This window comes from Paenibacillus sp. FW101-FHT12H11, assembly GCF_058790355.1.
Map to the genome: position 1 here is coordinate 230,687 of NZ_JBYTCO010000002.1, position 57,671 is coordinate 288,357.

The 57,671-nt window shown below is 45.5% G+C and carries 56 protein-coding genes (2 of these 56 running past the window's edge); 11 read left to right on the forward strand and 45 right to left on the reverse strand.

Annotation, left to right across the window (positions count from 1 at the left end; all coding sequences use genetic code 11):
• The 7 genes from AC3WTJ_RS06625 to AC3WTJ_RS06655 all read right to left on the reverse strand — a co-directional run.
• Positions 1 to 364, reverse strand: the beginning of a protein-coding gene (locus AC3WTJ_RS06625) for a glycoside hydrolase family 43 protein (RefSeq protein WP_157326530.1). It extends 617 nt beyond the left edge of the window; the window shows 364 of its 981 coding nt (coding positions 1-364); its start codon is at positions 362 to 364; its stop codon lies off the left edge, out of view.
• A gap of 126 nt (positions 365 to 490) precedes the next feature.
• Positions 491 to 1,228: a class I SAM-dependent methyltransferase gene (locus tag AC3WTJ_RS06630; protein WP_492521168.1), complete on the reverse strand. Its 738-nt coding sequence runs from the start codon at positions 1,226 to 1,228 to the stop codon at positions 491 to 493.
• Positions 1,229 to 1,334: 106 nt separating this feature from the next.
• Positions 1,335 to 1,631: a hypothetical protein gene (locus tag AC3WTJ_RS06635; RefSeq protein ID WP_492521169.1), complete on the reverse strand. Its 297-nt coding sequence runs from the start codon at positions 1,629 to 1,631 to the stop codon at positions 1,335 to 1,337.
• A gap of 109 nt (positions 1,632 to 1,740) precedes the next feature.
• On the reverse strand, positions 1,741 to 3,957 hold the full coding sequence (locus AC3WTJ_RS06640; protein WP_492521170.1) for a hypothetical protein: 2,217 nt from the start codon (positions 3,955 to 3,957) through the stop codon (positions 1,741 to 1,743).
• Positions 3,958 to 4,011: 54 nt separating this feature from the next.
• Positions 4,012 to 5,166, reverse strand: a complete 1,155-nt coding sequence (locus AC3WTJ_RS06645; RefSeq protein ID WP_492521171.1) for an ABC transporter permease — start codon at positions 5,164 to 5,166, stop codon at positions 4,012 to 4,014.
• Positions 5,167 to 5,186: 20 nt separating this feature from the next.
• A complete protein-coding gene (locus tag AC3WTJ_RS06650; RefSeq protein ID WP_492521172.1) occupies positions 5,187 to 5,909 on the reverse strand; it encodes an ABC transporter ATP-binding protein in 723 nt (240 codons plus the stop codon).
• 30 nt (positions 5,910 to 5,939) lie between these two features.
• The gene (locus AC3WTJ_RS06655) at positions 5,940 to 7,610 is read right to left on the reverse strand and encodes an efflux RND transporter periplasmic adaptor subunit (RefSeq protein ID WP_492521173.1); all 1,671 of its coding nucleotides are present in this window, start codon (positions 7,608 to 7,610) and stop codon (positions 5,940 to 5,942) included.
• 246 nt (positions 7,611 to 7,856) lie between these two features.
• On the opposite strand from AC3WTJ_RS06655, the gene AC3WTJ_RS06660 reads away from it, so the two are divergent.
• Positions 7,857 to 8,630, forward strand: a complete 774-nt coding sequence (locus AC3WTJ_RS06660; protein WP_492521174.1) for a DUF817 domain-containing protein — start codon at positions 7,857 to 7,859, stop codon at positions 8,628 to 8,630.
• Positions 8,631 to 8,672: 42 nt separating this feature from the next.
• On the opposite strand, the gene AC3WTJ_RS06665 is transcribed toward AC3WTJ_RS06660, so the two are convergent.
• The 3 genes from AC3WTJ_RS06665 to AC3WTJ_RS06675 all read right to left on the reverse strand — a co-directional run bounded on the left by AC3WTJ_RS06665 (position 8,673) and on the right by AC3WTJ_RS06675 (position 11,804).
• Positions 8,673 to 9,803, reverse strand: a complete 1,131-nt coding sequence (locus tag AC3WTJ_RS06665) for an L-dopachrome tautomerase-related protein (protein WP_492521175.1) — start codon at positions 9,801 to 9,803, stop codon at positions 8,673 to 8,675.
• Between the two features lie 95 nt (positions 9,804 to 9,898).
• Positions 9,899 to 10,552, reverse strand: a complete 654-nt coding sequence (locus AC3WTJ_RS06670; RefSeq protein ID WP_492521176.1) for a YheC/YheD family protein — start codon at positions 10,550 to 10,552, stop codon at positions 9,899 to 9,901.
• 385 nt (positions 10,553 to 10,937) lie between these two features.
• The gene (locus tag AC3WTJ_RS06675; RefSeq protein WP_492521177.1) at positions 10,938 to 11,804 is read right to left on the reverse strand and encodes a VOC family protein; all 867 of its coding nucleotides are present in this window, start codon (positions 11,802 to 11,804) and stop codon (positions 10,938 to 10,940) included.
• Between the two features lie 385 nt (positions 11,805 to 12,189).
• Between AC3WTJ_RS06675 and AC3WTJ_RS06680 the strand changes: the two genes are divergently transcribed.
• Positions 12,190 to 14,109 (forward strand): family 43 glycosylhydrolase, encoded by a 1,920-nt coding sequence (locus AC3WTJ_RS06680; protein WP_492521178.1) that lies wholly within the window; start codon positions 12,190 to 12,192, stop codon positions 14,107 to 14,109.
• A 42-nt stretch (positions 14,110 to 14,151) separates the two neighbouring features.
• Here AC3WTJ_RS06680 and AC3WTJ_RS06685 read toward each other — a convergent pair whose 3' ends face one another.
• From AC3WTJ_RS06685 to AC3WTJ_RS06695, 3 genes are all read right to left on the reverse strand, one after another.
• The gene (locus AC3WTJ_RS06685; protein ID WP_492521179.1) at positions 14,152 to 14,865 is read right to left on the reverse strand and encodes a 2OG-Fe(II) oxygenase; all 714 of its coding nucleotides are present in this window, start codon (positions 14,863 to 14,865) and stop codon (positions 14,152 to 14,154) included.
• Positions 14,866 to 15,508: 643 nt separating this feature from the next.
• A complete protein-coding gene (locus AC3WTJ_RS06690) occupies positions 15,509 to 16,378 on the reverse strand; it encodes an aminoglycoside 6-adenylyltransferase (protein ID WP_492521180.1) in 870 nt (289 codons plus the stop codon).
• 17 nt (positions 16,379 to 16,395) lie between these two features.
• Positions 16,396 to 17,211 (reverse strand): MBL fold metallo-hydrolase, encoded by an 816-nt coding sequence (locus AC3WTJ_RS06695; RefSeq protein WP_492521181.1) that lies wholly within the window; start codon positions 17,209 to 17,211, stop codon positions 16,396 to 16,398.
• 197 nt (positions 17,212 to 17,408) lie between these two features.
• Between AC3WTJ_RS06695 and AC3WTJ_RS06700 the strand changes: the two genes are divergently transcribed.
• Positions 17,409 to 17,888: a C40 family peptidase gene (locus AC3WTJ_RS06700; RefSeq protein ID WP_127456037.1), complete on the forward strand. Its 480-nt coding sequence runs from the start codon at positions 17,409 to 17,411 to the stop codon at positions 17,886 to 17,888.
• A gap of 79 nt (positions 17,889 to 17,967) precedes the next feature.
• Here the strand turns inward: AC3WTJ_RS06700 and AC3WTJ_RS06705 are convergent, their stop codons facing one another.
• Positions 17,968 to 18,318, reverse strand: coding sequence for a hypothetical protein (locus AC3WTJ_RS06705; RefSeq protein ID WP_492521182.1), 351 nt, complete (start codon positions 18,316 to 18,318; stop codon positions 17,968 to 17,970).
• Between the two features lie 208 nt (positions 18,319 to 18,526).
• Here AC3WTJ_RS06705 and AC3WTJ_RS06710 point away from each other — a divergent pair, with 208 nt between their 5' ends.
• Entirely contained in the window at positions 18,527 to 18,871 is a 345-nt protein-coding gene (locus AC3WTJ_RS06710) for a DUF1904 family protein (RefSeq protein WP_157326546.1), read from the forward strand.
• A 67-nt stretch (positions 18,872 to 18,938) separates the two neighbouring features.
• Here the strand turns inward: AC3WTJ_RS06710 and AC3WTJ_RS06715 are convergent, their stop codons facing one another.
• From AC3WTJ_RS06715 to AC3WTJ_RS06765, 11 genes are all read right to left on the reverse strand, one after another.
• Positions 18,939 to 19,694 (reverse strand): glycerophosphodiester phosphodiesterase, encoded by a 756-nt coding sequence (locus tag AC3WTJ_RS06715; RefSeq protein WP_492521183.1) that lies wholly within the window; start codon positions 19,692 to 19,694, stop codon positions 18,939 to 18,941.
• Positions 19,691 to 20,716 carry a CehA/McbA family metallohydrolase gene (locus tag AC3WTJ_RS06720; RefSeq protein WP_492521184.1) on the reverse strand — a complete coding sequence of 342 codons (1,026 nt, stop codon included), beginning with the start codon at positions 20,714 to 20,716 and terminating at the stop codon, positions 19,691 to 19,693. The genes AC3WTJ_RS06715 and AC3WTJ_RS06720 overlap by 4 nt, the downstream gene beginning before the upstream one ends.
• Positions 20,713 to 21,174 (reverse strand): hypothetical protein, encoded by a 462-nt coding sequence (locus tag AC3WTJ_RS06725; RefSeq protein WP_492521185.1) that lies wholly within the window; start codon positions 21,172 to 21,174, stop codon positions 20,713 to 20,715. The genes AC3WTJ_RS06720 and AC3WTJ_RS06725 overlap by 4 nt, the downstream gene beginning before the upstream one ends.
• 124 nt (positions 21,175 to 21,298) lie before the next feature.
• On the reverse strand, positions 21,299 to 22,309 hold the full coding sequence (locus AC3WTJ_RS06730) for a LacI family DNA-binding transcriptional regulator (protein WP_492521186.1): 1,011 nt from the start codon (positions 22,307 to 22,309) through the stop codon (positions 21,299 to 21,301).
• Positions 22,310 to 22,405: 96 nt separating this feature from the next.
• Complete coding sequence (locus tag AC3WTJ_RS06735) at positions 22,406 to 25,024, reverse strand: DUF5054 domain-containing protein (protein WP_492521187.1); 2,619 nt, start codon at positions 25,022 to 25,024, stop codon at positions 22,406 to 22,408.
• A gap of 38 nt (positions 25,025 to 25,062) precedes the next feature.
• Complete coding sequence (locus tag AC3WTJ_RS06740) at positions 25,063 to 25,854, reverse strand: endonuclease/exonuclease/phosphatase family protein (RefSeq protein ID WP_492521188.1); 792 nt, start codon at positions 25,852 to 25,854, stop codon at positions 25,063 to 25,065.
• 6 nt (positions 25,855 to 25,860) lie between these two features.
• Positions 25,861 to 27,141, reverse strand: a complete 1,281-nt coding sequence (locus tag AC3WTJ_RS06745) for a CehA/McbA family metallohydrolase (RefSeq protein WP_492521189.1) — start codon at positions 27,139 to 27,141, stop codon at positions 25,861 to 25,863.
• A 30-nt stretch (positions 27,142 to 27,171) separates the two neighbouring features.
• Complete coding sequence (locus tag AC3WTJ_RS06750) at positions 27,172 to 28,041, reverse strand: carbohydrate ABC transporter permease (protein WP_157326554.1); 870 nt, start codon at positions 28,039 to 28,041, stop codon at positions 27,172 to 27,174.
• A 10-nt stretch (positions 28,042 to 28,051) separates the two neighbouring features.
• The gene (locus tag AC3WTJ_RS06755) at positions 28,052 to 28,927 is read right to left on the reverse strand and encodes an ABC transporter permease subunit (protein WP_315949784.1); all 876 of its coding nucleotides are present in this window, start codon (positions 28,925 to 28,927) and stop codon (positions 28,052 to 28,054) included.
• 78 nt (positions 28,928 to 29,005) lie between these two features.
• Entirely contained in the window at positions 29,006 to 30,439 is a 1,434-nt protein-coding gene (locus tag AC3WTJ_RS06760; protein ID WP_492521190.1) for an extracellular solute-binding protein, read from the reverse strand.
• A gap of 102 nt (positions 30,440 to 30,541) precedes the next feature.
• Positions 30,542 to 31,552: a LacI family DNA-binding transcriptional regulator gene (locus tag AC3WTJ_RS06765; protein ID WP_492521191.1), complete on the reverse strand. Its 1,011-nt coding sequence runs from the start codon at positions 31,550 to 31,552 to the stop codon at positions 30,542 to 30,544.
• A 380-nt stretch (positions 31,553 to 31,932) separates the two neighbouring features.
• Between AC3WTJ_RS06765 and AC3WTJ_RS06770 the strand changes: the two genes are divergently transcribed.
• A complete protein-coding gene (locus AC3WTJ_RS06770) occupies positions 31,933 to 32,817 on the forward strand; it encodes a DUF2334 domain-containing protein (protein WP_492521192.1) in 885 nt (294 codons plus the stop codon).
• A 59-nt stretch (positions 32,818 to 32,876) separates the two neighbouring features.
• Complete coding sequence (locus AC3WTJ_RS06775; protein ID WP_164819672.1) at positions 32,877 to 33,047, forward strand: hypothetical protein; 171 nt, start codon at positions 32,877 to 32,879, stop codon at positions 33,045 to 33,047.
• A 42-nt stretch (positions 33,048 to 33,089) separates the two neighbouring features.
• Here the strand turns inward: AC3WTJ_RS06775 and fosB are convergent, their stop codons facing one another.
• On the reverse strand, positions 33,090 to 33,527 hold the full coding sequence (fosB, locus tag AC3WTJ_RS06780) for a metallothiol transferase FosB (RefSeq protein ID WP_492521193.1): 438 nt from the start codon (positions 33,525 to 33,527) through the stop codon (positions 33,090 to 33,092).
• Between the two features lie 105 nt (positions 33,528 to 33,632).
• On the opposite strand from fosB, the gene AC3WTJ_RS06785 reads away from it, so the two are divergent.
• Positions 33,633 to 33,857 carry a hypothetical protein gene (locus tag AC3WTJ_RS06785; protein ID WP_492521194.1) on the forward strand — a complete coding sequence of 75 codons (225 nt, stop codon included), beginning with the start codon at positions 33,633 to 33,635 and terminating at the stop codon, positions 33,855 to 33,857.
• Positions 33,858 to 33,912: 55 nt separating this feature from the next.
• Here AC3WTJ_RS06785 and AC3WTJ_RS06790 read toward each other — a convergent pair whose 3' ends face one another.
• The 11 genes from AC3WTJ_RS06790 to AC3WTJ_RS06840 form a co-directional block, all read right to left on the reverse strand.
• Positions 33,913 to 35,115: a CapA family protein gene (locus AC3WTJ_RS06790; protein ID WP_492521195.1), complete on the reverse strand. Its 1,203-nt coding sequence runs from the start codon at positions 35,113 to 35,115 to the stop codon at positions 33,913 to 33,915.
• Between the two features lie 77 nt (positions 35,116 to 35,192).
• Positions 35,193 to 36,794: a response regulator gene (locus AC3WTJ_RS06795; protein WP_492521196.1), complete on the reverse strand. Its 1,602-nt coding sequence runs from the start codon at positions 36,792 to 36,794 to the stop codon at positions 35,193 to 35,195.
• A complete protein-coding gene (locus tag AC3WTJ_RS06800) occupies positions 36,787 to 38,628 on the reverse strand; it encodes a cache domain-containing sensor histidine kinase (protein WP_492521197.1) in 1,842 nt (613 codons plus the stop codon). The genes AC3WTJ_RS06795 and AC3WTJ_RS06800 overlap by 8 nt, the downstream gene beginning before the upstream one ends.
• The gene (locus AC3WTJ_RS06805; RefSeq protein ID WP_492521198.1) at positions 38,570 to 39,892 is read right to left on the reverse strand and encodes an ABC transporter substrate-binding protein; all 1,323 of its coding nucleotides are present in this window, start codon (positions 39,890 to 39,892) and stop codon (positions 38,570 to 38,572) included. Before AC3WTJ_RS06805 ends, AC3WTJ_RS06800 begins: the two co-directional genes overlap by 59 nt.
• 149 nt (positions 39,893 to 40,041) lie before the next feature.
• Positions 40,042 to 41,046: a glycoside hydrolase family 43 protein gene (locus tag AC3WTJ_RS06810; RefSeq protein WP_492521656.1), complete on the reverse strand. Its 1,005-nt coding sequence runs from the start codon at positions 41,044 to 41,046 to the stop codon at positions 40,042 to 40,044.
• Positions 41,047 to 41,084: 38 nt separating this feature from the next.
• Entirely contained in the window at positions 41,085 to 41,915 is an 831-nt protein-coding gene (locus AC3WTJ_RS06815) for a carbohydrate ABC transporter permease (RefSeq protein WP_492521199.1), read from the reverse strand.
• A 6-nt stretch (positions 41,916 to 41,921) separates the two neighbouring features.
• Complete coding sequence (locus AC3WTJ_RS06820; protein WP_492521200.1) at positions 41,922 to 42,818, reverse strand: carbohydrate ABC transporter permease; 897 nt, start codon at positions 42,816 to 42,818, stop codon at positions 41,922 to 41,924.
• 65 nt (positions 42,819 to 42,883) lie between these two features.
• Positions 42,884 to 44,209: an ABC transporter substrate-binding protein gene (locus AC3WTJ_RS06825; RefSeq protein WP_127456058.1), complete on the reverse strand. Its 1,326-nt coding sequence runs from the start codon at positions 44,207 to 44,209 to the stop codon at positions 42,884 to 42,886.
• Positions 44,210 to 44,546: 337 nt separating this feature from the next.
• Positions 44,547 to 44,717 carry a hypothetical protein gene (locus tag AC3WTJ_RS06830; RefSeq protein ID WP_164819675.1) on the reverse strand — a complete coding sequence of 57 codons (171 nt, stop codon included), beginning with the start codon at positions 44,715 to 44,717 and terminating at the stop codon, positions 44,547 to 44,549.
• Positions 44,718 to 44,849: 132 nt separating this feature from the next.
• Entirely contained in the window at positions 44,850 to 45,752 is a 903-nt protein-coding gene (locus AC3WTJ_RS06835; RefSeq protein WP_492521201.1) for an S-layer homology domain-containing protein, read from the reverse strand.
• Positions 45,753 to 45,857: 105 nt separating this feature from the next.
• On the reverse strand, positions 45,858 to 46,379 hold the full coding sequence (locus tag AC3WTJ_RS06840; RefSeq protein ID WP_492521202.1) for a hypothetical protein: 522 nt from the start codon (positions 46,377 to 46,379) through the stop codon (positions 45,858 to 45,860).
• 107 nt (positions 46,380 to 46,486) lie between these two features.
• On the opposite strand from AC3WTJ_RS06840, the gene AC3WTJ_RS06845 reads away from it, so the two are divergent.
• On the forward strand, positions 46,487 to 47,116 hold the full coding sequence (locus tag AC3WTJ_RS06845; RefSeq protein ID WP_492521203.1) for a TerC family protein: 630 nt from the start codon (positions 46,487 to 46,489) through the stop codon (positions 47,114 to 47,116).
• A 44-nt stretch (positions 47,117 to 47,160) separates the two neighbouring features.
• Here the strand turns inward: AC3WTJ_RS06845 and AC3WTJ_RS06850 are convergent, their stop codons facing one another.
• From AC3WTJ_RS06850 to AC3WTJ_RS06870, 5 genes are all read right to left on the reverse strand, one after another.
• The gene (locus tag AC3WTJ_RS06850; RefSeq protein ID WP_492521204.1) at positions 47,161 to 48,702 is read right to left on the reverse strand and encodes a tetratricopeptide repeat protein; all 1,542 of its coding nucleotides are present in this window, start codon (positions 48,700 to 48,702) and stop codon (positions 47,161 to 47,163) included.
• Between the two features lie 37 nt (positions 48,703 to 48,739).
• Positions 48,740 to 50,113, reverse strand: a complete 1,374-nt coding sequence (locus AC3WTJ_RS06855) for a PDZ domain-containing protein (protein WP_492521205.1) — start codon at positions 50,111 to 50,113, stop codon at positions 48,740 to 48,742.
• A gap of 75 nt (positions 50,114 to 50,188) precedes the next feature.
• Entirely contained in the window at positions 50,189 to 50,947 is a 759-nt protein-coding gene (gene hisA / locus AC3WTJ_RS06860) for a phosphoribosylformimino-5-aminoimidazole carboxamide ribotide isomerase (protein WP_492521206.1), read from the reverse strand.
• A gap of 147 nt (positions 50,948 to 51,094) precedes the next feature.
• Positions 51,095 to 51,565, reverse strand: coding sequence for a hypothetical protein (locus AC3WTJ_RS06865; protein ID WP_492521207.1), 471 nt, complete (start codon positions 51,563 to 51,565; stop codon positions 51,095 to 51,097).
• 7 nt (positions 51,566 to 51,572) lie between these two features.
• Positions 51,573 to 51,881 carry a hypothetical protein gene (locus AC3WTJ_RS06870; RefSeq protein ID WP_127456065.1) on the reverse strand — a complete coding sequence of 103 codons (309 nt, stop codon included), beginning with the start codon at positions 51,879 to 51,881 and terminating at the stop codon, positions 51,573 to 51,575.
• A gap of 107 nt (positions 51,882 to 51,988) precedes the next feature.
• Here AC3WTJ_RS06870 and AC3WTJ_RS06875 point away from each other — a divergent pair, with 107 nt between their 5' ends.
• The gene (locus AC3WTJ_RS06875; RefSeq protein WP_407872433.1) at positions 51,989 to 52,288 is read left to right on the forward strand and encodes a hypothetical protein; all 300 of its coding nucleotides are present in this window, start codon (positions 51,989 to 51,991) and stop codon (positions 52,286 to 52,288) included.
• A 330-nt stretch (positions 52,289 to 52,618) separates the two neighbouring features.
• On the opposite strand, the gene AC3WTJ_RS06880 is transcribed toward AC3WTJ_RS06875, so the two are convergent.
• The 3 genes from AC3WTJ_RS06880 to AC3WTJ_RS06890 form a co-directional block, all read right to left on the reverse strand.
• A complete protein-coding gene (locus AC3WTJ_RS06880; protein ID WP_492521208.1) occupies positions 52,619 to 53,674 on the reverse strand; it encodes a YheC/YheD family endospore coat-associated protein in 1,056 nt (351 codons plus the stop codon).
• A 195-nt stretch (positions 53,675 to 53,869) separates the two neighbouring features.
• Entirely contained in the window at positions 53,870 to 54,304 is a 435-nt protein-coding gene (locus tag AC3WTJ_RS06885) for an NUDIX hydrolase (protein ID WP_492521209.1), read from the reverse strand.
• 38 nt (positions 54,305 to 54,342) lie between these two features.
• Positions 54,343 to 56,265: a DUF2334 domain-containing protein gene (locus AC3WTJ_RS06890; RefSeq protein ID WP_492521210.1), complete on the reverse strand. Its 1,923-nt coding sequence runs from the start codon at positions 56,263 to 56,265 to the stop codon at positions 54,343 to 54,345.
• A gap of 358 nt (positions 56,266 to 56,623) precedes the next feature.
• On the opposite strand from AC3WTJ_RS06890, the gene AC3WTJ_RS06895 reads away from it, so the two are divergent.
• A complete protein-coding gene (locus AC3WTJ_RS06895; RefSeq protein ID WP_407872429.1) occupies positions 56,624 to 56,986 on the forward strand; it encodes a hypothetical protein in 363 nt (120 codons plus the stop codon).
• Positions 56,987 to 57,028: 42 nt separating this feature from the next.
• Positions 57,029 to 57,671, forward strand: partial view of a YitT family protein gene (locus AC3WTJ_RS06900; RefSeq protein WP_315949750.1) — the 5' portion only. 254 nt of this gene lie beyond the right edge of the window; only the first 643 of its 897 coding nucleotides appear in the window; the start codon lies at positions 57,029 to 57,031; its stop codon lies beyond the right edge, outside the window.

Below are 57,671 nucleotides of genomic sequence, written 5' to 3' on the forward strand. Positions count from 1 at the left end.
CAGGCGTTGAGCTTGTAGCGACGCCAAGTCTAAAAATGTCCTCTTTGTCCCGAGCCGGGAAAAAGAGATAATACGTATTGTTCTTATACGCTGCGTCTGGCGCCCATAATTGCTGCTTCGCCCAAGGAATATCTCTCAGGTGCAAAGCCTCGCCATGGTCGACACAAGGTGAATTAAAATCGTCCATGGAGAGAATATGATAATCTTCCATCGCATATTGGTCGCCATTATCATTAGAAGGTCCATCGTGGTCTAGGTCATGGGAAGGATAAATATAAATTTTGCCATCAAATACGTGGGCAGATGGATCAGCCGTGTAAATATGCGTAACTAAAGGTTCCTTAGGCTGTGCAGGCTTGTTCATGTCCATTTTCTCCTCGTTAAACTTAGTTTGTTTAATGTATAAACTTACATATTTTATTATAACCAAGTTCGCCTAACAATCAAGAGAATTATATGGCTGGGCATGAAAGGATTGAAAATGAGCTTATTAGGTGCGTTTTGTTGCTGCAATCAAAAGGAAAATGGGACGCCGGGTTTCATCTTTCATCTCCGGATACTTGTCCAATGCTTCTTGCGTTGGTTGAGGCTCGGAGAGCTTAGTTATGCTGAATCCAGCATCGATCAACGCATTCATATAGGTGGCAACCGTTCGATGATACTTCACGACGTCTGTTTCCAGAAATCTAGCCTGTCTTAGTCCCTCATCCTGATAATTGTCTACTGGCCAATGCAGGCGTTCGCCTTGGGGACCATAAAACCAATCTTGTTCAGCACGCGAAGTGAACATCGGATGCTCGACGGAGAGGATGAAGCTTCCCCCTTCTGTGAGGCAATGATGAACCCTATGACAAAGGTCGTCGAAATGTTCCACATAATGAATGGCAAGTGATGAAATCACCACATCAAATTGGCCTGCCGGAAAGTCGATGTCTTCAATCGCAAGTCGCTGATATGTGATGGCTTCATCCTCCGTTAGTTCTTGCGCACGCTCCAGCATTTTCTCTGAAAGATCCACGCCTACAACGAAGCGAGCTCCTTCCTCGCGTGCATATCGGCAATGCCAGCCATATCCGCAGCCAAGATCAAGCACGGCTTTGCCAGAAAGATCCGGCAGCAGCGCGCGAAGTGCAGGCCATTCTCCTGCCGCATCCAGTCCACCTGTCGAGCGTGCCATTTGGCTGTATTTTTCAAAAAAACTGTGATCGTCATATTTGTTTTGTTTCATAATTTTCTACTAGCTCCCGTCGGCTTCATATTTTTCGTTTACACTACTACTAGCCTAATATATAAAAACCAATCATATCAAGTATGATTGGTTTTCGGTTTACGCTTTATTTAGATTGAAATAAACTCGACATATACCCTAATCCTTTGAACTGCCCCATAGCAAGTGGCCCGAGAATCTCCGTATCTACGACGAACAACTTCTTGTTTTTAACCGCAGAAAGTGAACTACACACGGCATTATTATTCAGTTCCTCCAGCGTTATCTCACTGCTATGCGTGTAATCTTTGCCGATAAAAATGTACTCCGGATTTAATTCGCTAATGCCTTCGAGTGTAATATCACCCACATTTTTCAAACCCTCAAATGGTTTGAAACCCAGCTTCTCGTAATAAATCGACATTCTTGAGCCGCTCCAATAGGTAAATGATTTCTTCCATGGCATTATAAACAAGGCTGTTTTCCTTTTACGCCTGCTTGGTTCAACGTTTTCAGGCTGCATACTGCAAATCTTAATGGAATTGCTTAATCAGTCGTTTAGCTGTCCCGTTAGGGGTATTAATAACTTCGTACATGTTGACGACGACACCCGAGTCTACTTGCTCGTTTTTAAGTCCAGTGACAACAATTTTTTGCTTGCCGCTCGTCAGTTTGCCCGTACCGACCAGTGAGGACGTTTGAGTTCCTACGATGCGGCCAAGCGAATCCACCATATCGAACTCAATAGTGGAGAAGTTCGAGTCAATGATGACTTGATCCTCGTGCGTGATATCTAGATCAAGGTTAAGTTGATAAGAGTAAGAACCGCCGCTGTAAAGCCAACTGATTGACTCATCATTCACTTTCAATGAGAACGGATAGAGATCAATCGTGTCTCCCTCATCCTCTTTCTGCAGAGCAACCTGATACGTTCCGAGTGATACTTTGCCTTCGGACACTGATTTATCATCATAGATGTTCAGCGCAAAAGCTTCATCGTCCGCTGTTTTGCGATTCGGAAGCAGATAGGAATAACTAACCACATAAGAGCTGCCCGGCGTAAGCTGCGTGTTGACAGAGCTTTGGCGTGTGCCCGTGTACGAATTGCCGCTGCTATCCAGCAGCTCGTTTTGAAGCTCAGGCAAGGCAATCGTGTTAGAGCCGTTATTTGTAATCTTATATTTGGCGATGGCGGTTTTGTAGCCAAGATCATCATTTTCGTGAGCATGCAGCTCGACGAGCGAAACATCTACATTTTTATTCACAATGGAATTATCCGTTAAAGTCAGCTTATTGCCAATCGAGTAGCTTGCAGCTGTCGTAAATCCGTTTTTGGCTTCGCTCGCGCCTTTCAGCAGGAACACCGCCACTGGCATCTGCCCAGTCGTTCCGCCACTCGCAGAAGTAGTTCCCGAAACGGACGTCTCGTTCGTTCCAGCCGTAGTTGACGTTGTGTCCACACTGGCACTGTTTGTGCTAGTCGTGCTGTTCGTATTCCCCGCACTACCCGTGCTGCCTCCACTTCCTGCATTCGTCGTGCCCGACGTCTTCTCCCAGAGGACAAGCTGAGCCGCATTCGGATCAGTGCCGGACGGCAAAATTGCATTAAAGTAATAGGTCGTTGTTTCTTTCGGAGCTAAAAATGCCGAGCGAGCCGTATTATCCGCTGCGGACAATGCGGTGCCGGAATCTCCAACTTGGTAAGTCGCAATGAAAGATGGAATTGCAGCAGACGCTTCGCCGTCATTGCTTAACGTAACAACGGTTTGCACATGAACGCCGTCAGCTTGCGTCGAGTACTGGGACGAACTCGCTTGGACCGTCATCTGCTCTCCGTCTTGTTGTCCGCCGTACACTTGTTTCGTTTTTAGCGCTGTTGTTTGGAGAGATGCATTCAGGCTCATGTTCCCCAGCGTCACATCTTCAGTTTGATTCAAGTAATAAAATTCCAACGATGCACCAGACATCGCCATTTGTTTCGAGATAGGCGTTTTTAACGTTAGTGTATCCGATTCACTCGGAAGGAACGTTGTACTGGATCCGTTCGCATAGGTAGAAGCATATTTCAAGCCATTGGCATCTACTAATCTGAACTGAAGAGCAGCAGGCAGTTTAACGCTGCTGGAACCGAGATTTTTCGCGGATACTTGCGTATAGAGATACCATTTTCCATTCTCCGAAACGCGAACGCTCTGCCCTAATTGGAAAGCGAGTGAAGCATCATTGGCTAATGTGCTGTCGAGAGTATGAAGATTAATAATCTCTTCCGGCACGGTCACTTGGCCCTCTCCAAGCGCAGAACTTACAGGAAGTTGACCCAGATGTTTCATGAAATCAGCCTGCCCTGCATCCCAACGGAAGACGTCGATCTTCAGCTGATCTGCGGATTCGCCTTCCGCCAAATTGGCGTAGAAACGGAAGCTCGTATCCTGCCCGGGAAGAACGCTGGCGCTCTTCTTTTCACTCAATTTAGCTGTAAAACTATGCCCAGACGTATCGGTGACGCGCACGCCATATTGATTGAAGTCGATTGCATTTTGGTCCCCATTATGTAAGGAAACCGCGAATTGTAACGATGAGGACGAGAGCGCAGCCTGGCTGATTGTAAAGTAAGAAGCAGAAGTAATATAAACGGCTTCCCCTGCTGCTTGGGCCATACCTATGGGTAAAGAGGCAGCGGTTAGACTGCCAGTCAATAACAAGGCTAAGGTCGTATGTTTCAAAGAAAGTGTTGTCAATTTGCGAATCATGGTGTTTACCTCCCGTAGCTTAGAATAGTCAAGAAATTACTCAGCAGTTATGCATTAATCGTAACGAAGAGCATCGATTGGCTTTAGTTTGGACGCTTTATTGGCCGGGTACAATCCGAAAATGACACCGACTAATGCTGAGAATAAAAATGCGTATAGGCCTACGTTAATGGAAAGACTTGTTTCCTGACTGGGATTGATATAGGGCCAAGCGAGCGATAACGCTACCCCAACAACAAGGCCAATGAATCCGCCCATTCCGCTGATTAACGTAGCCTCCACCAGGAACTGCAAGAGAATATTCCGGCGTTTGGCTCCAATAGATTTACGAATCCCAATCTCCCGCGTTCGTTCGCTAACAGTCACAAGCATGATATTCATAATTCCGATACCGCCAACCAATAAAGATATCGCAGCTACAGCAACTAATTGATTCGTTAGCGTGCTAGACGCCGTTTGTTTGGCGCTGATCAATTCGGATGAGTTGAAAATGTTATAACCTGACGTACTCTTGAATTTGCTCGATAAGTATCTCTCAAGAACAGCCTGCACCTTGCTGACCTCGTCCCCGCTTGCTGCTTCTACATACGCGGAGCGAATGGATCCTAGTTTAAAATCTCTGCTCATTGTTGGCAGCGGCACAATAACCGCACTGTCAAGCGACGTTCCGCTCGTATTAGAACCTTTGCTTTTCAAAACACCGATAATCGTATACATATAGCCGTTGACATTGATCTCCTCATTCACAGGATCATCCTTGCCAAAAAATTTCGTCGCCACTTCGCTTCCTATGACCGCCACGTGATTGCGATAGTCCAAATCCGCTTCGGCTAGGAAACGCCCGCTGCCCATTTCTCCTTTTTGCATGCTCAGATAACGGTCGTTCGTTCCTATCACGTTGTACGTTTCCGTTGTGCGGTCATACTTGATATTCGTGCTGTTTCTGGTCATCGTCGGGGCAATCCCGCTAATTCCCGCTGTGCCTTCGAGCTCCATGATCTCCTCATACTTCAGTTGGGTTGCGCGGCCATTGCCAAGCAGATTCACCGTAAGCAGGTTCGTTCCTAGTCCCTCATATTGCTTCTCAATCGATTTGGAGGTTCCCTGTCCGATAGATACCAGCGTAATTACGGAGCTAACCCCAATAATAACGCCAAGCATGGTCAGAACCGTCCTTAGCGGATTGGAACGAACCGTGGCCATTGCCATTTGAAAAAGCTCCCAAGGTCTCATCTCGTCACCGCCTCTTCCACTTTCGGAACCGGCATCGGCTGATTGCGAACATCCTTGATGATTTCGCCGTCTCGAAGCGTGACAACACGTTTGGCATGATCGGCAATATGATTGTCATGGGTAATCAGTACAATCGTGTTGCCCTGCTGATTAAGCTCCTGAATTAACTCCAGCACTTCAATCCCTGTTTTGGAGTCCAAAGCTCCGGTCGGTTCGTCGGCCAATATTAACGATGGTGAAATGGCCAGCGCTCTGGCAATCGCCACCCTTTGCTGCTGTCCCCCTGAAAGCTCACTTGGCTTGTGATGTCCGCGCTGGCCCATGCCTAGCTTTTCGAGCATACGCTGAGCTTGCTCTCGGCGTTGTTTAGCAGGAATACCTGCATAAATCATCGGCAATTCCACATTTTCTATAGCGGATAGCCGGGGCAGCAGATTGAACTGTTGAAAAATAAAACCGATCTTCCGATTTCTGAGCTCGGCCAAGCCGTTGTCGGACATTTTCACCGTAGAAACGCCATCAAGCGAGTATGTGCCTGAAGTCGGTATATCCAGCAATCCGATCGTATTCATTAGCGTGGATTTCCCCGATCCGCTGGGGCCGATAATAGCAACGAAATCACTTTTGGCAATGTGCAGGGTAATTCCCTTGAGAATTTGCAATTCTTCTTCCCCGCGAGCGTAGCTTTTGGTGACTCCCGTTAATTCAATGATATTCATACGACTGGCTCCTTTCCTCGAAACTGCCCATTACTGGCGCGTTCCGCCTCCGCCTTGGAATCCGCCTCCACCTTCGCCTCTTTGGAAACCGGCAGGAGGACCTCCTTCTCCGCCAGGGAAACCGCCTTGCATGTTCATCTGTGTGTTCGTCGTGGTAGCTTTGCGCGTCGGCATCACAACTTCATCGCCTTCTGCCAAACCGCTCAAGATTTCAACCTGTGTTTTACTGCGTATGCCCGTTTTAATTTCATGCTGTTCTTCAACGGTGCCATCCGCTTTCTTCAAGGAGACGGTGGATTTGCCCTTCGTCGTTGTAATTGCCTGAATTGGGACTACGAGAATATCCTTTTTATCTTGAATGTAAATTTCAGCCGTTGCCGTCATCGCGTATTTGAGTACACTATCCGGATTAGGGATGGAAACAACGGCATCGTAGGTGGTTACTCCGTTGCTTGTCGTACCAACATTAGACACGGAGGTTACTTCACCTTCAAAAGATTTACCCGAAATCGCGTCCACTTTTACGACAGCTTTCTGACCGACCTTCACACTCGTTAAATCCAGCTCATCCACAGCAATGGCCAGCTGCATCGTGCTTAAACTCGCTACCGCACCAAGCGTAGTATTGGCCGTGATTTGTGCGCCTACCGGATAGTTGCGAAGCACATTGCTTTTGCTATTCGCAAAATCCGCCGAGAACACACCGTCGAATGGCGCTGTGATGGTCAACTGATTCACCTTCTGCTGCGCATCGTCGACTTTAATTTTCTGGCTGTCGATGGCCGCTTGCTTGCTGATGATGTTTTGCTGAAGATCATCGTTAAATAACGTTGCGATGAGATCCCCTTGCTTCACAGTGTCTCCGTCTTTAAATTTCAAGCTTTTAACCGTGCCGCTAGCTTCGGAAAAAATAGGCGTTGTGCGCACATAATCCAAAGCGACAAGCTCTGTTGATTCAATTTTGCTATCGCCGCTTCCGATAGTGCCTTTCACTTTCATGCCGGCAGAAAGTGTCCCGTCATTCGTGACCAGTATCTCTACGTCAACGATCTTATTGCCGTTCGTATCAGCTTTCATTTCATGAGATACGTTGGATACCGTCCCAATCTTGGACAATAAATATCCGTCTACCGTCAATTCGACGTTTTCCCCATTCTGCAGTTGAACAGCTTCTTGCAGAGGGAAAGCAAGTTTGACCTTAAACTGTGAAGTATCCGAAATCGTACCGATCTTCGTCGTTTTATTCACTTGACTGCCTACATCCAAATTGGAAGCCAAAGTCAGCTTTCCGCCCATTGATGCGGATATAGTCATATGGTTCTGCTCACCCTGCAGCTCAGCGAGTTCCTTTTCCAGCTGCTGCTGAGTGACTTGCGCTTCTTTCAGATTTGTTTCTGTGGAAGGAACAGACAACTCTACAAGTACGTCGCCCTTCTTTACCGCCTGATTCTGTGTCAAATTCATTGTTTTAATAATTGCGTCCACGGGTATTACGATATTTTGCTTATCTTTAGCATCCAGCTGAGAGGTTCCCGATATAGATGAAGATATGGCTCCTTTGGTTACCTTCATTGCCGATTGCTGCCCCGTAGCAGCTGCTACAGGCTTCGATTTGTTGTGTATGTAGTAGTAAGTTCCAGCACCACATAACATCGCAGCCACAACGACAATGATCCATTTTTTCTTCCGATTCAAGTTCATTGTTGATTTCCCCTCTCCCAAGTACCAAGACCACGATTGTCTTCGTCATATAGATCTCACATTTAGGAGTCTAAGGGGTTTGGCTGAAACCCTACTGAGCACAGGCTGAAAGAAAGTTGAAAGCTAACTTAACGTTTGCTGAAAATGGAAAAGATTGCTTTGAACAAATCACTAAAAATTTAAGTCAATTTGTTAGGATAGTGCCGATATACTAGCTATGAATCGTACACGAAAGGAAGGCATGGCGTGAGACTGTTTATTAAGCTGTTAAGCCTTTTTATTTACCACGAAGCGATGTCGTGTATATTCCCTGTGGGCATTTTCATAACGCTTGCTTTAAGCAAATTCATATCAATCCCTGGGTTACCCCGGTACGATTTTATTTTGGCAGGCTGTCTCCTCCTGCAAGTTTTTATGTATCTCAGCAAGTTGGAAACGAAGGATGAATTAAAAGTTATTTGTGTCTTTCATGTCATTGGTATTGCTCTAGAATTGTTTAAAGTACATATGGGATCATGGAGCTATCCAGAGCATGGGTTTAGCAAATTTTGGGGCGTTCCCCTCTACAGCGGCTTTATGTATGCAAGTGTAGCAAGTTTCATCTGTCAATCATGGCGTCGATTATCGCTTTCTTTGAATGCTTATCCGCCAAAATGGATCACGATTCCTTTCGGTGCTTGCATTTATCTCAATTTCTTTACGCATCATTTCATTTACGATGTGAGATACCTGCTCATTTTATTACTTTGCGTACTCTTCTATCGCGTAAAAATCACATTTCAGTTATCCCGCTTTGAGTTTGCAATGCCACTGCCATTATCTTTTTTGTGCATCGGTTTTTTCATTTGGATCGCAGAAAATATTGCTACTTATTTCGGTGCATGGCGGTATCCCAACCAAGATCACTTGTGGCATATCGTGCATCCTTCCAAAATTGTGGCTTGGTTTTTACTTGTGATTGTATCCTTTGTTATCGTTGCTGAACTAAAACGACTGAAAACAAAAAAAACGGTCAGTTAGGTAGCTTCTACCTTCTTGACCGTTTTTTTATATATTTTAAAGCTACCCGTATAAATAGGATTTCACATCTTTTCCAACGTAAGCTTTCCAGATAATGAAGTTGTACGGATTGTTCCAATCGATTTCATGATCCTCAAACATTTCATGAAGCCGATTGTTGTTAAAGATGATGGAGCCCTTCTGATCAAAAGCAACCCCATCAACCCACAACATCCGGTCGTCGGAAACGAATTTATGGAAGCTGCGATCCCTTGCGTCGAAAAAACCGATTCCTTTTCCCTCCAACATCGTGTAAAACAAATTACCCCGATTATCCGCATGCATCCCATCTGTCGTTGTCCCTTTGCTCCCAAGGACCTGCACAGAGCCATTTATTTGTTCGAGCGGTATTTGCTCGTTTCGCAATAGTTTCGTATGAACCGCGTACAAATTACGGCCAGTTAATTGACAATAGTAGAGTGTAGAACGATCCCCTGACAAAGCGATACCACCGACTCCGATACGCAGCGGTTTATCCTTGAATACGGGCTTATAATCAATTTGAAAATGAAAATCAGGGAAATCCTGGGTACTGAACTGCCGGTCGAGCACACGCCGGAACGATTTGGTTTTCATGTTATACACAATAATGCCGCCGCGTAACGGATGGTCCGGGTAGCCGCAGCCGGAATCAGTAATATAAACAAAACCATTTTTATTATCCACCACGAGGTCATTAAGGAAGGAGGTCCGATACGGTGCGATCTCATCCGGAATGACGATGGCGTCAACCAACGAATTGCTGTTTAAATCCCAAATCACAAGCTTCTGAGACCCGTCCGGCGAAGGCTCGAAGGCAATTTTTCCTTGATCCAGCAGCCACATGCGATTATATTCATCAATTTCGAAGCCGAGGACTGATTGAAGGGTAGTGATGTCCCCAACCTCATTCCATGCCCAACTTGGAAAAGCTTCAAGCAGCGGCTTATCTTCCTTGACCACGATGCGATTCATCGTTGCAGGAATATCGGGAGACCACCGCGGAACCGATACATAATACTGTCCTTGATGATCAACTTTCACACTGGCGGGGATCGCCTTTTTCCAAATTTGCTTTGTTTCAAATTCTTCCTTCATCACAGTCTGAGGAAAGTACCAATCCAAACGGCTCCAATGATATATTATTTTATACATGATATGAGCCTCCTGTGACTTGTAAGTAGTCATGCACCTACCATATTGGTATGCGCTCAGGAATAAGGCGTGTGGGCTGAAGCATGAGGCCAATATTAGTGAGGTCTTGTGTTCACTTCAAAAATCCAGACAGTTCCCCTTTTATCGATGCCAAAATCGTAGCCTAACATCCCAATTCCGGGAAATTTGGCCTCTAGTAACATGGTAGAAGTCCGGGAAACACCAACCATAGTGTCGATTTTGGATTTGACAAGCGCAGCAGGGAACGTTCGGCGCACGGCATGCTTGCCTTTCAGCTGCGTACCGCCTTGACACAGGTTCGTGACGAAAAGGCCTGGACGCGCTAACCGGCCTACAACCGCCCGAATCTCCCAGGTGCGTCCGACTTTGGCCAGCTTCACACGGTAATCCACAGGCCTGCCATCGATGGTAGTCAAATGTATGCCCTGTTGGAGCATCAACGGGCGGTTCTGGCGTATGCGGTTAATGGCTTGCAGCAGTTCATTCCAGTTATATACTCTTTTCGTACCCGCGTTGTGAAGCATGAAGCCGCTGCCTGCCCGTTGGATTTTCATCACACGGCTTCCACCGGTTCCTACGATTGGTTTGGCTACGACAAATTCAAATTGACGAAGCATTGACGCAAGGTTCTCTGCGCTGTAGCGACGCATAGCTGGAATATGCTTGGCGACACCGGAATGCTGCAGCAGAACAGCGAACTTCGACCATTTACTAGCAACTCGACGCATGAAAGACTCCTCCTCTGTACATGCCATCCTTTATGCTAAAGTATGCGTGGTTCGTCCGAAGCGCAAGGGACAATCTGGAACTAATTTCTGTACCTTTTGCAGACTTATAGCGGCAGCCGATTACGAGTCTGTAGTTCCCCGGAAAGCGCTGGAACAGCCCTGAGGGCACAAATAGTGCCCTCAGGTTCCTCTATGCGCCGCCGCATGCTGCCTGGCATGGTGGCGGCAAAGCCGGGCCGAGGCTGTGACTCGGCCGTGGGGAACTACAGGGCGCTATTTCCGCGAAATAGGCCCTTTTTGAACTGAAGGGGAACTGGGGGCCCTTACTGTAGTTCCCCAAAAAAAGAAGCAGGCAGGGATACCCCGGCATCTGCTTCTTTCAGCTTTATTGTTCGTAACCCAATCTCAGCGGAATGCCGGACGGATCTTTTACCATAAAGATATTAGCGATCTCACTCACTTGCACATTCGCCAGCTTCAAGCGCTCGACGGCTTCATTACGGGTCTGTTCGTCAGGAAACACTAAGGTGTAATAATCCAGCCCTGTGCCGTTGGCAGGCCGTAATGGCGCCTCCTCACCGGCCCAAACATTCAAACCGATGTGATGGTGATAGCCATCTGCGGAGATAAACAAGGCTTTCATCGCCATTCGGGCATCTGCCGCCACATCGAAACCCAGAATATCGCAGTAGAATTCCTTGGACTTCTGCAGATTTTTAACATGGAAATGAATATGTCCCATCACCGTACCGACGGGTAAACTGCTCCATACCGCACCTTCCGCCTCATGCAGCAAGCCATCCCAATCAATCGGATCTGCTGCCATGATATAGTTTCCTTCGGCGTCGCGGCGCCATGTGCTTCTTGGCCGATCACAATAAATCTCAATTCCGTTATGATCCGGATCGGTGATATACAAGGCTTCGCTTACCAAATGATCCGCTTGACCAATATGGATGCCGGATTGAATCAAATTTTTTAAACTCAAACCAAGATCTTTCCGTGTCGGCAGCAAAATGGCAAAATGATAAAGCCCGGCTGCAGATCTGCGTGCAGTAATCTGTGCATCAGGCATTTCTTCCAGTAATACAAAGGGTTCAATGCCGTCAATCGTCAATTCAGCGGATGTGGACGTTGTCTTGCCTAGTCGAAAGCCTACCGTTTCTCGATAAAAGCGTATGGAACGTTCTAAATCGGAGACAAACAATTTGATGATGCCAAGCTTCATATCCTTAGGCAGAGTCGCTGACATGGAAATCCCCCTTTAAATACTTACTATTTGTAACTAAGTTTAGTAAAGTTATTTAATTACGTCAAGGTGAGGATTTCGGCTAAATCTCACATATTAATTTTTTACAAAAATTATTTATCAAATTACATTTTTAATAAAAATTCATGAGCGTATAATTTTTCACAAGAGGTCTCTGTATAAAATTTCCAACAGCGTCTTCTCCCGATCACATTTGTGCTAAGTGTAAACCGCAAATCCAGAACGCTAGGCAGCAGTGGCGGATACATTCTCTAGGAGGTGGCCCGTTTGTAGCAATTAATCTATTTTGAAAGCGTTTACCTTCCGTATTCCAAGTAACAGATGCCAACAAGAATAGTAAATTGTCAGCTAAAAAGGAGGTTATTTTATGGGGAAAATAAATAAATCTAAATGGGTATTGATTTGCTTTTCGATCGTATTTGGCTTGATTGTATCGATGCCGGGACTGGCTTATGCTGCTCCGATTCACGCTGGCCCACAATTTGTGGATGGCTATTATGCAGATCCTGATGTACAGATATATAATGGCACATATTGGGTGTATCCGACACGTTCGACTCAAGTTGGTGAATCCAACACTGGCGCAAAATCTGTGGACATTTTTTCTTCAACGGACATGGTTAATTGGACCAAATACTCAAATGTCATCAGTTCGGCCAATATCTCATGGTTGCAACATTCATTGTGGGCACCAAGCGGGGCTTATCGTGATGGCAAATATTATATCTATTTTGCTGCTAACGCAATCAATGGCGATGGACAATTAGGCGGAATTGGCGTTGCAGTCGCTGATCATCCAGAAGGTCCATATACTGATGCGATTGGGGCACCGCTTATCAATGTTGTAAGAAATGGTGCAGGGCCAATGGATCAAGATGTATTTATCGATGATGACGGTCAGGCATATATGTATTATGGCAGCTGGGGCGAGTGCAATGTTGTAAAGCTAAACGCTGACATGAAGTCTCTGGGAACATGGCCCGACGGAACCGTCTATAAGAAAGTTACGCCGGCTAAAACGGGCGATAATGACTACTTTGAAGCGCCTAAAGTGTTCAAGCGAAACGGCATTTACTATATGAATTATGCTGCAGGTGTATGGGCTGATTCATCTTATAAGGTTATGTATGCAACGTCCAGCTCTGTAACAGGACCGTTTGTACCACAAGGTATTATGCTGCATACGGATACGACGACTGCAGATGGCCCTGGCCATAATGGTATTGTTCAATCCCCTACAACTAATGATTGGTACATTTTTTACCATAAACGTTATCTGAATAATTCCCAACGCGTACTGGCGTATGATAAATTTGAATTTAATCCTGATAATACGATTAAGCCAGTCGAAATGGCCGAAGAAGATAACTTTGATGACGGTAATGATACTGGATGGACAACATATGGCGGTGCATGGTCCGTAGCTGGCGGTCAGTATAGTGTAGCATCAAATCCGGGTGCCAAGGCTCTTTTGGATACCAGTTTCTCAGATTTGATCTATGAAGCTGATGTTACACCGGGGTCAACTGGCAATGCAGGTCTGGTATTTAGGGTATCCAATCCCGGAACGGGTGCGGATGCTTACCAAGGCTACTATGCGGGACTCGATGTTCCCAATCAGCAAGTGTTGATTGGCAAGGCCAATAATAACTGGACCCCGCTTGCCACGGCTCCGATGAGCTTAACCGCTAATACAAAGTATCATGTTAAAATAGTCGCACAAGACGACTCCCTTAAGGTTTATGTTGGGGATATGACGACACCAAAGGTTAGTGTGACGGATTCGACTTATAAGGGAGGAAGTGTAGGCGTTCGAACCTATGATTCAGCAGCCAAATTTGATAATATCTCCGTTCTAAGCAGCCGATACGAAACAGAAAATTTAATTGTAAGCGCTACCTCAGGCGATAAACACACCATGTTTGGAAATGGAACTGGTCGTGACCTCAGTTTGAGCGGTGGATTTGGAACTGCATTGGAGGCCAATGCCGTCAATGACTATGTGACCTACACGGTGAATGTGCCCGAGGCACGCAGCTATAGTGTAAGGGTCGGTGTGAAAAAGGGACCTAACAGAGGGCAGTTCCAATTGTCGGTAAACGGTGTAAATCATGGTGTGGTTCAGGATTTATATTCAACTGCATTTAACTATGTGGAACTGAATGTCGCCAACATCACCTTCAGCTCGGCAGGCGACAAATCCTTCAAGTTTAACGTTGCAGGTAAAAATGGTTCAAGTTCAGACTACGATCTGTCACTTGATTACATTAAACTAGTACCAAACTGATGCTAATATGTAACACCTAGGCCCCTTGTCTAGGTGTTTTTTCTATTTCGCATCGTGAAAAATAATCCCCAAACTGTATCTTGTACCTGTAGTTACAGTACTTACACCATGTCTAAGTGTCGTTCTATAATAACCACGGGTTCCTACTACGGGACGATGGTTGGTCGGAAAAATAAGACCTTCCCCTTGATTCAAGGTTATGACGTGCCCACGGCTTTGCGCCCGCGGCCGCTGCTCCACCAATAGGAATTCACCACCTGTGAAATCCACTTCTTTTTGATTGAGAGCGAATACGACCTGAAATGGGAAGAATACTTTCCCATACAAATCCTGATGCAAGCAATTATACCCTCCTGCTTCATATTTCAGGATCAGTGGGGTTGGACGATTCTGTCCCTCTCGATGACATTGGTCAAGGAATTCTTCCAGTGTTGCCGGGTATGAAGCATCGAGACCTAATTGTTTCAGCCAGCGATTCGCAGTTATAGCAAGCTCCGTATACAATCCTTCACGCAGCTTCTTTAACAATGATGGGAGTGGAGCCTTGTAATATTTGTATTCTCCAACCCCAAACCGATATCGAGACATGTCGATAGTCGTTCGGAAGAGACCTTCTTCTTCGTAAGTATTGATGAGCTCTTGACATTCGTTTTTCTTTAACAAACTGGGTAGTTTAGCATAACCATTTTCGTCCAGCATATGCTGAATTCTATTCCAATCCAGATTCTCTACGCTTAACAAGAGGCTTTCAGGCATATTGTAAGTCTCCCCCTTATGATAATGGTGTCCACAAACAGTATAGCCCCAAAATAAGCTCTTGTACGTATTCTCGAATATGACAGCAAGATAACAAAATTCATTCAATGACATTTTATATTACGAATATACATCGTTACTCTGACGGCTCCCGCGGCTTCGAAAGTTCCATACACTCAAAACAAACGAGGCTTTTGTCCTCCAAAACAACACCGTCCAAAAAACCTTCCCGGCAATAAATCGGTTTATTGCACTTTTCACATGTACCAACAAGTTCATGCATACTGCGCCCTCCCCCGATAAAACTAGCCACACACAACCGAAAAATAATGTTCAAAAAAGCACGCTCGGTCAACCGCTGAAGCTATTACGTGTCTCCCTTCCTCGCTCTCATAAAAACTCATCATCCCGAGCTTCTGTTCATGCTTAAAATCAACCTCGATGCACCCAATTTGATAGTCACAAAGGTTTGGCTCAAATAAGCAGGCGACCACGAGCGGATCATGGGACGTCATCGGATGATCCGCCGACCAGGGGGGCCGAACTTTCCATCGCTCTCATCACATCCCAACCCATGCGTTCCAGTTATCTTGCCCCGCCCGGAGTAGGATACAGATCGCTAGGATATCCCAACCAATTAATCTTAGTAAATACCTTCCGCGTTCACAGGAAGTTCTCTTACATGTGCCAAATGAGCCGAAACCTTCTCATCTTCATCTAGGTTATAGGCATAACCACAATATCGAGCTACTTCCTTTGCCGTTTCCCTGAAAAGCTCACACATGATAAAAAGTCCTTGCCACATACGATCATAATCCCCATCTGGATAGGTTTGAACGAATGCCGTCCACTGAGCGGGTGCAAGATATTTCTCGAAATACTTACCGCATTTTCCGGAGTCAACAGCAAATTCCGTTTTGATTCCGATATGCCATTGAAGCATCCTGATTAACATATCCCGCACGGGGTGCTCATACATGAATTTCGCATAGGCAAGCTCTCTGCGCCATAATCCTTTCGCTATATAGGTACTTACCCACCAGAACTCATTACAGCAACCTGCAAATTGAGATGAAGTTGGCGGATGCGTCAAATAGTCGCGGTTACTTGGTTCATCAAATGGCGCGATAATTCCATCCTTGTCCAGCAGTAATACACTCAAACTTTCTCTATGCCAAGCTGAGATATGATCTGCTTCGTAGAAGGATAAATCAATTCGATTACCATCCGTAAATTGCATAAGGAATGTAAATTTATGTATAGGTTCTGAAACTTCCTCCCCCATCTCATCCGGTGTTTGCATGATCATAATCTTCCCGAAGCGGTCAATCCAGCTGCGATCTTGAATAAAGGATTGCAAAGAGGTCACCACGTACACAATGTCATAATCCTGAAAAATATCCCTCGGAACGTTCGGATTGACGCGTGAACCGTTCATGATGACCGCTCGAATGTTTTCGCTCTCTTGTGCAAACCCTAGAAGAAGTGCAAGCATCTCTTTTTCAGTCCTCATCTCAATTCCTCCACAAACTACAAATATTCATGTTTCATAATCCTCACGTTTTCTTTATGGCACTCTTCCGTAAAGGAAGATGGAAAAGCATGTTCTAGATGAAGCGCCTCTAGTGCTGATTCATCGTTCGCGATAACAGACTGGCGGAGCCTTTCCAGGTAATCGGCTGCCAGTTCCACACGTCTCTTCATTTCACCTTGATTCGATGTGGCTAAACCATGACCAGGGACTAATAGCTGAACATGATGCTGCTCGAGGATTCTGCTGCTTTTCTCAAGTGTCTGAGTGTACGCCTTCGCGCTATCGTAAATGAAAGGCAATTCAAAATCCGATAAATAGTCCCCTGCGATCAGAATGCCCAAGGGTTCAACTACCGTCATTAATCCGTCTGCTGTGTGTCCTGGCGCCAAATAGAAGGTCAATGTCGTTTCTCCCAGCTGCAACTGTTGACCATCCTCCTGGATCACGATATTCAGCTCGGGAAATAGAATCGGATAATTCCTGATCACATAATTCTCGTTGTCAAAGTTTCTGATAAGCTTCAGCTTATGGTCTTTCTTGGGGTGATTTTGGAGCGCCGAACTTCCAATGATTTTCGCACCCGGGAACGCCTGATAGCCAATGATATGATCGAAATCTCCATGTGTAAAAAGCAGATAAATCTCCCGCTCCCCCTGGATGGATTGGACATAATGTTGGATGGCTTCAATTTCATTCGGCAGCCAATTTGGATCCACGATGATGATCATTTCTTTCGTTTGTATGACGGTCGAAGTGGTTTGAAACAGTGCGCTTTGGAACACGGTCACAGCTTCATTTTGCAATTGAATCATAGGGTTTCTCATCCTTCTTTCTAAGCAAATCGTACTCGTTATTCTATCTTACGTTTAAATGTAAGCACAATAATTGCCATGGTTAATAAACCCTTCGTACCCATTAATCCACTAAAGCCCACCATGATTTTCTATGGTACAGTTATCCCATAAAGGCTTTTTACTACCAAATTTGGAATAAGGATGTGTCATCACATATGAAAAAACTAGTTATATCTACCACGGTAGCGCTTTCTGTACTATTTTCGACGGTTGGGGTGTCAATGCCTGCTTCTGCATCGGCACAAGAGATTTATGCCACGAACGGTCATAAATTTGTAAATACAGCAAAATCTTATATCGGTAAAGTAACTTACCGTTTCGGTACCAAAGATCCGGCGCATCTCACCTTTGATTGCTCCGCATTTACACAATTTGTATTCAAGCAAAATGGTGTTAATATCCCTTGGGGTTCCAAGGCTCAAACGAGTTTCGGTTCCCGCGTGCCAAGCAAGAGCCAATTAGCCATCGGCGACCTCGTCATGTTCAGCGTGAGCAAGCCTGGCCAAATCGATCATGTAGGGATTTATGTTGGTAATGGTAATTTCATAAGTAACACGAAGAGCTCCGGCGTTGTCATTACGTCTTTAAACACAGGTTACTGGAGTACTCGCTACATAACAGCTAGACATTATTAATCCTTTATATAAGGCTTACTTACTAAAAAGAGAGTTCAAGGAATATCCATTCCTTTGAACTCTCTCCCTTTTTCACTGATTATGATCTCACAGTTTGCTCCAAAATACGCTGTTTAATTTCCTCCGGATGATCGATCTGAAACACCACTTTGCCAAATTCATGTTCATCCAATTCAAGAACTACGACATCCTTGTGATTTTCATAAGAAATGAAGCACCATCTGTTCCCGATCAGAAAACGACCTTCTCGAATGTCGGCGACCGAAGTACCCACCCGGAATTGAAACATCGATAGTTTAAAATCTTCAACCGACACTTTTTTTATGTTTTTAAAAGGGATATCGACTTGACGTTTTAACGCGGCAGCACTAGTCAATCCTGATAGATGTAGAATAAGGCGGTCATTCGTATATTCAACGGTTCTTGGCATAGGAGTACCTCCGAGCTTCAAATTTTTTCCATTCAGCATTACTTTCCTAAACTTATCTGAACAACTATAATACGATTAAGTGTACAAGATCGTTCACACGACCTATCGAGATCTGAGAATGATTTCATCTAAAATAGGTTTTGTTTTAATGTTTAGTTTTCAATAGAATGATTAAATTCGCTAACAACTATGCAAAGAAGGAATCAGCATGCCGTTTCTCCGTTTCAAAGGATTTCAGAAGGACTTCGTTTCTTCGATCTCAACCAGCGTGGTGCAGGAGTTTTCCAAGGTAACCGGCGTCTTGCCGCAAAAGGTGAAAATCGAGCTTCTGCTAGTAGAACAGCTTAGCAATTCGCCGCAATCGCTCGAAATTCTCATGTTTCCAAGAGATCAGGAAATGCACGACCGCATTGCGCAAGAGATGAATAACCTGCTAGCCGCGCATGGCTATGGCGATGTTCATATCTTCTTTATTCTATTGTCCCCTCATTTGTATTACAAAGAAGGACAACCCTTGAAGTCCATTTTGGAAGAACCCATCTCCTTAACATGATTCCGGTCATGAGGAACAAGTAAAAAACCTCCTTTACCACAACTGTGGTTCGGGAGGTTTTCTTTTTCTATATTTGCCGGTCAGTCTTTAATTGGACGAGGGCGGCAATGTTACGTGTAGTAATCGAGTGAACGCCTATTTGACTAAAATGCTCCATCTCATCTACCTCATTGACTGTCCAAATGCAGACATCTAGCCCATACTCCGCTGCGATTGGCAGCAGTTCAGGTGCGACCACGCGATAATTCAAATTAAGCCCGAAACAGGCTGAAGCTGCGGCGTCTTTACAAATTTGATGAGCAACCTCCAAGTAAGGGGCACTCGTCATAAATACAGCAGGATCAACGTTTAACAGCTTGCGTAGACGCGGATTTACTTGCTGAACAAGCTGGGCACGGTCTTTCTCGCAGCCGGACAAGAAAACTTGTTCCAGCAGTTGATTCTTTTCAATCCACGCTGCTATAGGCTCTACACAAGCATCTGATTTAAGATCCAAATTCATCCGCACACCAGACTTGCTCAGGTAAGGAAGTACAGCGTCCAAGGAAAGAATGCGCATGGTTTCGCCAGGTGCCCCATTATGGGCTTTAACATCTAATTGAAGCAATTGTTCATAGCTCATTTGAGAGATCCAGCATTCCGTGCCGTCTGCCAAATGAACGTTATCATCATGGGAAAGAACAAGCATCCCGTCAGCCGTAACAAGAATATCTTCTTCCAGAATATCGGCTCCGCAACTTAATCCGGCTTCGATGGATTTGAGCGTATTATCCGGTGTACCCATACAGCCGGTGTGGGCTGTCATGCGTGGAAATGAACTCATTTATCGTCTCCTCCACTATCTTCTGTCAAATAAATCGCATTCGTGAATCCGATTAACGTATGAACGTTGCAAAAAACACCGTTCATCTCCGCTCGCATCCACGTAACGCCTGTTAAATCAAGCTCAGTTGTCAGCTGGGATTGGTCTCGCGTCAGTTTCAATACGGCAAGCTCCCCCTTGTTGCTAACCAGTTTCATCTCTAACGGATGATCCGGAAGCTCCCAGTGGCCCTCTCTCGCCGTAAAATCCACGCCAACCGTGACTTCCGTCAGCTCACCCTGCTTGATTTGAATGCTTTCGCCGATTTCTGCCCCTTCACGGCCGTATTGACCAACGCGAAGCTGCGGCAGCGGCCCCATGGAAACCGCGACCGCTCCGCGTTTCAAGGCATCAAGCGCTGCAGCGACAAGGCCTGAGCTCGCTACGAGCGAATCGCTTAATCCTAAAAACGTCGCTGAAATCGGCTCAGATACCGGATCGGACACATGCCAATCTCTGCCGCTGGTCGCGGCAATCTGATAACCCTGATTAAGCAGATCCGTCCACATGGCAAATGCGCGTGCGTTATTTCTCCGTATCGATGGGAATAACCCTGACCATACCTCAATATAATCGATCTCGTTCCAGTCCGAGACCTCGAACTCCCAGTAGCAGCCTGTGCACATGGGACTGCCGACACGAAAAGGATGCGCCAGCCCGACAAGCCCGCCTTGGCGATGAACACCTTCTATGCCTCTATGAATGTGAAACGGGCTTAAATTTCGCCAATCGACATACTCGGACAATCCGAGTGTCAGCATGTGACCGAAGAAAGTGGTCCACTCCAATCCAGGGATCACCTCGACCCCGGTTGCGGCCACGACCTCATCACGATTCGAAAGACCTGTCATCGTATTATGATCTGTTAGCGCGACACCTCGCAGCCCTAATTCTCTGGCAGCTTCAGCTAGTTCTAACAGGGATTGCTTGCCGTCACTGTGAAAGGTATGACAGTGAAGCTCAAATGGCAGCCATTGCTTCATGCGTCTTCACCTCCATCCCCTACCTGCAGGCGATAGCGGCATTCCTCGGTTACAACACAATGAACATTAATCATGATCTTTAGTTGCCCCCTCGGAAAGACACCCGGCGTAAATCCGGGGGAAGCCTCCGTGGCAGTAACCGTGAGGTGTTGGACAGGATCATGGCGGTGTCCGGCGCCGCGAAAACCATGCTCATCATCAAAGGATAGTGTCAATAAATTCTGCAAAGGCAGAAACTCCCGCCAATTGTAGGAGGCTCTATGTTCTTCTAAGATGTATTGGTTAAGCCCTTCACGAATCAATGCCTCCGCTTGATCCTCATCCTCCAGCTTTTTCGGCTCATAGGCGAATGTCACATGAAGTTCATGGCAATCTCTAGGCAGATGAAGCGTGTAAGTAATATGACTTTTGGAACAGCTCGGTGTCACGGTTCCTTCTGCAATTAACAAAGTTTTCATCCTAATTCCTCCTTCTATATGATAGCACCTCGGGGTACATTAGGGTAAGCGCTTAACCTAATCTTAATAATGCAGACCGTTCTATCTTCACGAATCTATCACATGAGAGGTAGAACGGCCTCGTTTATTGCTTATTGTAAGATGTACATGAGTTCCGTAGAACAAGCTCCGGCAGCAAAACAACCCGCTGTTTCAGCACTTTCTCTCCTTTAATCTCCTCTACGAGCAGATCAACCGCCCTGCGTCCAATTTCCTGGATTGGTTGAGCAATCGTGGTAAGGGGAGGATCAATCAAAGTTGCCAGGATCGTATTATCGAAACCGACGACCGATAGCTCGCTCGGCAGCTGCATGCCAGCAACTCTAGCCGCGCGAATGGCGCCGATAGCTAGCAGATCGTTGCAAGCGAACACCGCCGAAGGCTTGTCTTCCAGCTGTAGCAGTTGGGCCATCGCCTGCTGGCCGGTCTCTACGGAAAAACCGCCTGTAGCGATCAACCGTTCCTCAACATGCAAACCGGCGTGGCTCAAAGCTTGCTTACAGCCCCTGAGTCGCTCCCGGTTACTCATATTATCCATATCCTCAACGAGGATAGCAATTCGCTTATGACCTAATTCTAATAGATGGTTGCCCGCCTGGAAACCTCCAAGATAGTCGTCAACCATGACCGTATCCACGGCAAGCGTTGGCATTTCGCCCGTAATTAAAGCAATCGGTATGTTTTGTTGGATCAGCTTTTTTAAAAACTGATCATTCTGAATACGGGTCGCCGAGATAATTCCGTCTACTCGCTTCTGTGAGAGCAGCGATAAATATTTCACTTCTTTGTCTGGATCGTTATCGGTGTTACATATAAACACGTTAAAACCATGCTCATGACCCCGATCTTCGACAGACCGGGCTATCTCGGCGAAGAAAGGATTCGCCAAATCGGGTAGCGTAAGTCCAATTGTGTAAGTGCTTTTCCCCGTTAATGCTGCCGCTACCATACTTGGCTGGTATCTCAGCTGCTCCATTACGCTATGTACGTGCTTCCGCGTCTTATCGCTGATTCGGCCCGTGGCGTTAATAACTTTGGAGACGGTAGCGATGGACACCCCGGCGGCTTGGGCAACATCGTAGATGGTCGGTTTCATTCCTTGCCCCTCTCAATAAACGTTCCTATCACAGACAATCCATATTGGTTTTATCATACGATATGAACCGCCGAGCTGTAAACGTGAGAATAGCAATTAATTGATTATTCTAAATGTATGCACTTCAAATGGTTTCGTTATCAGTCGAATACGATGATTGCTTAATGGCATGTTGTCTTGATCGCGTTCCAGAAGATTCGTCACGCGGACTTCTTTGACCTGCTCCGGGAGAACAATCTCAACTTCTCTCAGAACGCCTGTACATTCACGAATACGCAGGATACAGCCTTCCCCATTTTCTGCAACTTTCCAGCAGCTAACCGCCATCCCGTCCAATCCCGCCGGAAGAATGTCTTGCATCGTTTGGAGCTCATTTGCAGGCGCCGTAATCGTAACCGTTTGTGTCATCGTCTCCTGTGCCACTTTCCAAACTTCGCCTTCTCGCCAATCACCCGCATGCGGAACCAAACGATAACGATAATGCAAGTCTCCGCCGCTCCACTGGGGGAAATTCGTTCCCCACCAATTGTTGAATACATTGAAATGCAGCTCCGGCTTCTCCGGCTTGTACGCGTGCTCGAAGTCCCACATGCCATTTTTCCCGATAAAAAAGAGCGGCGAATCGAGCGGAATGATCGCCATTCCCGCGAATCCATTGGAAATATCGACAAAATGCTCACAACAATGAAGCAGTGTGCTCGATGAGCGAATCGTATCCGTGAGCGGATTGACGACTGAGCCCAGCTTATTGATGCTGTATTGCGGGCGTTCAAGCTTCAGCGGGAAAACGATATGTCCCGATTCTGCCAGCGGGGTTTCCTGTTTGGCATGCAGCTTGTAGGCAACATCCAGATACGGAGAATCTTCAGTCAACGAGAATGTCCATTCGATAGAACTCGCATTGCCATACTCCGTTGTCGTTTCAATGTCTGTAGGTGCTTTGCAAGTAAGGCCGACTGAACCGCCATTTTCCCAAATTTGAATATCCGCAGCTTGTGTAGTAAACGTAAGCCTTTTCTGCTGTTCTGGATAATCGGTTTTACCAAAGTCATGGACACCCCAATCATAAAAGCGATAGGCGTATTTCTTCAAATAACGCGTGATCTCTTTATTGGAGTAAATATCGTACTTATATTGACCAAAACCGGTTTCCGCACGATCGTCAATCCATTCCTTCCGGAGCTTTTTATCCCAGAGGCTTTGCATCCAGCCCGTGTTTCGATCCACTTTTACGATGATAAAAGAATTTTCGATAACAGCCTGCGTCTCCGTTAGATAAGCACGCGCTAGCCCTTTATTTTCAGCGGCAAGAGTCTGACCATGTTTCTTCGCATATTTCAACGTCTTATAGCCAAGCGCAGGCAATCCGGAGATGTAAGCTTCTGCACCGCCCTCGGACCGCTTTAAGGCAATCACTTCGCCCGTTTCCGCATCGACTAGTACCTCATCGTCAGCAGGCAGATCGCTTTCTTGAATCCATGTTTTGGCCGCGCGGCTCCAACCCAAATTAGAATGGACTCGCAGCGCCTTAGCAGCCTGATTCTCTGTCCATTGTCCGCTTGTCAATTCCGCTTTTGCCTCATGCAAAGAGTTCTCCGCTTTGTTCAAATAATTAATCTGTTCCGCCCATGATTGTTCCATGCGTTGATAGCGTTCACTTTGCTTTAATTGCAGGAATGACTTCTTATCATAAGCAACTCTCGGAAATAGGAACGTCTTGCAATCCATCCCCCACGTATGCTCGCCAAAAAGCAGCGTGTGCTCATAGCTTTCATCGATGAAGGCTTTTACAGTCTTATCAGACTCTTGTTTTGCACCCTCAAAATGATTCACAGCCACCGCGCTTTCCACTGCGGTAACCTCATTTCTTAGCGCTCTAACCCTTGCCACCTCGCGCGGCGCAGTTCCAACCCCATGGATCCAGGAATCGGCCATATCGCCGCGAATAACCGGCAATTCCGGATTCCGTGCTAAGAAATCCGCTGCGAAGTCGCCCAAGCTGCCGATATGCAGCTCTGCCGTTGAACCGCTTTCACGAATGGAGGCTTTCATTTCTTCGATAATACTAGCGTCATGCGGCCCGTGATTATCACTGGTCTGAATCATCGCAAGCCATACGGGATGCGTCCACTCTTCCGGCGGCAAAATGCCCGTCCCATAGGACCCTTTGGAATAAAACGTCAACAAACGCTCGCCATCAGGGCCTTCCCAGTAAAAGACCGGCGGAACGTCAGGCGGAGTTGTAGCCGGATTGCAGCCGAGATGCAGAAACTCCACGCCTGCTTTTTTGAGGAGCGACGGCACAATCCAGGTATGCCCGGGTACATCCGTCATTTTGGCATCTTTCGGATCGTAGCCATAGAGGTTGGTAAGTCCTTCCGATACATACATCCCGCGAATCCATTCCTCAAAACCGCAAAATTCCGTATGCGTCGTATAAGGAAGCTTATGCCAAATCAGCTGTCGATTCTCCAGATAGGCAAGCGCCTTCTGCTTCTCTTCCTCTTGGCTGCCCTTTAAGGATTGAAGCAGCGGCCAAGCTGACATGGTCCAAACATATTTTTCATGTTCCTCATTCGTATGGGTTTGATCACAAATCTCGATAACATCCTTCAGCATCTCGGAGCGATAACGCCCCACGACGTCTGAAACTAAGCCTGTAAATCCAATATCAAAATGCGTTTTAAAAACGACATAAATCTTCTCAAGTGTCATTCCTCTGTCTCCTTCTGACTGTCATCTAGTTGATCTTCTTAGAGGTTAATCTGAGCAATGACTGGGTAATGATCGGACGGATAACCCCCGTCAATTTCCCTTCGATCTACAAGCGTTCGAACCACTGCCACATCCGGTGATACAAAAATATAATCGATTGGCTCCCCTGCTTCGCCGCCTTGAAAGTCATGTGCTGTCCATCCAATCGGATCCGGCAGCTGGCTAAAGGCATCTTTTAGCCAAGATTGCTCGCCATCCAAATCGGTTTCTCCACGCAGGAAACGAATCGGTAAATCCGCAGGTCGGCTATTGAAATCTCCCATCAGAATCACGGGAAGCGCATGTTTTTTGTGATGTGCAGCAATATATGCCCAGATTACTTTCGTGCCGAGATCTCTGGCTTGCTGGCTTTGATGATCAAGATGCGTGTTGTATACGATAAAACGCTTCCCCGTTTTCCTATGTTCGAAAACAGCCCAGGTACAGACGCGAGGAAAACCGCTGTTCCACGAAATCGAAGCGGTCACTTCCGGCGTTTCTGACAGCCAAAACTGCCCATGCTGCTGAAGACTCAGGTCCTCTTGCTTGTAAAAAATAGCGCAATGTTCATTCTCGCGGGCACCAAAACGGCCTTCGCCAATCCACGCATACTCGGTTAATTTGGGTTGCAAATCGTTCAGCATCTCGTAATAACCTTCCTGCGTTCCGACAATGAGTGGCGCGTGCGCATGAATCATTTCCGCTACCTTGTCAATTCGATTCGGCCAAGCGTTCCGTCCATCACCCGGATTGTTGTATCTTAAGTTAAATGTCATTACAGTATATGCCATCTGCTTTCACCTCTGAAAATAGATTGGATTCGTTAACATCGCCATTAAAGTCTGATCGAATTCCTCAAAATGGCGCCATACTTCAACGCGGTAAAATGCTCTCCCCTTTTGCTCAACCGTAAGTTCCCATAATCCTGTTGATGAGCAAACTTCCGTTGACTCTACGCCATGTTCACTAATCAGTTTGATTTGGTCGCCTTCACGAATGTGTTCAATCCTGACTAGCACGTTGTCTTTCACATCATTTAATACGGTATCGCCTGTCATATAATCACCACAAGTTAGCTGCGCGAAAGGGCCTTCCGGCGAATAACTAATCACTACATGCCCTTTATCGATCCCTTGAAGAATGCCATTCACCGTTTTGGTTTCGGCATAAACCCAAGTACACGGCATCGCATGTTTAACATAACGTTCAGGTCGGTGAACATCACTGCCGCCAGTTGCGACAAGTTTCCTGCCTGAGGCAAGCTGCTCCTGCCACCAGGCCAGCGCCCGCTCATTGCGAGCTGTCCAAGGGCCATTCCAGACTTCCCACCAGTCGTGATCTGTATTGAAATCCCACTCCCACGGGCAATAATCGCAATGGGGATGGTTAAGGACGATTTTCGCCCCACGCTCACGTGCCGTTGCGAGTCGAAGATTAACATCATCTTGATTCTTCACTCGAAAATCATCAATCGGTTCCAGAACGCCAAGGAAATTGCTATGGCCAAAATTAGTCGTAAACTCCATGCCCGGGATCATGACGACCGGCGTGTTCCGGGGATACGAATAATTTTGGCTAACCGCATTATGATCCGTCATCGCAATGAAATCGCAGCCCAGCTGCTCCATGATCGCCGCATTTTCCTCCAGCGTATAAGAGCCGTCGCTGTTAACACTGTGGGTGTGCAAGTCCCCTTTGAGCCAGCGTGCCGTATGAAAAAAGAACGTGATGGTGATCGTAACTTCACAGCCTTCTTCGGGAACCTTATAGGTGTTATGAAGAACAGCCCAGTCCCCGGCTTGCAGTTCACCAGGCAAATAACCGGGAGTCGCCTTCTCCAACCCGATCACAAACTCGGAGCGAGCCCCTCCGCTCCAGCCTCGCACTTTATGGCTGTCTCTGACGCCAAGATCAATGACAGGCTTTGCATCACCGTGAGATTGAACGGCAAATTGCACATGAATCTCTTCCACCTTTTCAGGCATTTCGAAAGGAACTTCCACATATGTACTTTGCTCACTGTGATGAATCTCTCTACGGTAAGTCGTGACTTGGTTTCTTCGGCTTGTCTGCGGCATGACGAACTCCACGCTCCTTTTTCATATATGTTACTCTTTGTTAGCACCGACCAAAATGCCTTTGACGAAATATTTCTGCACATAGGGATAAATAATAACGAGTGGGAGAAGCGCAATCACAATCCCTGCCATCCTAACATTCGTCGTGACAATAAAGTTACTGGATGTAGAATCGGTATCTACGATTAAAGATTTCAAGGCGATTTGCAGCGTATATTTCGCATGATCACTAATAAATAATAACGCTGGTGTAAATTGGTTCCAACGGCTAACGAACTCGAAAAGCGTCACAGTAGCAAGCCCTGCAGCAGCTAATGGAATGTACATGGTAATGAAAATACGAAATGCTCCCGCCCCGTCCATCGTCGCAGACTCCGACATTTCAACAGGTACGGACAGGAAGAAATTACGCATAAGTAAAATACTGAAGCCGGAAACTAGTCCGGACATAATTAATGCCGTTAAAGAATTTAACAAGCCAAGCTCTTTGTTCACCACATAAACGGGAATCATGATCGCCTCGCCTGGAATCGTCATAGTAAGGAGAATTGCAGAAACCATAAACTTTTTCCCGGGCAACCCTCTTTGGATCAATACATAACCAGCCATCGAGCACAGCAGCACATGACAAACTGTCCCTACAAGCGTGACAATCACATTATTCAGAAACGGCGTATACAATTGCATGCGATTCCAAACCGTCGTGAAGCCCTCAACACTGAATTGTTTTGGATATAAAATGATGCCTGGCTGCATGGAAGCAAAATTGGATGAGAAAGCCAGTGCGAACGTATTCAATAACGGAATAAGCATGGTAGCCAGTAAAATGAATAAAAATAATAAATTAACCCCATCGAATAACCGGCTTCCCCAGCTCGTAGGCAAATTGTTTGTTTTCATGGAGATCCCTTCACCCCTCGTCATAGCGAATGATCGCTCTGGTCACAAACGTAATGAGCAATGTCGCGAAAATCACTAAAAATCCTGCTGATGTTGCTAAGCCTACTTTGAATTCCAGAATCCCTTTTTGGTACGTGTACATCATGATGACATCCACTTTCTTGGCAATGGCACCGTTGCGCATCACGATGATTTGATCAAAAATACGCAAAATGCTAAGCACATTCAGCATAATAACAACTTTCATCGTTGACACCAGCGATGGCAGTGTAACATAACGAACCAATTGCCAACGGTTTGCTCCATCCATTCGAGCAGCCTCATATAACGCCGGATTGATGGCTACAATCGTTGCTAGATAGAGGATGCAGATAAAACCCATCTCTTTCCACACCGAAGTAAGCACCATGACCCAACGGGCAGAGTCCGCACTGGCCATAAAAGTAATCGGTTTTTCCGCACCTACCAGCTTGAGAATCGCATTCACAATACCGGTGTCCGGAGAAAGCATAAGAATCCACATGCCGCCAACGACAACCCATGAGAACAAATGGGGAATGTAAACAATCATCTGAACCACTTTTTTAAACCATGCCTGGAGGATCTCATTAAGCGACAGCGCAAGCAAGATTGGCATAATAAATCCGATCACCAACATGCCTCCGCCTAGCAGCAATGTGTTTTGCAGCATTTCCCAGAAAGCATGATCCTTTAGGACGGTAATATAGTTATCAAATCCGATAAAAGGCCGGTTACCAATCAATCGAAACTCTTGGAAGGAAATGATAAAGCCGCGAACGAGCGGATAATAGGAAAACACAAGAAAATAAGCCATGATTGGAAGCATCATCAAATAGAGGGCTTTGAATTTCCATACAACTTTCAAACGAAGTCACCACCTTGCCGTTAATTGTAAGGGGAGTATGTCTTGCATATGTCGTGCATACTCCCCTGTCCATATGAACTAGTCGATCAATTTCGCTGATTTTAATTGTTCATGCATTTTCTTCACAGCATCCGCTGCCGGCATTTCGCCAAGAATCGCTTTGAAGGAATATTCATTAATGATTTTCTCAGCATCGGCCCATTTCGGTGGCGTCAGCTCAAGCGTTGCATTTTTCAAAATAAGATCCTGCGCTTCTTTCACGCCTGGAAGTAAACCGAATGGATTCGGGAATTTCTTGTTATACCAGAAAGGTACGCCGTGATCCATAGCATGATCTTTCCCTGTTTGTGTAAGCTCGTATTTCCCGCCATTTTCCGTATAATCCGTATCCTTGATTCCCAAGCTGCCCAAAACAATGCCATCTTTGGAGTGCCACCACTCAATGAATTCAAAAGCGGTTTTTGGATGTTGTGCATTCACCGGAATGACCCAAACGTCCGGATCTCCACGGCGCAGCATATATTTACCGTCAGCTCCGGCGATGCCTGGAAGGCCCTTCGCTTCAAAAGTGGTGTTGGCATCAGCAATTTTTCTTGTATTGTTCAGCATACCAACCCAAGCATCCCAGTAAGTAATCATACCTACACGGTCAGCAAGGAACAGATTCCGCATTTTACCTGTATCGTTCGTTGCAAAGTTAGGGTCCAGAATGCCTTCTTTGTACAATTTGTTCAACCACTCGTATACCGGAATAGCCGCATCAGTTGAGTAGGGAACGTCCAGCTTCCCGTCCTTCTCCACATAACGTTGTTTCAAGCCGGCTCCGCTGAAGAAACCTTGCAGTTCGTACATCCCAGCGGTGCTTAATCCGTATGTATCCTTTTTCCCGTTACCATCCGGATCTTGCTCCGTGAATGCTTTCAAGACCTTGTAGTAGTCATCAAACGTTTTCGGCTCAGGCAAATTGAGTTTTTTGAGCCAGTCTGCACGAACGATCGGCATCGTTCCACCTTGGAATTTACTGAAGACGCCGTAGATCTTGCCGTCCTTGGTTTTCACTTGATCCCACTCCGACGTTGGCAAAACTTCAGGATCTTGAAGTGTTTTTGACCCTTTCACTTGATCGGTTAAAGGCATGAGAATACCTTGCTCAGTCAGCGTGTTCATCAACTCTTTGCTTACTTGAAGCAGGTCGTATTTCTCGCCGGAGGAAACAGCCGCCATCAGCTTCTGATTATAATCGGAAGCCGGCTTTTCCATCTTAACTTTGATGCCGCTCAAACGTTCGATTTCTTTCTCAAACAGGACGTTCTCTTCAGGTGTTTTACCGCCAACAACACCAGACATCATTCGCAAAGAGCGCTCTTCCTTATTCCCTTCCGTCTTCGCCTGATCGGATGCTTTCGGAGCTTCAGTTCCTGTGCTGCTGTTAGATGTACAACCCGCTGCTAAACTTCCGACAAGCAGAGCTGCCATCATCGACGTAACAACTTTCGCTTTTTTGGCTTTCATATTACCCTCCGTTATATGCGTTGTTATGGGATTAACCTTTACGTAATATTAATAAAGCGCTTTCACAATAGGCAATGAACCTTTCTTCCTGGCATCTCATCCTTATAAACTTCGGGTCGATTCACGTACAATGAGCTGTGCATCTACGATAAGTTGTTCCACCGTTGACGGATCTTTCATTTTTTGAATTAAAATGCGTCCTGCCTCTGCTCCTAACGTTTCCGCTGAAAGCTCAACAGAAGTCAATTTCGGCGACATCTCTTCGGCCAGCCTCACATCGTTACTTAACGCCACAATCGAAAGGTCTCTTGGAACGTGTATACCGAGTTCACGGGTAGCCCGCAGAATCCCTAGTGCAACTCTGTCTGTATCCGACACAACCGCTGTAAAAGGAATCTGTGCATGCATTTGCATGATAGACATGTAGCCGTAATCCATCGGTGTCGCATGCTGCTGACGGATAAAGTTCATAACATGGACATTATCATATGAAACACCGTGCTCTTCATATGCCTTCTTAAGGCCATTTACACGATCGGCTGAAACCGTCATGTTCGCTGATGCATTTAAGAATAAAATAGAACGGTGGCCTTGCTTCAATAAGTAATTGCCAACCTCGTAGGCAAGCTGCTCATTGTCATTATCGACATAGCTGATTGAACTTTCCAAGGGATCAGGTCTGCCTACCAGCACTAACGGGATTCTCATCTGCTCGAATCGCTCAATGCGCTGATCGTGCTTGCGCGGATTCAACATAATAACGCCATCGACAGGATCGCTTGAAAATTGTGTAAGATCTTCATGCTCTGGAAGCGTGTCTAGCAGAATACGATATCCATGCTTCGTACATTCCTTGATGACCCCATTCAGCATTTGAATTTCAAATTGCGTCGTCGAGCCTTCTTTAGAAATCGGCATTTTGAGTCCAACAATCATCGTCTTCTTAATTGCCAAACTTCTGGCAATATGATTCGGGAAATATCCCAGTTCCTTGGCTACCGAAAGTACTCGATCCGTTACCGGTTGAGAAATCGGTCTCTTTTTGCTGAAAACGCTTGAAACTGTTCCTTTGGAAACACCCGCAAGCTTGGCAACATCATCAATGGTAGCCATCCTTCCACCTCCTCTATGCAACTGAAAATAGCTTTCACTTTCAAATCATTAAAGCGGTTTAATTAAACCGGTTTAACGCCCTTCATATTTCCTATTATAGTTAAAAACAGACAAATTACAACACGTTTTTTATTAATAATTCGTAAAATAAGGAAAGCGGTTAACCTAATGGTACAAAAGAGGTTTACACTATTTTAATAAAATTTGAAACCGCTTACCTTAACCTTCCTTTCTCTTTGTTGAAATTCTCCTTTTTCAGACAAACATCGACATAAATCCTCATGAATTTCACCCCTTATATTCAGCGAAATGAAACGGAAGTCTTACACATACAATGGTATTGGAAGTATCCAACTTACTCGTTGCGGAGGGATTTCACCGTGAAAGCATTACTGCGGCTTGAAGATATCGGACCTGGCGGTTTTTACGAAAAAACAGAAGACCAAATGAAGTTACGTGCCGTTGCGGATTATTTATATATGCAAAAGATCCCTTTTCATGTGGCCGTCATTCCCCGTTACATCAATCCGAATCTGCAATATGACTGCACCATCAGCAATCCGTTTGATGCCATTTCCGTCAGATTTGTTGAAACGTTACAAGCCTTACGAACTCGCGGAGCTTCACTAGGCATTCACGGGTACACTCATCAATATGGGCACTCCATCAGCGGCGAGGGGTACGAATTCGCATATCCGGACTGCCTCAAAGATTGTCCGCCGGATGACCCGAGGTCTTCCCTTTCTGATAGTCTGCATATTCAGAGGTCCTATGCTTATGGCAGATTTCATATGGCCTTATCCGCCTTTCAAGCCGCCGGCCTGCGACCCGATTGGTTTGAAACGCCACACTACGCAGCATCGGATGTGCAGCGTACCATTATTGAATCATGCTCATGGTTAATTTACGAAGACAATCCCCATGACCCAACCAATCGCCAGGTGACCTATCAAATAGCTGCTTCAATCGTTGGAAGAACCTATTACGTACCAACGCCACTGGGGTTTGTCAGGGGGGATGCCGTAGAGCAGGACGTCAACAGGATTATGGATCAAGTGAATCAATACGGTGCGGATGATTTGGCTTCATTCTATTACCACCCCTTTCTGGAATTCCCGTATATTCACATTCGCAAATATGCCCCACCTTATTACGAGGAACGAACCCCACTGAAACGGCTGGTGCACCATATGCTCTCGAAAGAACGTAGCTTCTTTAACATTCAAGATTTGATTTATTCTTTTATGTCCACACAATCCGTATAGAAAGTTCCAAACTTTGGCATACTACTCTTTGTTGTTTACAGAGCAAAGGAGGTGTCACAATGCCAAATCAAAATCAATCCAATCAAGCATCCAAAGCGCAAGTACAGACTACCGAACTAAATAAATTACCGGTTCCTGGTCAAGAGGATACAGAATTCTCCGCAGAGGAAGCGGCAGAAGTATTCCAATCCAACTCATCCTCATCTTCCAATAGTGATTCGCAGGATTAAGGATTAGACAGCAAAGAGGCTGCCCGCTGGGTCAGCCTCTTTCTATTTAGGGAAATCATCTTCATAAAATGTCATATGCGGCTTCTCTTTCCTGTAGTAGGCTAATCGGTCTTCCAGGCTGCCGGTATGAAATTCGAATTTATGCCCGTCCGGATCAGTGAAGTAGACAGATCGCTTATCTTGTTCATCTCTCTCCCGCCCTGGCAGTATACTGACCCTTAAATGCTCCAGCTTTTCCAACACAGCATCGAAATCCGCCTCTTCTACTGTAAAAGCCATATGGGTATATGAATATTGAATCTCATTCCGTGGAATTTCCTTCTCGACATTCAACGCCAGCCATATGCCGCACAAGTCAAAGTAAGCTAAGTTTCTCCCTTTGACCAAAAGCTTGGCTCCAAACACTTCCTGATAAAATGAAATCGATTTATCTAAATCCGTTACCGAAAAAAGAAAATGGTTCACACTTTTGATATTCAACGCTTCTTCCTCCTTTCACCTGACATTTTCTATCGCTGCATGAATGATTCCTGCCTTCTAGGGCATATTAACGAAGAAAAATTCCAACAATTAGGAGGATGCTCCATGTCAGATCAACAATCCGATCAACAACAAAACGAAGAAATCCAGGCTCATAATGCCGTGGCGGATGCTCTGCACAATCTGAACGTAGCCCAGACCGCCAACAATAATCGCCGGCAGGTGATTCAAGGTGCGCAGGAGCAGTTAGACGCGGCGCATGCACAATTAGCTGAAGCGCGTACTACGCAATCATCTGCAAGCAATGAGGATGACGAAAGTCTCTCCTGATGTCACGCAGCAATCACAGCGGCGAATACCCCTCGACACCTGTTCGAGGGGTATTTTATTCCGTGCCGATAAATTGAAGTTCCTGCATGTATCTTCTCATATGTTGCTTAACCGGATCAAACTGAATCGTTCCGTTCCTAATCTGCACAGGAACAGCTTGCTTCAACGGGAGCACCTTGAACTGCGTCATGTTTTGGTAAGAGGTAAATGTCGGAAGAAAGGACGGATGGTTCAGCGTAATGATCTTCTCTTTCCCCATCGTTTTGACGACGTCAATCGTTGCCATTCCGCCTACCCGCTTGGCAACTCCGCCTTGGGCGGATATAAAATTGCCTAACGAGTACAGAACCAGCGTTTTGTGGCCATTACTGCCTGATACCCAAGCAGGCGGCTGCAATACATGCGGGTGATTTCCGATGACGATATGAACACCGTAGTCCGCCAGCTTTTGAGCCAGCGCCATCTGACTCTCATTAGGTAAAGTTTCGTATTCTGTCCCCCAATGCATAGCAACCACGACAACGTCGGATATCCGCTTGGCTTGTTCGACTTCTTGAGCCATCTGAGCAGTATCGATGCGATTAACCAAATACCCTTTCCCTTTCGGATGGGGGATGCCATTCGTGCCATAGGCGTAGCTCAGAAACGAAAACGTGATGTTATTTTTGACCATCGTACGAATATGCTTCTGATCTTCCTTTGATTTAAAAGATCCGGTATACGGAATGCCAAGACGATCCCAGTACGACAGAGCGCTTTGAATCACTTTTTCCCCGCGATCCAGCGTATGATTATTAGCTACTGTAACCAGGTCCACCCCGGCCGCTTTGAGAGCATCCCCAACTTCCTGCGGACTATTGAATGATGGATAACCGGAAAGTCGCAGCTCTTTCCCCCCAATCATCGTTTCCTGATTCGCCACCAAAATGTCAGGCATACGCAGATAGTTCTGCACATCTTCAAACATTTTGAAGAAGTTATACGTGCCGTCCTTTTGCTTCGCATCTTGGTAGATTTCGCTGTGAATGAGAACATCCCCGATGGCTCCCAAAGTGACTTTACTTACCCTAGGCTCCGATACAATCGGCGGAATCGTTGGTACCGTTACAGTCGGTGGCTGATCGCGCTTAGCTTCTGTTTTAATTTCTCGCGTAACTGGAGGCTCCGATTCTTTATGAGCAAGAGGGTTTGCTCGATAGAAACAACCAGTGGTTAGAGTTAACAAGAAAGCTATCACAACAACGCGTTTCTTTTGCAAGCGGAACCCCTCCTGCCAGACATTTTCCAATAGTATGCCCTAGTAAAATAATTTCCTCCCACTTGATTAGCCGTTTATCAGCTCGTTTGTCTACCCTCCCGATACTCCGTAGGCGTTCGATTCGTAAGCGTTTTGAATACGCGATTGAAATGGCGAATGTTCGTAAATCCTGTAGAATCCGAGATCACCTGAATCTTCTCATCAGAGTGAAGCAGCATAGCTTTCGCTTTCTCAATCCGTTTTTCCGTTAAGAAATCGATAAAGGACTGGCCTTGCTTGCTTTTAAACAAAGAACTCAAATAAGAGGGGTTGAGATAGACGATCTCCGCCATCATGTTCAGGGTAATGGATTCCGCGTAATGCTCCTCCACATACCGCACCACCAATTCAACAGGGCTAGTCACGAATTTCTTTTTACGGTTCACCATGCACACGCTCAAATCCCCCAGCAGCTTCTGGCAGCGCTCGCTTAACTCTTTACTGGACGAAATCGAATAAATCTCCATCAATACCTGCTTCATATCCGTGCCTTGCAGCCACATCTTCACCACGGTTAAATTCACGGCCAACTCGTAAAAATGCAGCAGCATTTTACAAATTTGCTCATGAATCAGCTCGGGATCCCTCCATTGCTGGCAGAGCTTGGTAACGAATTGATCGGATTGAAGATGCACATTCGCCAAATCGCCCTCCTGCACATACTGATTGAGCAAATTCCAATCGGCAGTGTGCCATTCAAGCTTCTCCATCGTCATTTCAGCAATTGTATCACTGGAATGAAGGCGGTCCCCGCCAATCACTAAACGGTAGAGCAGAGCCAAACCCGCTTCCTTATAGGACTTGGAGATCGACTCCAAATCTTTCACAGGACTTCCGAGCCCGAATGAAATCGTAAAATTGGACTGCCCACGGATTCCCTTACGGATTCGTTTGGTTAATTTCTCGATGTCAGCAAACGAAGCCGCCTTATCTTCGTGATTAATTAGCGCGACAACTTCATTCTCATTTAAAATGAACACATAACCAAGCAGCGGCTTTTCGATGCTCTCCTGTATAAACTGCTGAATGTACACAGAAAATAAGGATGGATTTAACTGGTAATACCTTTCATCCGTGACGGATTCACGGTCCAGCTTGGCTACCAAACAGCTTATGCAGGGAAGCGAAAACTGTACGCCGACGTTATCGAGCAGTTCTGTTTCTCCATGTGAAATGTTTCCTGTCAACAGTCCGGCAAGCACATGCTGACGCATTTGATTCTGAACTTGCTTGTCTTTCTTGTTCGTCGTCAATTGTTCCTTCCCAAGCGCGATTTCAACCTGGAGCCTGTCCAGCAAAGTATAAAGCTCTGCCCGTTCGAAAGGCTTCATCAAGTAGTCCTTCGCCCCTAATTTAAGCGATTCACGTGCGTACTGAAAATCGTCATAGCCACTCATCACCACACAGGAAATATGCGGATATCGCTCTTTCACAATGTATTGCAGCTGTATGCCATCCATGCGGGGCATTTTAATATCCGTAATAATCAGGTCCGGCTGCAAGGCTTCAATTTTCTCTAAAGCTTCCACGCCATCTTTGGCTTCGTCAATAACCGACCATTGGGACTGCATATCAGCAATCATTAAACCAATGCCTTTGCGGAAGATGGTTTCATCATCCACGATAAGGAGCTTAGGCATCCAGTTTGCCTCCTTCAAGTTCATCTGCGAGGAGTGGTAATGTGAGAATAATCGTCGTTCCTCGGTGTAATAGGCTTTCAATCTTCATCCCGTATGGATGGCCATAACGAAGCACAATCCTCCGGTGCACGTTCATTAATCCGTGCCCGCCTGTTCCCTCTTCGTTTGGGGTGAAATCAAATTGTTTCTGAAGCACTTGCTGTAGCCGGCTTTCACTCATCCCCGCACCATCATCCTGAATGATAATAACCATTGTGTCATCTTGCTTCTTACCGCTGAGCGTAATGGTCCCGTACCCGCTTCCTTTTTCAAAACCGTGCACAATACTGTTCTCGACGATCGGCTGCAAAATAAACCGAATCACCGAATAGACAAGCAATTCAGGCTCGATATCGACCCGAAATTGTATTTTATCCTCGAAGCGGATCTGCTGGATAGCCATATAACCTTTCACGTGTTCCAATTCCATGTTCAGCGGCACTTGGCTTTTATGGCTATTGATGCTGTAGCGCAGCAGCTTGCTTAAATTATTCGTCATTTTGACAACTTCACGATTGCCTTGAATTTCAGCATACATGCTAATGGAGCCCAAAGTATTGTACAAAAAATGGGGATTAATCTGGCTTTGCAGCGCAGATATTTGCGCATTCTTCTCTCTGATTTCCGATTCGTAAAGCCGGTAGCCCAGATCACTGAGCTTCGAGACCATGAGGTTAAAAGATTGGCTTAACTGACCGATTTCATCCCGGCTTCGAATGGGAATCGAAACGTCCAGATCGCCAAGCACCACTTTTTTCATGAGATTTCGCAGTTCGCCAATTGGATTTGTGATACGAAAAGCTAAGGCTGTAAACAGAATGACAGCCAGCAGCAAGCAAACAACGCCAATCAGAATGATGTAATTCCTCACATTCACGGTATCCTGAAGCAATGACGCGAGCGGCACCATCTCAATCATCGTCCATCCGGTATTCGGCGAAGTATAGTAGGATAACAGCTCTGTATCCTTACCTTGCTTATAGATAACTGTGCCGGTACCCTGATATTGCTGCACTTTGTCCAAATCTACCCAAGTATCAGCGCTTTTATAAATGAGAGCCCCTTCGCTGTCGACAATCATCATGTTTTTCTTGTCATTGGAAAGCGTCTCGATTTTGTTGCGAATGATATTTTTATCCACATCCAAAACGAGATAACCAAGAACCCTACCGGTATCTACACTGCGTATCTTCCTCGCAAAAGAGTACACCTGATTCGTCGTATCATACGCGTTCTTATTGTACGTGCCGATATAGACAACCTTCCCTGTCGTGGAAACCTTGGGGTACCAAGGTTCATTTTCAGCCTTTTTCATGGAATAATTTGCTTGTTCCTCTAACATGGCCGTATAAGTGCCGCCTGATTGGCGATACAGCGTTAATCCCGATATATCTACACGTCCATTGGCATACACACGCTTGGCGAAATCTTCTACCGTTACCCGATCATCAAACGAGATCGTCGTTTCCGTCCCCTTATTCGACTCCAAATATTTCACAATATCCTGGGATTGATATGGCAATAAGGTTAAAAGATTAAGCTCATTCATGTACGTGTCAATGTTAGCCATTAACTCTTTCACAACGTCCATTTGATATTTGCCTGTGTTTTTCTGAATCGAAACCGAATAGCTTGTAAACGTCAAATAGCTGGCTATCCCGAGCGGTACGGCTATGAGGATAAAGCTGATAACGATCAATTTGGTGACGATCGGAAGATTCTGGATCCACTGCTTTTTAGTCTGGAGCTGTATTCTGCTGTATTTGAATATTCGTGTTAATAATCCTTTGCGCATTACGCAGCACCTCTTGCGGGGTGGATTGCCCCACCATCATCTTTTCGAATTCGCGTACGATCTCTTCATTCATTTTCCCCTGTCTAGGGTGATTAGGAAAATATTTCACATCGTCAGCGGAACTTGCATAGTCCGGACGATACTTCAAGCTCTGAAACTCCGGAGATTGAACCGCTTGTTTCACCGCTGGAATGTGGCCGGCTTTCGCCCAGCTGGCGCCGTGCGCCGCAACCCAATTCGCAAATTTCAGCGCTGCGATTTGCTTTTTCTTATCCGGTTTTTCATGATAAGGCAAGGAAAAGGTATGCGAATCCCCCCAAGCAGCGGGATGATCGTAAATTTGCGGTATTTTCGTCACACCGAAGTTAAGATCCGGAATTTTCTCAAACGTGCCCGTCGCCCAAACACCCGTAATTAACAAAGCGGCGTTGCCCTTCGAAAAGGTTTGTACCGAATCGTTTATATTTGGAATAATGAACCCTTGCGAATAGAGGGAATTAACAAAATTCAGAGATTGAAGCGCAGAAGCATTATCGATGGCCGCTTCCTTCTCGTCATCTGTATAAAATCGGCCGCCATCTACATTCATCTGACTATAAAAGGAGTACCATAGCCAAAATGAGTCGATACGTACATTTGGTTCAGCCAATGGCGTCACCGTTGCGGGAACACTTTGTTTTATTTTTTGTAAAAATTGCAAGAATCCATCCTCGCCATTCATCAGTACAGGCTTCTCTTTCTCATCTAGAAGGCCTGCTTGTTTGAGCCAAGCCTTGTTATAGTACATCACTTCCAGATGGGTATCGAGCGGAATACCGTAATGTTTCTCATCGGCAACCGTACTTTTCAATATCGTCTGGTTAAAATCTTGCCAGTTCACACCCGCTTCTGAAGCAAGCGTATTCAAGTCCGTTAAAAATCCAGCAGGCGCATACTGCGAATATTTGGCTGAATGGACAATCGCGATATCAGGCGCTTCTTCTGTCACAATCGCTGTGGACAGCTTGGTATAATAATCACCTGAGTTATTATTAATCTGATCAATTTTTACATGATCTTTGTTCTCATTGTTGTACTGCTGAATTAATTCAGCCATGAATTGCCCGTCTCCACCGCTAAATGGCGACCAGAACGTAATTCTGAGCTTATTCGATGCCGCATCATCAACTTGTACATCCGGCTGAGAGCTGCAGCTTATGGTTAGTAAACTGAATGGAATCAGAAGGATCATGGTGCTAATTCTAGCTCGCAGCTTGCCTCTCACAGAAATCCCTCGCTCCATACATAGTGTGTCTTCATTATACAAATTGGCCCATCTGAATCCAATGACCTATTTCCACCAGACATGGACATATTTTTGGATCCCCAATAAATTGCAAAAAAACATCCCCAATCCTGGAGATGTTTCGATTGTTATTCACCGCTCGGCACAGGGATAGGGACTCCCTCTGCAATCGGTACTCCGAAATCAGGAGAACCGTCCGGATGCCACTTGAATGGCTGCATACGTACATTGCGATTCCAGCCAGAGCCTTGCGTCTTCGCACCGTGATACAGAATCCAATCCTCTTTGCCGTCCGGCGATTTCGTAAAGGAGCTGTGGCCTGGCCCGAATACCTGGTCTGTTTTGGAAAAAACAGCCTGCTCGTGCTTTTTCCATGACGCCGGGTTCAACAAATCACTTTGCATCGCAGCGCTCAGCATCCCTAAACAATAATCATCCGTCCAGCTGCCACTTGCTGAGTAAATGACATAAATTTGATTCTTATGCAGCAAAACCTGTGGACCTTCATTAATGGTTGGTGTACCGTTTAATTCCCAATCATACGTAGGCCTCGAGATTTCCACAGGCTTGCCTTTAATGGTGTAGGCATTACTCATTGGAGCAATGTACAAGTGCTGACTGACATTGACCGTTCCTTCCCAACCGGACCATATGAAGTATAAGGAACCGTCCTCTTTTTGCAGTGTCGTCCCGTCAATTGCCCACTTGCCTGCTGTATCCATCATTCCTTTATCCACATATCGGCCTTGCGGATCATCCGTTTCTGATTCCAGCACGAACATGCGATGGTTCTCATTCTGGCCATCATCAGCCGCATAATAGATGTACCATTTTCCCTGCAGATAATGCAGTTCAGGCGCCCAGATGTTTGAAGTATTAGGGCCTGATACAGGCGGGAACCACACGTCCTTATATTCGGCGTCAGCGAGCCCCGTCAGCTTTTGCGATTTCCACACTCTAATGGAGTTACCTGTCGTATGCGTATAATAATAAGTGCCGTCTTTCGAAGTCACCCATGGGTCTGCTCCGTTATCGAGAATTGGATTCGTAAATGTCTTCGTCATGACTTCTTTTCCAGCCCCTTTCGTGCAACCCGCTGTAAGCAGGAAGCAAATGAACATCACAATAAACATGCGCACCTTGAACACACCGCCCCCGAGAAACAGCCTTGTTACTGCTTAACTCCCGTGGCTGTAATAGATTGGATAAATTGTCTCTGCCCGATTAGAAAAATAAGCAGTGTTGGAAGAGTCGACAGTGTGGCAAGTGCCATTAATTTACCATACGATTGCACAAAACTTCCAGTAGCCATAACAGCAATTCCCGCAGTGAGCGTGCGCATTTCCAAATCGGTTACCGTAAAAAACGGCCACACATAATCGTTGAAAACCCCCATAAATGTGAAAATGGCTAATGTTGTTACAATCGAAACAGAAGACGGCAGCAGAACGGACGTGAACACATGCCATTTGTTCGCCCCATCCATTTTCGCAGCTTCAATAATCTCGATCGGGAACGATTGGAAAAATTGAATCAACAGAAATACGCCAAGCGCGCCGCCGGAATAAGGCAATATAAGCACATAATACGTATTGATCAAATTTAAGTTACTGAAGTTCAAGTATTGCGGAAGAAAAGAAATAATGCCTGGCACCATCAAAGAGCCGACAAACAAGGAGATTAACGTCTTTTTAAAAGGCAAATCAAGCTTCGTTAACGCGTACGCTGCCATCGTGTCCAGTAGAATGACCAAAAAAGTTGCAGCAAATCCCACAATAAATGAATTGAAAATCCAACGGAAAATCGGTACCTCGACGTCACCGCCGACAAATATCGTATGGAAATTATCCCAAGTAAATTCCTGCGGCAACAAATGAAACACAGGAGACATTACTTCTACGTCGGTTTTGAACGAATTCGAAAACATCCACAGAATTGGCAAAATGAATATGATGCCTAACACACTTGCCAACACTACATAAAATAGCTTTAAAGATTTCAACGTCCTCTACTCCTTTCTGTTCGTGACTTTAAATTGAATGACCGATACAATCATGATCGTTAATCCCATCAAAATGGCCATCGCCGATGCCGAGCCAATTTCCCGGGCTGTATAAGCCGTTTGCAGAATGCCCATAAGCAGAACGTTGGTCTCGTCCCCGGCGTTGCTCATGAGATTGGGCTGAGCGAATACATTATAAGAAGCAATCGTGGACGTAATCAGCACAAAAATGATCACAGGCCGGATCGATGGCAGCGTGATGCTTCTCAGCCTTTCCCAACCATTTGCCCCATCTATTCTGGCAGCTTCATACAGATCCTCTGGAACGCCATTAAGCGCATTGACAAAGATAATCATATTGAAACCAATCGTCCACCAGAGCGTAGCCACGACCAACGCAATCCACACAAATGGTTTGTCCAGCAACCAAGGGATCGGGTCAAATTCATGGATCCCCATCTTAGCCAAGAGTAAATTGATGAATCCACCCGTAACATCGAACATCCTTTTCCAAATGACTGCCATCACGGTAGCCGAAACCGCATACGGAATGAAGTAAATCGAGCGGAAGAAGGAGCGCAGTTTGGCGGGAAGCGCGTTTAACAATAAGGCAAAGCCTAAACCCACAAGAACTAAGAATGGAACAGAAAAGATAACAAATTTCAAAGTCGCTTTCATACCGATAAAAAAGAGATCATTTTCTTGCGTACCCTTTGTGAAAATGCTCTTATAGTTGTCCAGTCCAACAAAAGGATGTACGGGATCAAGCAGGTTATATTGTTTTAGACTAATCACAAAACCATAAATAATCGGAATCAGCGTGAACGCCATAAAGGCCACAAAATACGGAAGTATGAATAAGCTGGATGTCAGCTTTGATTTCCAAGAGGATGTTGTAGGCAAGGGCTTCCCCTCCTTTTTTTAAAATGGCAGACGGGTAACGTGTACCCGCCTGCCTTCGCTCAGCCTTATTTTTTGTTCATCGCAATCGTGGATTTCGCAGCTGCATCATCAAGGGCAGCTTTTGGATCCTTTTTCCCTTGCAGCGCATTCGCCAGTTCACTCCAAATACTGTCGGAGATTGGGCCCCAGTTCAAAACTTTAGGCGCAAATTGCACATAATCAAACTCTTTGGCAACTTCTGTTTGCTGTTGTGTCATTGCTTTAAACGCTGCGCTGTCGCGAACGACTTTGGAAGCAACGGCCTGGCCGGACTCGGCCCAATCGATGGAATTATTCGATACATATTTCAAGAAATCGCCGACACCAGCCAGCACTGCTGCATCCGTCGTTGATTTAGGAATGACAAAGTTGTGCGAACCGGCGAAAACAGCTTTTTTCACTGTACCTAATTGCGGCACCTCTGCAACGCCATAGTTCACTTTCGCTTTATCGAAAGCGTCTTTCGCCCATGGGCCGTTGAAATGCATGGCGCTTTTCCCTTGTTGGAACAAGTTGAAATCGCCGTCCGCCGCCACCGTTGGCGGGGAAACTTTCATCGTGGTTAGGCTTCTCATGAAGGTAACGGCCTCAACGCCTGCCGGTGAATTGTACGCAATGTTTCCTTTCTCATCCAGGAAACTGCCGCCATTTTGGAATAAGACCGTTGGGAATAAGAAGTTCTGAATCCAGAACGTTGGCATCGCCGCTCCCCAAATCCCTTTGGACGGATCTGTCAACTTTTTCGCTGCATCAACAAATTCTTGACGATTCGTTGGAGGAGCCGTGATACCTGCAGCTGCGAACAAATCTTTATTGTAGTACATCACTAATGGGTGAATATCCAACGGAATGCTGTACCATTTGCCATCTTTGGTCGAATAGTCCACCGTTGCTGCCGGAAAGTTGCCCTTATCCACACCTGCGGATTTAGCCACTTCATCTAACGGCTGCAGCAAATCTTTGGCAATATACGTAGGCGTTTGGTCAAGATGCATAATGGCCACATCAGGAACCCCTTTTTTCGTCGCAATCGCGGTATCCAACAGCTTGTAGTAGTCGCCGTTAGGTTGAATCGTCATTTTCACGTTGTATTTGTCTTGTGATTTATTATAATTGTCCACAATTTTCTTCATAAACGGACCGTCATTACCAGAGAAAGGGTTCCAGAAGTTGATCGTAATTTTCTCACCGCTTTTTGCCGGTTCTGGCGCTTTAGTCGCTGCTGCTGTTGAAGCAGCTGGTGCTGTTGTCGCTGCAGCAGGTTCAGCTGTTTTCGTGGTCGAGCATCCCGACAAAACCATGGCAAAAGAAATACAAGTTAAACCGATCACTTTAAAGTTGTTCATTTTCATCCTGTTTTCAAGCTCCCTTCAATTTAAACACAGATTATAGTAGTTGCATCTCAGGACCCTCTTGTGTCAAAATTGTAGTGATGATTGAATTTCGCCAAAAATTCAGTCTCACTACCGACGAGCGATAATAAGGCGTGCCCACACCAATGGACCCTTTTATCGCTTTTTCTTTGTCGATCCCCCTCTTCCATTTCTTACCCGCAACTTAACTATAATCATTTCAAGAAAACGTTACCATGACGATATTCAAGAACCTTTGGACATATTTTCAGATAAAAAAAGCCTCGAGCTATCGCTCGAAGCCTCCTCGCCCACATCCATCCCTTTTGGAAATTAATTAGGATTTCTGATGGTTTGTATAAATACCAACGACAGATAGCAACGCAGCAACACCATTGGCAATCGCGTTCATATCCGCATCTTTAATAAGGTCCATTCCATATGCGTCCAAAATCAATTTGGCAGCACCGATCAAGCCCAAAGTTAACGTGTAGTAGTTTACTTTCATCTCTCTCACCTCCTATGAAAATAGGATGCTATATTCTATGAGAGAGACTTGGCATCGGACATGTCCAAATGACAGTGATGCAGACGCACAAAAAATGCCGTCACCTCATACAAGGCGACAGCATGCCACTACTTATGGCGAGACCGCTGGTTTAGCGATCGCATTATATTTGGAAGATACAAACGTTTCCGCCTTAGCTTCAGTAATCACTTGCGGATACATCATGCCTGGCTTTGGCTGCTGAATCGTGTACCGAATGACAGCCTGCCCATCTGTTTGGAACTCAATAGCCTGTATAGCAAGGCCGTATCCGGGACTCGGCATTTCTTTGGACAATGTCACTTTGTTGACTTCGTCATTCACCTTCTCAACTTTCACCGAAACCTCTTCAACCGGGGCCTGGTTCTGCGCATGAGATTCTACAAATTGAATAGCCTGATAAACCCAGTTGGCTGCTTCGCCACGTGTAAGTTCAGCTTTCGGATTGAACCTGCCGTCACTATCCAGCTGTGTGATTTTGTACAACAGCAATCTTTGCAGAGTGCCCTGGTAATTGATGTTGATTTGATCCTCATCCTTGATCACAATAAACATTTTAACAAGCGGGAAATTGCCTTTTGTTTCAAGAGCGCGGACTAATAAATCCCCGAATTGCTCACGTGAAATGGTTGCATTCGGATTCACATCCTTGGGAATGTCCAGTCCGTTATAATGAGCAATGATGAAGGCATCTGCATACCAAGCATCATTTGGAACATTCGTGTACGTATCCGATGCCAATGGCTGTTTGATGAAACGTATCGTATCCATATTCAAATTCAAGCCTTTTACAATCATTTGCACGCTTTGCGCATAGCTGATTTTCCCTTTTGGCACATAGTGCTCGTTGTCAATTCCGGATACAATCCCGCGGTCTTTCAGCGCCATAACAGCATCGGATTGCCCCTCTTCCAGATCAGAAAAGGCAAATGCCGAACTAAAGGTCAATGAACTGATCAACAAGGACGTAAATGTGATAGCGGTTAATTTTTTCATCCTCATTCTCTCCTTTACTATTTTTGTGATGACTCGATCTGTAGTTACCCTCTTAACGTGATCCGTTCGAAAAATGTTGCAAAATTTCCCATGAAAACTCATCGTTCAGCCAAGCAACCGAATCAAGTCCGCTTTGATCGACTCATCCATCATCTCGTTTCTTGCAAGCTCTATTATGATTTCTTCGTTCCTGTCTGTATGTTTCAAATAATTGTACAACAGCTCTGCCTTAGAGTCCCGCCCCATCATTTTATAAGCCACATACCAAGTTTCAGGCGCGCTCAATGGGATGCCCTGCCAAGTGCTCCCTTCCCTTTTTCCAAGAGGCAACTTCACGATCCCTTTTGTGCTCCTTAGTGCGAAATAACCAATAAAATCAATAGATAAGGGGACAACCTGGATCCGATATTCGCTTGCAAAAAGACCCTCTCCACTTGTCTGTTCCTGCCAGGAATACCCTTGAATAGCCTCAGTAAGCTTTTCTTTCGGACACTCCACTAGAAGATCCCAATCATTCATCTGCTCAACGAGCCCCAAAGCGTGCAATAAACCGCTTCCGCCTAGCGCATAAGGAATACCAAGCTCAGTAAGTTTATCTGTTATCCGTACAAGACCTTTTTCGTCCATTTATATTCTCTTTTCCCTATGTAGTATTTGGTTTATTTTGGAATCTCAATCATATAATGATCTTAGTTTCTGAGGACAGGCCGATGTCCTGGAGAGGAAGACCAAGGATGCAGAATTGGTTTATCATTTTCATATACAATTTATTTACCAACGTCGATAACGCCATTATGATTCAAAATTCCCTTAACCGATATAGCCTTAGAAGTAAATTCAAATTGTATCTTCTTGGGCTTTTATGCTTGCTGCGCATCATCTACATCGCTTGTGTCCAATCCTCGTATCGAATTCCTTATATCAACTTGGCTACAGCCGCTATCATGTTATTTTTTGCGATTCGAATGGTCCTGCCCAAGAATCAAATGAGAAAACATTTCTCATTATTATGGATTTTCAGCAGCGTAGCTTCTTTAGATCTAGTCATGAGCATCGACAGTATTCTGCTATCGGCCAGACTTTCGGATAATGTCGCTTTTATCGCAACAGGCGTGCTCCCGGCTTTGTTTCTTCTGTTCTTTTTCTCCTCCAAAATGGAAATGTTTTTTTTCAAGATGCCTTGGCTCGAAATCGTCATAGCCGGCTTACTGGCGCAACTAGCTGTTCTGCAAATAAAAAAAGAACCAGGTATCCTGCTGCTGCTTCAAGAGGAATGGTTCGATTTGGTGGGCATCATTACGATGTGCGTGATTTGCGCGGTGGGTTGGTTTAATTACTTGAGAAGCCGATCTTACCCGATGTAACCGCCATCCCTTCGATGGGAGGACTCATTTACAGCTAGCTAGTCTTAAAGCTTCAATAGTGCCAAAGCACCTTCGTGTTCAGGGGCAAAACTTCGTGTAAGCTCTGCGTATCGCCTAGCAGCTTCGACATTCCCGACCTCATAATAGCAGATCGCCATATCATAGAGGACATCCGGATTCTGATGGTACGCTTCTTCCGTTTTCTCGAAAAAGACACGGGCATCCTGATACATCTCCATCTGATACAAAAGCGCTGCGCATTCCAAAGCCATTTCATGCCGCTCCTTCATCGGGTAGTACCCTTCCCACATCTGGTAAATGCCTAGACGTATGTCCGAGTAAACACCTTCCTCACACATCGGCAGCAGCTCCGATAGCCTTCCTACAAATTGCAGGAAAAACTGAGCATCATACCCGCACAATCGCCAAAAGGCAAGAAATTGAGGTACTTCCAGCTGCTTCAAGTAACCATCGAGCCACTCTTTCACCGTGATAAAATCGTCCGGTCCATAACGCTCGATAAATCGCCGATAGGCTAAACGAGTGTTTCCATACCCAGTTGGCTGGGTGAGCATCAACATACAGCCAATGTTCAGGTGATGATACGGATGCTGTGTAAAGAGACACAGAGCTCCTTTTTGCTCCCATACTTCGTTCAGGGCATGATAGTTCGCCGTTAACGAAAAACTGCCGTGATGGATCAGCTGCGGCGGCTCACAGTACTCCCAGCTTTCCAGCCGGTGGTCTCCTTTGTCAGCCGTCAGCAGGACGAATCCTTCCCTCGAAAGTTGATTCAACCGTTCAAGACATTGCAAACCAATCTCCGGAAATAGGATATGTGAATCTTCTAATTTTTGGGTGTATTTCGCAATAACGTTGCTGTACGCATACGTTTGTTGCTCGTATTCCTCAGCAAGCCGATATTCATACTCGACCGTTGCGCTTTCCAGCATATCAGCGGCGCTGCCACCAGTGACCTCATCGTTGAGATGCAGCGATACCATACAATCATAGACGCGCTTATCATCCACGTAGAGCAGCTCCTGCGGGATGCTATCGAAAAAATAATTCGCAATCACCAGCAGCGGTTGCTGCAAATCTCCGTTTCGGACACTGATGCCGCTTTCCGTCAAATTCAGCTCGGCATCTTGCACCGCATCGAACTGAGCGAAATCGAGGATCCCCTGCGCCACAAAAGGCCGCAAACTTGGGTGCTGCTGCCAGTACGCCAAATTTTTGAGCGCCAAATCCGTCATAACATAACGAAAAGCAGGCAGAGCCATTCCCGCCGCATAATCCCTCATGGCACACAATTCCTTCAGTACATGAAAGGCGAGCCGACCGGAGCCTGCACCAAGCTCAACGATCGTAACAGGCTCAGACAGAGAACCTAACTTTGCCCGATCTTGCAAAAAACCAAATATAATCTCCGCATAGGAGGTAGCCATCACCGGATTACTTGTGATGTACTCAGGGACTTCGTTATTTTGCCATGCGCTTATGCCCATCTCTTCATAATAGGCTCGCTGCAGCTCCCAGATGGGAGATTCACTGAACCGATACATTTTTTGACCGTTCGTTGCCATATAAGTAAACCTACTTTTCTTAAATGTTGGTGAAAGACTAAGGACAAGAAAGCTGTCCCGCCGCTTGTTTCGGGTGATCTTTTAACCACTTCAAAATATCGTCTAACGTGCGCACGGGCACGATCTGCAGGCTTGGCGCCCCTTTCTTCGCTTCCGCCTCATTCGCGGCCGGGACAAAGAAAACGTCGGCATTCGTTCTGCTAATGGTGTAGGCCTTCTGTTCCAATCCACCGACAGGGCCGATAGAACCGTCCGGTTCCATGGTTCCCGTACCTGCGACATGATTGCCGTAGGTTACACCGCAAGGAGTGAGTTGATCAATTAACGTTAGCGCCAGCATCGCTCCATGGGAAGGTCCGCCCTCATGCAATAAATAATCATGATAACTTACAAGGATTGGCAGATCATATTGCACCTCGTTCTCCACTTGGATGCCGAAGGCAGCACGACTCGGATCATCTGGATTCGTACGTGTCTTAGCCTGCAAGCTGACTTGCTTGCCGCCGCGCAGCACTATGAGAGCCACTTGATCATTGGGCTTGACCGATTTCATACGCTCAGTGAGTTCTTGGACGGTGGTGACAGCCTGCCCATTCACTTGTTGGATCACATCCCCTAACTGAATCTGGCTGCTCGCCGGGCTATCCTTGAGAATGGCTATGATACGAACACCGTCGGAGGTGATTCCCTTCCCTTTTCCGACCTTCTGAAAAGCAACCGCACTTCCCGCGGCATTCGCATCGGCCTTCATGAGCCTTACTTCTTGATTGTATTCGCCTAACGTCATCCCTAAATTTTCGACTTCAAATGAATACTTCGCGAAGAGCTTCGCATATACCCAATCGATCGGAAATGCGGGACGTTCAAACACCAGCACCCCTGAAATGTCTCCATGAACCTTACTTTCACTGGTATGTGCATATCGGTTCATATTGAGCGTCAAGCCAGGATACGTCACTAAATACTTAGTCGGCCAAAACATCACCAACATCAAAGCTACCGTTGCAGCAAAAAGACTTATACTTTTTATAGGCAGCTTGCGCCCTTTGAGCTCATGAACGAATAAATCGACAAAAACTAGCAGCCAGGTCAAAATAAATGCCCCTGCCGAATACGCTAACTTCTTCGGTACCGTCAATAAGATGATGATACAGGCCAGTCCTGCCACGATGATGAAAGCAGCTCTCACCCACATCCCTGCCTGTCTGTGCGACCTTAGGTGGATGAGTGAACCAGCGATCCAAAGCAATGGAATGAGGATGAGGACATAGATAAGTTCATCAATCATATCAATCCAGTAGATCTTAGAGCTGAGCCGCAGCGGGTCCGGTAGCCAAATCAACTCCCCCAAAACAACTAAGAGCAGCGTCAGAATCATAGCCGAATAGTACAACTTTTTCCAAAGAGCCATCCTATGCATCCTTTCCTATGTAAAAAAGTAGCTGACGCTCTCGTATGGAGAGTTCGCTACTTTTTCAACTCAACTTCACTGCTCTTTCATGTAGGCGACAACTTGATCATACGAAAGGTTTCCACCGAAAATATCCAGGGCACTGCCAATCGTAATACCCAGCTTTCCGGCTGATAATTGTTTAAACAACTCAATATCCTCGAAGGATCGCGCTCCGCCGGCATACGTTGTGGGAATCTTAACCCACTCCGCGAGCGTGCGGACTAGACTTTGTTGAATACCGCTTTGCTTGCCTTCTACATCTACGGCATGGATAAGAAACTCATCGCAGTATTGCTCCAGAAACCGAATATTTTCTTCATTCAGCTCAAAGTCACTTAGCTGTTTCCATTGGTTGGTCGCAACGAACCACTTGCCGTCCTTCTCTTTACAGCTTAAATCGATGACTAAGCGTTTCTTTCCAACTTTCTCTACTATTCTATCCAGATTTTCCTGATTAAGCTGTCCGTCACGGAAAATGTACGACGTCACAATGACATGGGATGCACCGCGTTCCAAATAATACATGGCATTCTCAGCGTGAATGCCGCCCCCGATTTGTAAACCGCCCGGATATTCCTGAAGCGCACTTACGGCTTCATCTTGATTTCCATCTCCGAGCATAATGACATGCCCGCCAACTAATTGATCCTTTTTGAACATGGCCGCATAATACTTGGAGTCAAATGAAGATACAAAATTTTCAATAATAGCTTTTCCTTCTGTGCCTAACGTTTCACCAACAATTTGTTTCACTTTCCCGCTATGTAGATCGATGCATGGCCGAAATTCCAATGACTTTACCCCCACTATAAGCAATTGTTGCTAGCTTGATTTTCCATTTATTATAGCACATTCTATTAACGAAGAACCTTTGATGATATCTCAAAATAGAAAAGACCTTCCCATAACGTTCGGGACGGCCTGGCTCGTAATATGATCTTATTGCTTGATGAATCCTTCTTCCGCCATGTATTCCTCAACTTCTTCGTAGGTTTCAAAAGCGCAGTCCAGATTACTGCCGGCATAGACATACCACAGATCTTCTTCAAAAGTAACGGCCAAAGCATGGCCTTCTTCATCCGTCCACAGCTCTTCCTGCGTTGAGTCTGACTCCGGTTGAACTTGAATCGCAGTGCTTGTTAATGATTGGATGGACTTTCGAATAATGTCACGAAGCTCTTCCGCGCTAAAATCACGAATATTGATTAACCCTTTACTATCTGTTGCATACCCCTTCACATATTCCGCATAAACAAATCCGTTGCCGTTCGGGTGCAAGTGGTAGACAACAATTTTCTTATCATAGCTGCTTTCTTCATAATGAAAATTAATGCGTCCCAGAGAAACATCCTTACGATGTAACTCGGGAAATGATTCCACAATCGCTAACTTTTCTTCTAAACTGAGCATGCGTCAATTACTCCATCACTTGAATTTTAAATACATTCTCCAATTTGCCTTCAGATCTTTTTTTCAGAGGAATTTTGATATCACGACCAAGCTCTTTGAAAAAAGTGTCAACATCGCATTGTACATTGCTTAGAACAACCTTAAATGAACCATCCTGGACAATGTTTTGATTGGCCTCTTCCGGAACGTTAACATCTACGGCGTATTTCTTCGTCAATGTATTCATATATCGACTAAAAATTTCGATTAATTCCTCGTTGTTAAAATTCTCGATGACCAGCTTACCTTTGTTCGTAAAATTCAAATGAACATTCAATTTTTGTGCCCCTTTTCCATGAACCATTGATGTATTGTATAATTATAACACACTTTTATATATTCTAAGCCTTAACATTGAAAATTAACAGTAGGATGGAGTTCAACATGGCATTTGGCATAAAAAGAGATGAGCTTTATCGATGGAAAGACGCTGTCAGCCGCGGTGAAATCGCCTTTTTAACCCACTATTGGCTTGATGATCGTTTTGCTGGCGTAAGTACCGTAACCAAGGTCGGCTGTTCGGATTTGGAACGATTAACCAACTGGTGCTTGTCCCATGGTCTCAATCCGCAATACATTCACCACAGTCCCTCATATCCGCATTACGACTTATTTGGGCCCATCCAAAAGAAAATTTTGGAGCTTGAACACCAATGGGAACAAATAGAAAGATTTCACTTATAAAAGAAAGAAAACCTCCATTACCCAGGTTACGGTTTGGAGGTTTTTTCGTCTGATTGTTGGCGTATCTGTCGTAATCTTGTTTCAACTCGATTAATAGCTACAATTGAATACTCACCGAACAATAAAATTTTCGTTTTCACTGGGATAGGAAAAGCCGGATGGTTAATTTCCAATTCATCGTTGAGCTCATTGTACCAGGGCAATAAATTCATTTTAATGACTAACACCCTATTTTTCACTATCAAACTCCACCTTTACAGCGCTATAATAGTAATTTATTCACTTTTCACTGCTAGTGTACTAGATGAATTCTCCATTTCTAGATGGTGATTATCCCCGTTTATTTAGTAGATACTTGGCATACACAAGCGGTGTCTCATAAGTCTGATAGAAGGAATCCTCCATTTTTAACTGCTTGAATTCGTACCTTTGGTCCCTCCCGTTAGCCTCGATAAACCAGATGTGCCCTGTTTTGTCGACACCTATATCCAACCCTATATCTGCCATATTCGGTAATCGTTTGCCCAATACTTCTGCTACTCTCAGGGATACCTGCTCAACGGCTTCTTTCATCTGTTCAGGCTGAAAGCCGCTCCTATGAAATAAAAGTTCGCATCGCCAAGCTTCTCCGCCTTTGCCCAAATTGGTAACCTGTCTGCCATGGGCGGCAACTTTTCCTGCAATTCCGTTTACCTGCCACTTGCCCTTTGCACCGCGCTGCACAGAAACTCGTAAATCGTAGGGCCTGCCTTGATGCGTTGCTAAAGAAATGGCTTGCTGTATGAGATAGGTTTGCTTTCCAACCTTGGTTTTGATATAAGCCAGCGCTTGGTCACGGGTCAACTTCTTGGGCTGGTTATTGCTCCAAAACAATTCCCATGTCTCATTTTCCTGCTTTGAAAGCTTAATAATCCCTTTGCCTACGGAACTGTTTGTAGGCTTGACGAATAAATCAGGAAATTGCTCCATAGCCTCAAGCAGATGCGTGCGTGAATACGACAAAGTCTCCGGGAGGTGCGCCCTCAGCGACTCCTTCGTATGCAGCAACTTGTGAATACGCAGTTTATCATACCGATTTTGACGATTGAAGACATGACTTGATGCAGCAAGATGGTTCAATTTCTTAAGCATATATGGGGAAAGCGAAATAGCTCGATTATGGATGACTTTGGGGATTGGAAGACGAAGTAGGCGGTAGCTTTTGTTTTCAAAACATAAACCAAGGGCTGACTCCGCGCTCGTTTCCTGTAAGCAAATATAAAAAAGCGTTATACCCAGTTTTTCCGCCGCTTGGTTATACAAATCAATTTGTTCATATCCGGTCTGTTTGCTCTGTATTCCTAAGTACGTTTTTCGATCCAAAAGAATGCCCACTACGTTGCGCATATGAACACCTCCACCAAAAAGCCATCCATAACACTGTATGCACTTGCTTCCTTTCTGGTCCAAAAGAACGCCATTCATGAGCCTTTTTTCACATGCTAAACCGCAAGTTCACATCTGCCAGTACTTGCCTTCTGGGGCTGAGAGGGCGAGGAAAACGCTGCAAAAAAATAAAAAAGCCGGCAGCGCCAGCTCCTTTCATTTCCAACCTATACTTTCAAACCAAAGCCCATCTTGTTTATGCTCGATCGCCACCCGAATATAGCTGACCATTTGGCTCGGAAGCTCGCTTAATGGAAACCATGTCAATTGCTCGCATTTCTCCGGCTCCATATTCGTGATCTCGCCTTTCCAGTCGTGCGCTTTCAAGAAGAAATCTACCCATTCGGAAGTCGTGTTTTTGCGATGCATCATGCCGATAATTTCAAGCTGACCAGGCTCGATATCGACGCCTGCTTCTTCCTTTGCTTCCCGGATCGCCGCAGCAACGACCTCCTCGTTGCCATCCATCCTGCCGGCCACGACGCTCCAATTGCCGTCTTGAAACCCGGTATTTTGCCGTTTTAACAATAAGACCTCGTCATTTCGATAAAATAAAATGTGTACAGATCCATATAAAATAGGTGTTCGCATGGTGATCCTCCAAGTTTTTCTTTCCGAATGAACCTATTTTATTTTACATGATCGGTCTGAAACGATAAAGCTACATCCAAGAATCCGTCTTCATTTCCATACATCGCAATATCATCTTTCCCGTTTCCATCGAAATCAGCGATAGATAGGCGGCCGTTTGTTTTACCCCAAGGTCCAAAAATGGAAAGCAGCTTATACGTATGATCCTCCGTTTGCTGATACACACGATTGGTTAAATTTCTGGGATCCCAGCGAAGAATATCTTCTCTCCCATCCCCATTAAAATCACCGAAACGAATGCTGCCGAGCTCATCTGGAATGTCCAACTCAACTTTGTCCAGTCTCCACTGCATACTAGCCTTATCCAGCTCAAATTCCACACCTTGTGAGGTATTTTCCTTAAATAACATCAGCTTTTGCTGATCCTTGCCGGCTAAATTCCGCACGATTAAATCTCGAGCCGCGCTCGATCTGAACGTATACGGTTTAATGCTTTTAATTTCGTTCCCGTGTAAATATAATCCGAGAAGTTTGCTTCGATCCTGTGATTGCCCAGCAAGGATACAATCTCCATTCGGTTGTTTCAGTTCATACAGATCGTACCAGCGATTTGCCGGGATGGACCACGCTTGGCTTCGCTTGAATGAATCTCCCGTTGACGCGTAGGCTTCTAGCTTACCGTTAGGACGCACGATCCAAAGGCCCTGCTTCTTACTATCGATTCTGCTGTTCAAAGTAAATGCCGCGCCATCAGCATACGGTATCGACGCCCATGTGTGCGATGCCGGCTGACGATCATTGCGCAGCTCTTTGTATTGCCCTTGGATAACGGACATGGCTGCCGATTTCTTATCCCACGTCACGATGTCCATTTGACCGCTGCCGCTGACATTCCCGATCTCCGTCAAAGCTGTTTTCGTGCTGCCGACCTTCAGCCTCTCCCCCGGTGTAAAAGGAACATAATCATGGATCGAATAAAATGGATATCCCTTTTGCTGAATTTGTGCGATCAACTTTTGAAGTACACTTTTATTCTCACCGGTATATTGGTAAGCTGGAATGCCATCGCGAATAACGGGAGTTCCGAACTCATCCAGCTCAGGTTCCAAATAATTGAATTCCAAAAAGGGATGATAAAAGAAAGAATAAATGCGTTCTGCAACCCCTAATTGGTTCAATATAAATTTCTCGTCTTTACCGATTGGAATGTAAGAAAGCGTCGTCGGTACATATACACTGCCGAGCGATGCATTTCCAAAGCCTTTATTCACCATATTTTCATATCTCGCGACTGGCGGATTGGGATCAATATTGACATCCGGTTGATACAGGAGCCCAAAATAGGAGCGAAACACCTTATCCTGCTCGGGAGCTGTATGATAATGCGGCGCTTCCCAGAAATGAGGTGTCATACCGGCATTGCGGAAACGCCCCCACCCTTCTTTAACCCGGCTCTCCGCGAACGCCGCCGTCGTCGTCTCCGGCAAATCGCTGACATTAAACTCGTTGCCAACGCCGGAAGCGTGCTGGCCATCACCGCGCCGCACTTCCCCTGCCTGATGCGTATAACCGTGCATGCCGATTGTACCTCGATGCTCCGAAGCCTCTTTGATAACCTTATCAAAGGCTTGAATATAGGTATCGTCCAGCTGATCGATCGATTTATCGTAGCGAGTTCCATCATCTGTAAAATTGATCCAGCGCGGAACGACGGCCATGCCGAACTGCACGTGTTTCTCATCCAAATAGTGGAGGACCGCCCTTAACTTACCTAGACCTTCAAGAGAGCTATAATAACCACCAGGGCCAATGTCTTCCAATCGGAGCATCATGAACCGCGGATTGTTATCGGCCCCTTCGACAGTCATCATGTGATATAAGCCGAGAAATAAACCACAGGATACTAAGCCCGCAATCCCATACCGCAACCAAGTATTCTTATGTAGTAATTTTTTTATCAAACAAATTCCCCCCATGGAAGCTGAAACTCTGATGCAAGTTGGCTGCGGATATGATCTTCTTTGGATATGAATTGGTTATGCTCATGCTTAATTCCTCCAAAAAAAATGATGAATGAAGGCGATTCATGCGTTAATCCAGATTAAAATTTCAACCCCAACAATATGTATACGCTTACAAAATATGTAAATCGAACACTTACTTCATAACTATGTCGGTTTTTGTCCTCCACCCCATTTTATCACTCCCTGTAAGAATTGAAAATCATAAATCCACCCTAGCGCGGTTTGACTCAGATAAGATGAAATGCTACAATTCAAACAAATTTAGTTGTATTTAGCACAAGGAGGGGGATGACTCTTGCATCGATTTACACGGCAACATCAGTGGAAAATATTGGTCTGGATCATTCTCGGTTTATTTATTTTTCCATTAACTCCGCCGATTTCCCATCATTTTTCGTCAGATACAGAAATACTTGTTCTCGCTAATACCTCGCAAGTCCTTTCGATTCAGGAGCATGTTCCTGCCAAAAAAACAATCTATACGCGCTTTGATAAGCTCCAATGGCCGTATGATGTTTATACACAGTATGAAATTACCGTTTTTGTTATTTTCATTATTTATCTTGTCAAGAAAATTTGGCTTAGATTAAAAACAATTCTGCTGTCATTCCTTAAATTCACCTCGGGTTACACGGGCCTCATACTTCCTATTTCATAAGAGCGCTATGTTGGAAATGAATGAGGAAAAGAGGAACCTATTATGTCTAACCTGCCAAATGGAGCCGTACAATTAAGCTCCCAACATCAAAAGTTGACCCGCCTCAAATTTTTACGCAGAGTCATGTTTATGATTATCGGATCCGCCTTAGTATCTGTCGCTTTAGAAGTCTTTCTAGTTCCGAATAATATTATCGATGGTGGAATTGTGGGTATTTCTATCATTTTGTCGCATTTATCCCACTTCCCGTTAGGTATTTTTCTGGTGTTGTTAAATCTGCCATTTTTATTAATCGGATATAAGCAGATTGGTAAAACCTTTGCCCTATCTACGCTATTTTCCGTTATCTTAATGTCCATCGGAACGACCCTGCTCCACCCGGTTCAAGCGTTCACGATTGATCCTCTGTTAGCCGCAGTTTTCGGCGGCATCATACTGGGAATCGGTGTCGGACTCGTTATCCGCTCCGGCGGTTCTCTGGATGGGACAGAAATCGTCGCGATCTTATTCAGCAAAAAATCGCCTTTTTCCGTTGGCGAAATCGTGATGTTTTTCAACTTCTTCATCCTTGGCAGCGCAGGCTTTGTTTTCGGATGGGATCATGCCATGTACTCGCTGATTGCGTATTACATCGCCTTCAAAATGATTGATATCACCATCGAAGGGCTGGATCAATCCAAATCGG

Excerpts from the sequence above, each read along its gene's own strand:
- AC3WTJ_RS06775 (WP_164819672.1), top strand. The coding sequence starts at position 32,877 with ATGCCAAATCAAAATCAATCCAATCAAGCATCCAAAGCGCAAGTACAG.
- AC3WTJ_RS06675 (WP_492521177.1), bottom strand. The coding sequence starts at position 11,804 with ATGTCAGCGACTCTGCCTAAGGATATGAAGCTTGGCATCATCAAATTG.
- AC3WTJ_RS06710 (WP_157326546.1), top strand. The coding sequence starts at position 18,527 with ATGCCGTTTCTCCGTTTCAAAGGATTTCAGAAGGACTTCGTTTCTTCG.
- AC3WTJ_RS06725 (WP_492521185.1), bottom strand. The coding sequence starts at position 21,174 with ATGAAAACTTTGTTAATTGCAGAAGGAACCGTGACACCGAGCTGTTCC.
- AC3WTJ_RS06685 (WP_492521179.1), bottom strand. The coding sequence starts at position 14,865 with ATGCCTGAAAGCCTCTTGTTAAGCGTAGAGAATCTGGATTGGAATAGA.
- AC3WTJ_RS06640 (WP_492521170.1), bottom strand. The coding sequence starts at position 3,957 with ATGATTCGCAAATTGACAACACTTTCTTTGAAACATACGACCTTAGCC.
- AC3WTJ_RS06855 (WP_492521205.1), bottom strand. The coding sequence starts at position 50,113 with ATGGCTCTTTGGAAAAAGTTGTACTATTCGGCTATGATTCTGACGCTG.
- AC3WTJ_RS06760 (WP_492521190.1), bottom strand. The coding sequence starts at position 30,439 with ATGAAAGCCAAAAAAGCGAAAGTTGTTACGTCGATGATGGCAGCTCTG.
- AC3WTJ_RS06645 (WP_492521171.1), bottom strand. The coding sequence starts at position 5,166 with ATGGCAATGGCCACGGTTCGTTCCAATCCGCTAAGGACGGTTCTGACC.
- AC3WTJ_RS06740 (WP_492521188.1), bottom strand. The coding sequence starts at position 25,854 with ATGGCATATACTGTAATGACATTTAACTTAAGATACAACAATCCGGGT.
- AC3WTJ_RS06875 (WP_407872433.1), top strand. The coding sequence starts at position 51,989 with ATGGCATTTGGCATAAAAAGAGATGAGCTTTATCGATGGAAAGACGCT.
- AC3WTJ_RS06765 (WP_492521191.1), bottom strand. The coding sequence starts at position 31,552 with ATGGCTACCATTGATGATGTTGCCAAGCTTGCGGGTGTTTCCAAAGGA.
- AC3WTJ_RS06735 (WP_492521187.1), bottom strand. The coding sequence starts at position 25,024 with ATGACACTTGAGAAGATTTATGTCGTTTTTAAAACGCATTTTGATATT.
- AC3WTJ_RS06800 (WP_492521197.1), bottom strand. The coding sequence starts at position 38,628 with ATGCGCAAAGGATTATTAACACGAATATTCAAATACAGCAGAATACAG.
- AC3WTJ_RS06785 (WP_492521194.1), top strand. The coding sequence starts at position 33,633 with ATGTCAGATCAACAATCCGATCAACAACAAAACGAAGAAATCCAGGCT.
- AC3WTJ_RS06835 (WP_492521201.1), bottom strand. The coding sequence starts at position 45,752 with ATGAAAAAATTAACCGCTATCACATTTACGTCCTTGTTGATCAGTTCA.
- AC3WTJ_RS06700 (WP_127456037.1), top strand. The coding sequence starts at position 17,409 with ATGAAAAAACTAGTTATATCTACCACGGTAGCGCTTTCTGTACTATTT.
- AC3WTJ_RS06635 (WP_492521169.1), bottom strand. The coding sequence starts at position 1,631 with ATGTCGATTTATTACGAGAAGCTGGGTTTCAAACCATTTGAGGGTTTG.
- AC3WTJ_RS06690 (WP_492521180.1), bottom strand. The coding sequence starts at position 16,378 with ATGAGGACTGAAAAAGAGATGCTTGCACTTCTTCTAGGGTTTGCACAA.
- AC3WTJ_RS06665 (WP_492521175.1), bottom strand. The coding sequence starts at position 9,803 with ATGTATAAAATAATATATCATTGGAGCCGTTTGGATTGGTACTTTCCT.
- AC3WTJ_RS06745 (WP_492521189.1), bottom strand. The coding sequence starts at position 27,141 with ATGCCGCAGACAAGCCGAAGAAACCAAGTCACGACTTACCGTAGAGAG.
- AC3WTJ_RS06715 (WP_492521183.1), bottom strand. The coding sequence starts at position 19,694 with ATGAGTTCATTTCCACGCATGACAGCCCACACCGGCTGTATGGGTACA.
- AC3WTJ_RS06695 (WP_492521181.1), bottom strand. The coding sequence starts at position 17,211 with ATGATTCAATTGCAAAATGAAGCTGTGACCGTGTTCCAAAGCGCACTG.
- AC3WTJ_RS06750 (WP_157326554.1), bottom strand. The coding sequence starts at position 28,041 with ATGAAAACAAACAATTTGCCTACGAGCTGGGGAAGCCGGTTATTCGAT.
- AC3WTJ_RS06825 (WP_127456058.1), bottom strand. The coding sequence starts at position 44,209 with ATGAAAATGAACAACTTTAAAGTGATCGGTTTAACTTGTATTTCTTTT.
- AC3WTJ_RS06810 (WP_492521656.1), bottom strand. The coding sequence starts at position 41,046 with ATGTTTATTGTGATGTTCATTTGCTTCCTGCTTACAGCGGGTTGCACG.
- AC3WTJ_RS06730 (WP_492521186.1), bottom strand. The coding sequence starts at position 22,309 with ATGAAACCGACCATCTACGATGTTGCCCAAGCCGCCGGGGTGTCCATC.
- AC3WTJ_RS06670 (WP_492521176.1), bottom strand. The coding sequence starts at position 10,552 with ATGCGTCGAGTTGCTAGTAAATGGTCGAAGTTCGCTGTTCTGCTGCAG.
- AC3WTJ_RS06650 (WP_492521172.1), bottom strand. The coding sequence starts at position 5,909 with ATGAATATCATTGAATTAACGGGAGTCACCAAAAGCTACGCTCGCGGG.
- AC3WTJ_RS06795 (WP_492521196.1), bottom strand. The coding sequence starts at position 36,794 with ATGCCTAAGCTCCTTATCGTGGATGATGAAACCATCTTCCGCAAAGGC.
- AC3WTJ_RS06840 (WP_492521202.1), bottom strand. The coding sequence starts at position 46,379 with ATGGACGAAAAAGGTCTTGTACGGATAACAGATAAACTTACTGAGCTT.
- AC3WTJ_RS06680 (WP_492521178.1), top strand. The coding sequence starts at position 12,190 with ATGGGGAAAATAAATAAATCTAAATGGGTATTGATTTGCTTTTCGATC.
- AC3WTJ_RS06850 (WP_492521204.1), bottom strand. The coding sequence starts at position 48,702 with ATGGCAACGAACGGTCAAAAAATGTATCGGTTCAGTGAATCTCCCATC.
- AC3WTJ_RS06865 (WP_492521207.1), bottom strand. The coding sequence starts at position 51,565 with ATGCTCAGTTTAGAAGAAAAGTTAGCGATTGTGGAATCATTTCCCGAG.
- AC3WTJ_RS06880 (WP_492521208.1), bottom strand. The coding sequence starts at position 53,674 with ATGCGCAACGTAGTGGGCATTCTTTTGGATCGAAAAACGTACTTAGGA.
- AC3WTJ_RS06720 (WP_492521184.1), bottom strand. The coding sequence starts at position 20,716 with ATGAAGCAATGGCTGCCATTTGAGCTTCACTGTCATACCTTTCACAGT.
- AC3WTJ_RS06830 (WP_164819675.1), bottom strand. The coding sequence starts at position 44,717 with ATGAAAGTAAACTACTACACGTTAACTTTGGGCTTGATCGGTGCTGCC.
- AC3WTJ_RS06630 (WP_492521168.1), bottom strand. The coding sequence starts at position 1,228 with ATGAAACAAAACAAATATGACGATCACAGTTTTTTTGAAAAATACAGC.
- AC3WTJ_RS06655 (WP_492521173.1), bottom strand. The coding sequence starts at position 7,610 with ATGAACTTGAATCGGAAGAAAAAATGGATCATTGTCGTTGTGGCTGCG.
- AC3WTJ_RS06845 (WP_492521203.1), top strand. The coding sequence starts at position 46,487 with ATGCAGAATTGGTTTATCATTTTCATATACAATTTATTTACCAACGTC.
- AC3WTJ_RS06885 (WP_492521209.1), bottom strand. The coding sequence starts at position 54,304 with ATGCGAACACCTATTTTATATGGATCTGTACACATTTTATTTTATCGA.
- AC3WTJ_RS06705 (WP_492521182.1), bottom strand. The coding sequence starts at position 18,318 with ATGCCAAGAACCGTTGAATATACGAATGACCGCCTTATTCTACATCTA.